Genomic DNA, 51,092 nt, shown 5'->3' with positions numbered 1-51,092 from the left:
ACCCACGCCATGACCACACCGCTCCCCAGGACACCCTCCTTCCGATTGGACGGCAAGACCGCACTCGTCACCGGTGCTTCCTCGGGCATCGGATTGGGCGCCGCGGTCGCGCTGGCCGAGGCGGGTGCGGCCGTCACGCTTGCGGCGCGCAATGAAGCGAAGTTGAGCGAGGTAGTGGATAGCATTCGGTCCGAGGGCCATCTCGCCGACGCGCTTGTCCTCGATATCCAGGATGTCGAAACCGTCGATCGCATCGTCGCGGCCGCCGGCCCCTTCGATGTGCTGGTCAACAGCGCTGGACTTGCGCGCCACGGTCCTGCGGTCGAGACCCGGCATGAGGACTTCGATGAAGTCTTCGGCATCAACGTCCGCGGCGCGTACTTCCTCACGCGCGCCGTCGCCAAAGGGCTGATCGCGGCCGGACGTCCCGGCTCGCTGATCAATATCTCCTCGCAGATGGCCAAGGTCGGCGGCATCGACCGGGCGGTCTACAGTGCCACGAAACATGCGGTGGAAGGCTTCACCAAGTCGATGGCGATCGAATGGGGGCCGCTCGGCATCCGCGTCAACACCATATGCCCGACCTTCATCCGCACGCCGCTCACCGAGCAGACCTTCGCACAGCCGGAGCGGGCAAGGTGGATAGAGGAGAAGATCAAGCTTGGGCGAATCGGCAGCGTCGAGGATATCATGGCCGCCGTCACCTACCTCGCATCCGATGCGTCGGCGATGGTGACGGGAACGGCACTGATGGTGGATGGGGGTTGGACGGCGGACTGATGGCAAACGAAAAGGTTACCTCGAACGATGTGGCCCGCCTGGCGGGTGTCAGCCAATCCGCCGTTTCGCGCTATTTCACGCCGGGATCGTCGGTTTCCAAGAAAACCTCGGAAAAGATAAGAGTGGCCGCCGAGCAGCTCGGATATCGCCCCAATATCCTGGCGCGATCGCTGATCACCGGGCGCAGCCGCATCATTGGCCTGGTCGTCGCTTATCTCGAGAACTACTTCTATCCGGAGGTCGTGGAGCGCTTGTCCAAGGTTCTTCAGGAGCAGGGCTACCATGTGCTCGTCTTCATCTCTTCGCCGGCCTCAGCGTCCGAGAATGTCGACCAGATCACGCAGGAGATCCTCGACTACCAGGTCGATGGCATCGTGCTGGCATCCGCCAGCATGTCTTCCGAACTGGCGGCGCGCTGCCATGCTCACGGCGTTCCCATTGTGCTCTTCAACAGATCGCAGGATGACGAACGGCTATCGGCGGTCACATCGGACAACCGCGCCGGCGGCCGCAAGCTCGCCGAGCTGCTGCTGTCGCTCGGGCATGAGAAGTTCGGCTATATCGCCGGCTTCGAAGGTGCTTCCACGCAGCGCGACCGCGAGGCCGGATTTCTCGAGGGCCTCGCAGCGGCAGGCAAGTCGCTCTACCGCCGCAGTGTCGGCAACTTTCGCTACGAGGAAGCGCAGGCCGCCGCCCGCCGGATGTTCGGCTCCGACGATCGTCCCGACGCGGTCTTCGTCTGCAATGATCACATGGCATTTGCGGTCATGGATGTTCTGCGCTTCGAACTTGGGCTGCAAATCCCGCAGGACGTCTCCGTCGTCGGCTTCGACGACGTGCCGCCGGCACGCTGGCCGGCCTATAATCTCACGACCATCCGGCAAGACGTCGACGCGATGGTGGCCGAGACAATCAGGACACTCATGCGGGCGATCGACAACGGGGACGACCAGGCCCGGCGCGTCACCCTCGACGGCACTCTGGTCGTTCGCGGCTCGACCCGAAAGTGTCCCGCAACCTCAAACTGACGACTTGACGACCTGACGCGCCATATCGGCGCGCCGGGGCACCCTGAACCAAGATTGCATACGTATGAAAGGTACGAAAATGCCGATATCCCAGCAGGAAATGGAAAGACGGATCGTCCGCTATGGTGAGCTCAAGCCATGCCGGACGGCATTCATCGATGCGCATACGCCAGGCTCGAACAGCAAGGAAAACTTTACGATCATCGGCGGCGGCGTGTCGGAAAGCCCGGACCAGCACGTCCACATCAAGGAGACGCCCGGCTTCAACATCGGCGCGGCCGGGCAGCCGCCCAAATGCCGCAACTCACTGCATTCGCACCGGACGGCGGAGGTTTTCTTCGTCCTCAAGGGGCGTTGGCGCTTCTTCTGGGGCCGCTGGGGCAATGCCGGCGAAGTTGTGCTCGAGGAAGGCGATATCTTCAATATTCCGACCGGCATCTTTCGCGGCTTTGAGAATATCGGCACGGACTACGGGATGATCATGGCCATCCTGGGGGGTGACGACGCCGGCGGCGGCGTCATCTGGGCGCCGCAGGTCATCGAGGATGCCAAGGACCATGGCCTGGTGCTCGGTGAGAACGGCAAGCTCTACGACACGAAGAAGGGTCAGGCACTGCCGGAGGGGATCAAGCCGATGCCGTTGCTGACGGACGAGCAGCTCAAGGCTTTTCCCGAAACGCCGGTCACGGCCGTGGTGCGCGATTATGTTGCTCGATATTGGGACCTTATGGCTCTCAGCCGGAACGCGCCGGCCAAGGTCATTGGCGAGAATGCGCTGCTGCGCGACAAGCCCGGCTTCGAGGTTGAGTTCCTTACGCGAGGATCGATCCCGCAGGATGCCTATTCGGTCGATCGGCACGAAGTCCTCATGGTCATGCGCGGCCATTGGCGCCTGGCCTGGGAGGGCGGCGAGACGGTGCTGGCGCCAGGCGATACGTGTGCGGTCCCTCCGGGATTGCGTCATAGCCTTGCGCCGTCGATGACGGGCGAAGCCAGCCTCTATCGGGTCTCAAACACCGCCGATAGCGCGGGAGCGACCTGGCGCGGTTAATAATCGGAAGCCGCCGGCAAAGGTGCCGGCGGCTTCTTTGAAAACGATAGCCAGCGGCCCCTGTGATCCAGGCCGGCATGCATGAGGAGGAAGGTTCTTGGATAATGATTTGCTGACCCTGTTGCGTTCGGTTGATACGCCGACGGTTTGCAACGCGATCGAGGTGGCGCAGGGCAAGCGGGGGTTCGATGCTTTCACCCGCGGAACGGTGCTGTGTTCCGCGCCCGAAGCGCCGCCGGCCGTCGGCTATGCCCGCACGGCGAAGATCGCTGCAAGAACGCCGTCGCGTGACGACCCGGCCGTTATTCGCGAGAGGCGGATGGCTTACTACGAGCACATGGCCAGCGGTTCACAGCCACGCATCGCCGTCATCGAGGACCTGGATTTCCCGGATGCGGTCGGCGCCTACTGGGGCGAGATCAACGCCACCGTGCACCAGGGGCTCGGCCTTGCCGGCGCACTCACAAATGGCGTGATGCGCGATCTCGGTGACGTGCCGAAAGATTTTCCCATCATTGCCGGCTCGATCGGCCCAAGCCACGCCTTCGCCCGCGTCGAGGCCGTCGCCACCACCGTTTCCGTCTTCGGCCTCACCGTTTCTCCCGGCGATCTCATTCATGCAGACCGTCACGGCGCCGTCGTCATCCCGCCCGAGATCATACCTGAGTTGGCAGATTCCATCCGGAAACTTCAGGCGACGGAGCAGATCATCCTTACTCCCGCGCGCAAGCCTGGATTCGACATTCACGAATTCAAGATTGCATGGCAAGCCTTCGAGAAAAGCCGCACATGACGGCGCACGGCATCATGCGGCGGGAAGAGCAACCGCCCCTTGTCCTGGTGCCCGGGACTGCGTGCGACGAGCGGGTATTTAAGCCGATGCTCGATCGGCTCAAATACCCGCACACAATCATCCTTGAGATTGATGGTGTAAGCTCGATGCATGATGCCGCGCTCCGTATCCTGTCGAAGGCTCCCGAACGTTTCATCCTCTGCGGCTTTTCTCTGGGCGGCATCGCTGCATTTGAGATGGTCGCGCAGGCCCCCGAACGTGTCGAAAAGCTTGTTCTGATCGACACCACGGCAAAGCCCGATCCGATCGAAAATACCGCTGTACGCCGTAAGGCGGTTGCCGAGGCTGAGGCGCGTGGGATGGAATCCTTTATTCTCGACGCATGGCCAAAACTGGTCGCGCCGTGTAACATCTACGACCACGAGATTAGGTCGACTATCGTCGCCATGGCCAACGATTGCGGCGTGGCAAAGCTCGCCGCTCAGGCCGAAGTAGCGATAAGTCGTGCCGACAGCCGCCCGCGGCTCGGCGCGATTACACAGCCGACGCTGGTCCTTGCAGGAGAGAGCGAAGCCGTCTGCCCGATCGACGCTCATCGGGAAATTGCGGACGGAATTTCCGGCGCCGAACTTGTAGTCATTCCCAAAGCCGGACATTTCAGTCCGCTTGAAAATCCAGCTGAAATCTCGGCTCAACTAAAACGGTTTTTAGCGAGATAATTGACGCATTCAAAAAGACACGCCAGCGAATCGCGGGTGATGACGACCCGGCCACGGCGGCGTCTGTTCTATATCCGTGCCCGGTAGCGAGGGTGGGACTTGTTTTCTATGGCTTCTGAATTCACCCGGTAACGTGGAGCAGCGCTTTCGAAAGATGCTTCTGCACGCTGCCGTCAGAAATTCCAAGGCGAGTTGCGACCTGTGAACAGGTGGGGTCTTCTATTCGGTTGAGAATGAAAATCGAGCGCGTCAATTCCGGAAGCTCGTTGATAATCCCATGGAGACACGCGAGCCGCTGACGGCCATCCGCCTCGTCTTCCAGTGTCGGCCGGTCGTCCGCGATATCGGCCAGATTATGGGCTGTGCGATAAAGATAAGAGCGCTCATTGATGAGCGCCGCTCCCGCTGGCGAACGAAGTTCAGCATAACGCAGACATGTTTCCTGAGAGCGAATTCCAGCGGCTCGACGGCGATGTCGGAGGACCTGCTGGCCACTTCACGCGCCTATAGTCCAATATGGACTATTTGCTTATGGGCTGTCGGAATTTCTAGTTTAGCTTCTCTTTCATCGCTCGGAGGCGCGATGTTTAGGAGGAAATCATGGACAAAAGAGCCGTCTTAACGGTCAGCAACCTGCGCAAATCTTTCGGCGGAATCCAGGCGCTCAAAGGCGTCGACTTCGATCTTCAGGCCGGTGAGATCCATGCCCTGTGCGGAGAGAACGGCGCGGGGAAAAGCACCCTTGTGCGTATGATCGCCGGGCTTATGGCGCCGGATGCGGGCGAGATCCGCATCGGCGACGAACTCCTCAAGGCAGGCGAGCTCACCAGTCCAAAGCAGGTTTCCGTCGTCTATCAGGAATTGTCGATCATCCCGCATCTTTCCGTGCTCGACAATGTGCTCCTCGGAGATCCGGACATTTCGCAGCTCTATCTTCGCAGACGCTACACGGCGCGGGTACGCGAAACGCTCAACCAGCTCGGCCTGGCAAATGTCCCGCTTGACATCGAGGCCGGCCGGCTCGCAATCGCGGAGCAGCAGCTTCTCGAAATCTGTCGCGCCGTCATGCGCGGCGCCCGGGTCCTGATCCTGGACGAACCGACGGCGAGCCTTTCCGACGCCGAGATCCAGCGCGTTTTCGAGACGGTGCGGTGGCTGCGCGGCCAGGGAACCGCGGTGATCTATATCAGCCACCGACTGCCGGAAATCTTCGCGCTCACCGATCGCGTCACCGTTTTCCGAAACGGTCAGCGCGTCATGACCAAGCCTACCGGCGAATGGACGAACGACGAGCTCGTCACCGAGATGATCGGCCGTGAGGTATCGTCCGCGCATTCGATCCGCAACAGCGCCGACCTTGCCGCCGCCGACACGGTGGTACGGCTCGCGGGTCTCGGCGTGCCCGGAAAATTCCGGCCGGTCGATCTCTCTTTCCGCAAAGGCGAGATCGTCGGGCTCATCGGCCAGCTCGGCGCGGGCGCCAATGCGATGGTCGAAACGCTCGCCGGCCTCGAAAGACATTATGCGGGTTCGATCAGCATCGACGGACAGGCCGTGAACGTTACCTCGATTGCTGCGGGGACGCGTGCTGGCATTGCCTATGTCTCCGAGGATCGCGGCGGCAAGAGCCTCTTTCTCGGCGCTCCCATAGAGGTCAACCTGACCGCGGCGATCCTCGATCGTCTCAACCGTTTCGGTGTCCTGGCGCTTGCCGATGCCCGTCAGCGCGCCAACGATCTGGCGCGGCGGTTCCAGATCGATAGCCGGCGTCTGCCGCTTGCCGCATCGACGCTTTCGGGCGGCAACCAGCAGAAGGTGGCGATTGCAAAATCCGTCGCACTGGAGCCGAAAGTCCTTGTGCTCAACGAGCCGACCCGGGGTGTGGATGTGGGCGCCCGAACCGAAATCTATCGTGAAATCCAGGCGCTCGCCCGCCAGGGACTGGTCGTCCTGTTCTTCTCGACGGACCTGGAAGAGATCCGGGAGCTTTCGCAACGGGTGATCACGGTCTTCCGCGGCGAGATCGTCAATGACCTGCCGGTCGAAGAAACGACGATGGACTCCATCCTCGGCGATGTCGTGCGCGGTCCTGTCATGGGGAGGGCAGCATGAGCAGCAAAAGCAATACGACGCCTGGAGGCACGGCCGTGACCGAATTCGACCTGAAGGCGCTCGGCGCCAGTCTTGTCCGGCCGGAGCGTATCCAGTCGACCGCCGTGTGGATCGCCACCCTGCTTCTCGCCCTCTGGGCAACGCTGACTATTCCCGGCTTTTCGTCCAATGCCAACGTCTCCGCCATCATGTACTCGACGTCGGCGGTTGGCATCGCGGCGGTGGGCATGGCGCTGATCACGCTCTCGGGAAATCTCTTCATGCTGTCGATGGGCGCAACGGCGGCCGTCTCGACCATTCTCTTCGCGTCCTTCCTTTATCTAGGCCTGCTCCCAAGCCTGGTCGCGGTGGTGGTGATCGGCGCCCTGTTTGGATTTGCCCAGGGTATCGCGGTCGGGCTCTTCCGAACCAATCCGATCATCACCACGATCGCCATGGCCTCGATCATCACCGGCGCCGGCTCCTTCTATTCCGGGGGGCTGACTGTCATGGGCCAGGGCGATGCGAGCTGGCTCGGCGTCGGCCGCACCCTCGGCCTGCCCAACCAGATCATTCTCTTCCTGCTTGCGGCGATCGTGCTCGGCTTCATCGTCGAACGGACCCGCTTCGGCCGGGAGTTGCGCCTGATCGGGCTCAATCCGAAGGCCGCTTCCTTCACCGGCCTTCGTGTGGAGCGGACCCTCGTTCTTGCCTATGTCTTCGCCGCCATGGCAGCGGCATTTGCCGGAGCTCTCTACGGCTCTCAGGCTGCGCAGGGCAATCTGAAGCTCGGCGCGGGGCTGGATTTCGACGCCATCGCCGCCGTGCTCGTCGGCGGCGTGGCGATCAAGGGCGGCCAGGGGCGCGTGCTGGATGCCGCCATCGGCGCGGTCTTCCTGGCCATGATTTCCAATATCCTGCTGCTCAAGGGTCTCTCGCTGGAGATTCAGCTCATCGTCAAGGGGCTGGTGGTCATCGGCTCGGTCATCCTCGGCGCTCTTTCACTCGGTTTCCGGAGGTAGGCCCATGACGACGCGCTACAAATCAAAGGCGGTCTCGGGCGCAACCCTGCTTCGTCTTGCTCTTCTGATCGCGCTGGTCGTGATCTTCGCCCTCTGGAACCCGGCTTTCATCAGCGGCCGAAATCTCTATGCGCTGATGCAATCCTTCGCGTTGCTGGGCATGGTCGCGCTCGGCCTGTCGCTGACGATGATCGCGGGGGAGTTCGATCTGAGCGTCGGCTCGATGGTCGCGGTCGGCGGTCTCCTGACCCTGGTCGCCGGCGGCGACAGCCTTGTCGGTGGCATGGGGGTGGCGCTCGCCTTCGCGGTTCTGGTCGGCGGCGTGAATGCAATCGTCATCAGCCGCTTCAACGTCTCGTCGCTGGTCGTTACCGTCGGTTCGATGATGGCGCTCTCGGGATTTGCCTTCTGGCTCGCTGGCGGGAAGGTAATCAGCACGGACAATTTCGATCTCGGTTTTGCGCTCGACGATCCGATTTTCGCCGTCTTCTCGGCGCGCAGCCTGATCACGCTCGCTACCTTCGCGCTTGTCGGCATCTTCATGCACTACACTCTCATGGGCCGCGATATCCGTGTGGTCGGCAGCAAGCGACAGGTGGCCGCGGCCAGCGGCGCAAAGGTCGGGCGGTCGTTGCTGATCGTCTTCGTGCTTTCGGCCGTCACAGCCGCCCTTGCCGGCAGCTTGCTCTCGATGAGCCTTGCCAGCGCGGCGGCGACAACAGGCGGCAATCTGATGCTGCAGGCGGTCTCCGCGGCGATCGTCGGCGGCGTGGCGTTGTCCGGCGGTTCGGGGACGCCGGCGCATGTGCTGCTCGGATCGCTGATCCTGACGGTGATGAACAATGGGATGAGCCTGATCGGCATGGGCGCGACAGGCATCCTCTTTGCCAACGGCCTTGTATTGATGGGAATCGTGCTGCTCGACGGTCAGTTGGGCGCATGGATAAGCGAGCGGCTCACAATGTTGCGGGCCGGTCATTCCGCTTAGCGGAACCAACCGTACGACCTTCGTAAAATCACCGCCGGCGCAATCGGCGGGCAAGAAGGCGTGCGATCTTCAAACGGGAGGAATGAGCAATGAAGCTTTCAGGACTGACAAAACTGGTGATGGCAACGACGATGCTCGGTGCGCTGATGGTGCCGGAAATGGCGAGCGCCGCCGCCAAGGGATCGAAGGTGATCCTTCTGACGGTGACGGAGGAGTGCGAATATTGTGCTCTGCATCAGCGGGCTTTCAAGGAAGTCGCCGCTGCCGCCGGCATCGATCTGGAGGTGAAGATCACCAACTACGACGCCGCCGAACAGGCATCCCAGGTCGATCAGGCCATCGCGCAGAACCCGGCTGCCATCGTGCTGTGGCCGGCGGATTCGAGCGCCATCGTGCCCTCGCTGCGCAAGATCAAGCAGGCGGGGATTCCGCTGGTCATCACGAATTCCGAGCCTGACAAGAAATACGCCGACTATTGGAACGTCTTCACCGGTCCTTCGGATCTCGGCAACGGTCAGTCCGCGGCCGAAGCCATGATCAAGGGCTTTGCCGAGAAGAAGCTCGGCAGCGAAGGCAAGATCTTCATCGTCGAAGGCGTTCCGGGCACGCCGCCCCAGATCCTGCGCTCCAAGGGCTTCGAGGAGGTTCTCGGCCAAAAGGCCGGCGGCATCACCGTGGCCGGCAAGCAGAATGGCAACTGGGATCAGACGAAGGCGACGGATGCCGCCGCTGCTCTCTTCACGCAGATCGGCCCCGACGTAAAAGGCGTATACGCCCAGGCGGACAATATGATGTCGGGCGTCATCGTGGCGGCAAAGCGCGCCGGAATCGATCCGGCAAAACTCGTACTTGTCGGCTCCAACTGCTCGATCGAGGGCGTGAACCAGATCAAGGACGGCACGCAATACGCTACCGTCCTGCAATCGCCGATCGACGACGGCAAATATGCGGCGAAAGCCGTGGTCGATCTTCTCGACGGAAAGCCGGTCGAAAAAGAGATCTTCCTGCCGCACGAGATCATCACCAAGGACAACATTTCCGAATGCGACGCCGCCATCGGCCGCTGAATTGAACCGAGGCACGGCGTCGAGCGCCGTGCCTCACCTCTCCCGATTTCAGAAAAGGAATATCCCATGGCTTCGGAGCCAGTCTTCAACAATGCCCTTCCGGAACTCGTCGTCGTGTCCGGTACGGCCTCTGGTCTTGGAACCAACATCGCCCGCCTCCTGACGGAAAGCGGCGTACGGACGATCGGCGTGGATCTGGCCCCGGCTCCGGAAATCCTTTCAAGCGCTCTCTATTCTCATGTTCAGGGCGACGTAACCGATGAGGCGACGTGGGAAGGCATCGTCGCGACCGTAAACAGCGAGGATCCCGGAACTGTCGGGCTGGTCACGTCCGCAGCCATGCTGAATGTCGGAACAGTGCTCGAATTCGACAAAGCGGCCATGGAAAAGACCATGTCGGTAAACTTCATCGGAACGGCGCTTGCCTTCCGGGCGCTGCTGCCGCTGCTGATCGCGCGGGGCGGCGGTCCGATCGTTGCCGTTGCCAGCATCGACGCGACATTCGCCGAGCAGCAGCTTGCCATCTACGCCGCCTCGAAGGGGGCCGTCCGCCAACTGACGCGCACCGTTGCCATGGATCATGCCCGCCAGGGCGTGCGGGCAAACGTTCTGAGCCCAGGCCCGATGCTTGCCGGCCTGTTCGAGCGCCACATGAAGTCGGCTACCGATCCCGACCGTTTTCTCTCGACCCGCGCCAACCGTCAGCCCTCGGGCCGCATCCTCGATCCGGCGGAAGTCGCTCGTGCCGCACTGTTCCTGCTGTCAGACGCCTCGACCGCGCTCAATGGCGCGGAGATCGTCGCCGATGGCGGGCTGACCACCAGCTTCGATTTCCGCACCGGCTCCGAAGGCGCGTCGGTGTGAGGAGAAGATCATGAGCAAGCCAATTGAACTCGTCGCCGCCTACTGGACCATTTCGGGCGACGTCTATCCCTTCGCCGAAAACGAAATCAGCCCCTTTTCCTTTGCCGAGCGCGTGGAGGCGGCGGCGAAGGCCGGCTACAAGGGCGTCGGTCTCATCCATGCCGATCTTCAGGCCACGAAGGAGAAGATCGGCTTGAAGGAGATGCGCCGCATCCTCGACGCCAACGCCATGCCGCATGTCGAGCTGGAATTCATCACGCACTGGTTTGCCTCGGGCGAGTTACGCATTGCTTCGGACAAGGTCCGTCGGGAACTTTTCGACGCGGCGGAAGTGCTCGGTGCGCGCGACGTGAAGATCGCGCCGGAATTCGAAGCCGACACAATCGACCTGCCGCATGTGACCGACAGTTTTGCCGCGATCTGCAGGGAAGCCGCAGGCCACGGGACGAAGATCGCGCTCGAGGTCATGCCTTTTTCCAACGTGCGGACGCTGGAGACGGCGCGTGCCATCGTCGAAGGGGCGGCCCAGCCGAATGGCGGGCTGCTGCTCGATATCTGGCATATCGCCCGGGCGGGCATTCCCTACGAAGCCGTTGCCGGCATTCCGAAGCAGTATGTCGTCTCGGTGGAGCTCGACGATGCCGATGCAACGGTCGTCGGCACGCTATGGGAAGACACGATCTATCAACGCCGGCTCTGCGGCGAGGGCGTGCTCAATCCGCCTGCCTTCATCGATGCCATCCGCAGGACCGGTTTCGACAGCTTCTACTCGGTGGAAGTGATCTCGAAAAAACATCGCGTTCTGCCGCTCGAAGAGGCGGCACGTCGCTCGTTCGAAACCACGATGGCGCAATTTGCCGCAAAATAGGGAGGATCTCATGGAAACCAATCTCAAAGGGAAGGCGGTCTTGATTACCGGCGCGGCCAAGGGCATCGGCCGCGAGACGGCCGTCGCCTTCGGTCGCGAAGGAAGCCGGGTCGCGCTCTTCGATATCGATGAGACCGGACTTGCCGAGGCGGCGGCAGCCGTCGATGCGGCCGGCGGCAAAGCAACGACCATCAAGGCGGATCTCTCCTCCGCCAGCGATATCGAGGAGAAGATGGCAGCGGCGATCGCCCATTTCGGCGGCGTGGTCGATGTGCTCGTCAACAATGTCGGCGCCGGAGCGGTGCGGACCTTCGACCAGCTGACCGATGCGGACTGGGACAAGACCTTCTCGCTCAATTTCATGAGCTACGTGCGCACGACCCGCGCCGTCCTGCCGGTCATGCGCAAGCAGGGTCATGGCGCGATCATCAACAATGGCTCGGATCTGGCGCGGCAGCCGGAAGGCGTGCCGATCGACTACTCGGCATCGAAGGCGGCCGTGCTGGCGCTGACCAAGGGGCTTGCCCGCACGGAAGGCGCCAACAACATCCGCATCAACGCCGTTGCGCCGGGGCCGATCTGGACACCGTTCTGGACGCAGCCCGGCGGCTTTGCCGAAACCATGGGCAAGTTCCACAACATGGAACCGCAGAAGGCCGTCGAGCACGAAATGTCCTTGCGCCAGCTGCCGCTCGGACGTCTCGGAAAGCCCGAGGAAGTGGCCAATGTCATCGTGTTCCTCGCCTCCGACCTCGCCTCCTTCGTCACGTCTTCCGTCTGGGGCGTCGATGGCGGCTCGATCCGGGCGATTGCCTGACGGGTCAAGCGTCGAAGCTTTTGCGATCGATGATCCGGTCGAGGCGGTCCTGAGCATGCTTCAGGGCCGCCCGGTCGGATTTCCTGCCTGAAAGCGCGTCGTGGATTTCCTCGCCGATGATGCGTTCCATGTCCGTATAGAAGGGGACCGGCGGGCGTTGCCAGTTGCGCAGGAGGTTGCGATTGCCGAGGCTGCCGACGAAGCGCACGAGCTGCGACCTTCCAATCGCCTCCGGATCCGAACTGACCGAGAAGCGCGGCGCGACCGGAAAGCCGTTCTTCACATGCTCCTTCATCGCCTCGCGAGAGGCCATCCAGGCAAGGGCTTCGGTTGCCAACGGCAGCCGCTTCGGGTCGATGTTCGACGGGATGCACAGCAGAAAGCCGCCAATGGGCGATGTGTTGGTGCCGCCCGGCCCGGATGGCTGCGGCACATAGGCGACGCGCCGCTTCACGGCGGAACGCACTTCCGCCTCGAACTGCGCCGCGCGCATCGTCCAGACGTAAGCCATGGCACTCTGCCCTCTGAGGAAGATGGCGCAGGCATCGTCCCAATCCGCCTCGAGGACGCCAGGCTGCGCGATTTCGACCAGGCGGTGCATGTAATCCAGGACCAGCAGGCCCGCCTCGCTGTCGATTTGCGGCCGCATGTGCTGCGCGTCCAGGTTTTCGGTCGAGTAGCCGGTCGGCGTGCGCCGGATCGAGAGCACCGACTGGCCGCAGCAGCCGAGAAAGAACATGAAGCTGGAGGCAAGCGGCATATGCGCCGCGTTCCACGCGATGCCATATCGATCCGCGCCCGGATTGTGAAACGAGCGGCCCGCCTGGATGACGTCGTCGAAGGTGCGCGGCAGCGCGAAACCGGTTCTTTCGAAAAGATCGGAGCGACACGCCAGCACTTCGATCGTACAGTAGATCGGCACGCCGTATTCCACGCGTTGCCAGGTTGTCGTCGACCAGATCGACGGATGAAAATCCATGGCGTTGATACCGGATTCGCGGATCATCTCGCCGATGGGAAGAATGAGCCCCTTGCTCGCAAACTCCCCCAGCCACGGCATGTCGATCGCGATGATGTCATAAGCCGAAACCGCGCGGGCGCCATTGGCGAGACCTTCCCGGTAGAGATCGTTCTGGTGGACCAGCTTGAAGCTCTTGGCCGTTGCCAGATTGTTGCGGAAGTCCGACCACATGTTGCGCATGGCGGCGAAATAATTGTCGTCGTTCAGCAGGAACTGGAGCTCGACGCCTTTGGTGATCCTGTTGGTGAGCAGATTGATCGGCGGGATGACGGGATTGCCGCGCCGAGGCGCGCCGAAATAATAGTCCGCCTCGTGCTCCTCGACGTGGCGGCCGCCTAGAATTTCCGCGATCAAAGCCTTTGTCTGCGCCGCATAGTTTACCGCCAGACCGGAAAGGCGGGCCGTCGGATGCAATGTTGCCCGCTTTGCCGTTTCAGAGGGCGATCGCCGCTCGATCAGCCCATCTTCGATCATGCTCTGGATCCGCCGGATGGCTGTGCCCCGCGGCAGATTGGAGACAAGCGCGAGCTTGCTGATCGTCACGGGATAGCCTTCGAGCTCGGACGTCATCAGATAGTGAACGATCCGCCAGGACGCCTCGTCCTCGATGCCGGCGACGTCGAGGAACGGCTTGCGCAGTCGATCCACGAACTCAAAAACACGCAGAAATTCGTGGTCGTTCATCCGGCTGTCCTCCTGAACTCATCCGGAAGGTACAACAGGTTGGACGGTTGACTCCAGCCATAGTCCAAATTGGACCGATCCAGGATCTATTCGCGGCAAGAACGGCTTCCGCCGCTCAGCCGCGATTATCGACCCGCATCAGGAAGGGATTGATGCTGACGCTTTGCCAGACATTGGCCGCGTTGAACGGGTCGCCGGCATTGAAGGCTTTCACGTCCTCAATGGTGTCCGCGGAGAATACAAAGAGCGAGCCGATCATCGTTTCGCCATCGGCGGCCACCAGCGGCCCGGAGATGATTGTCTTGACGGCGCCCGTTGCCAGATAGGCTTTGTGTGCATCGTAGTTGGCAAGGCGGCGTGGCAGCCCATCGGCGTGGTCGAGGCAGTGAACGGCAAAAAGCATGATGATCCTCCCGGTATATTTTTGTTCGGCGAACACGCCGGCATAATTTGCGTATGGGCGGCCGAGAGAATAATCGCGGAAGCATGGAGGGGAAAGCCGGAATGGTCCAATCTGGACCTCCGGCGGTGAGTGCGGGAACGATGACCGGTTTCGCTGGCCGGGAAGTCGGGCGCAGACGATGTCAATGTGGAGTCTCCGCCAGCTACAGTTTTTGGGTTACTATCCACGGTGCGCCATACGCTCGATGCTTTTGGCGAACAGAGGTGTCTCCTCGGCGTTGTGGATTTCCAGGTCCTTCGCCATGGCGGCTTTTGCCTGCTCGATATCAATCTTGTGTTCCGCGAGAAATGCGTGGAATTCCGGCGTCGCATGCACGGCAACACGGTTGAGGAACTCGCAGCGCCCGTTTTCGACGCCGGTCGCCTTCAATTCCCATGTGATGCGCAACGTCGTGCGACCGCCTTGCGCGGTCAGGACGTCACTGGTTGAGACGACACGGCAATGATCCTTTTCGGATAGGTCCTCATGATAGTGGGAGATGATCAGGTTGCCGACCTGTTCGACGTTGATCGAGACACGTTTGCCCTCCGGATCCATGCTCGCACCCGCCGCGATATGCGCCTTGGCGCATCGTTGATATTCATCGTCGGCGAGCGTGAAAAGCCATGTGGTAAGGTCCAGAGCCTCGATCGGTGCATCGATCGTGGCCTTGTATTCGGATTCGGCGAGAAGTTCGGTCATTGCAGATGTTCCTGTGGGCTAAATGGGAATTTCAGGGGTGATTGTTATGTGGCCGCGCCGGAGCGCGCCGGCATTGGCAATTCATCAGCGAATTCGCCGATGATCCCGGCAAGTTCTGAGGGTGACTCCAGCATCGACAGATGCCCGGTCGCCGGCAGCACCCGCAAAATGGCGTGCGGAATACGCGAAAGCAGCTCCGCCTTCAGCAAATCGACGCTATCGACACGATCCGCCTCGCCGGCGATGACGAGCGTGGGGACGGTGATGGCGGCGACTTCGCTTGTGATATCTTCCAGACTTGTCGAGGTCGGCCAGGCGGCTTTTGCCTGCGGTGCGCCTCGCAGGCTGTCTGCGACGACCTGTTCTCGGTCGGCGGCACTGAGCGGTCTTGCCGTCAGCACGTTATCGATCGTCATCTCGATCGCTTCGCGGCTGGAATAGGCGTTCGCCATCATCTCCCGCGCCTCTGCCGGCATGCGCATGGGCTGAGGTGGCGAAGGCGCGACCAGAACGAGGCCGGCGAGTCCTGGCGGCTGGCGCGAGGCCATCAGCTGGGCGACCTTGCCGCCCATCGAGTGGCCGACGAGCACATAGTGCCGCCGGTGCAGCGCATCGATGACGCCCTGCGCATCGGCTGCGAGATCAGCCAGGCCATAACCGCTTGGAGGCGCCTCGGACCGGCCCCAACCGCGATGGTCGATGGCCACGGTTGGATGGGTCTTGGACAGGATCGCCGTGACGTGATGCCAGGTGCGCGAGGAACCGCCCCAATAATGCAGAAAGACAAGCGGAAGATCGCCGCTGCCCTGCTCTTCGACATGGATTCGAATTCCGTTTGATGCGATTTTCATGAGTGTCCACATGCTCCCCAAGGATGATGTTGCGTTCAATCAGGTTCGAAGGGGAAATTAGAGTATCGACTGTGGATTGATAATCACCGCTCCCGTATCATCAGTTGATACTCAGGTTATCAAGCGGGATGCGATGATGGATCGATTGACAAGCATGGCGGTGTTCGTTGCGGCCGCGGAAGAAGGCAGCCTCAGTGGCGCCGCACGGCGTTTCGGCTTGTCGGTTTCGATGGCCGGAAAGCATGTCTCCGCGATCGAGGCGGACCTGAACATCCGCCTGATGCAACGCACGACGCGCAAGCTGAAACTGACCGATGTGGGGCAGGCGTATTATGCGCGCTGCAAGCGCATCCTTGAGGAATATGAAGATGCCAACAGAGAAGCAGGCGACGCGCAACAGTCGATCCGCGGTGTCCTGCGTGTCGCTGCGCCATTGACCTTCGGCGCCATGCACCTTGGCGGTGTGGTGGCCAGCTATCTCGCGCTGCACCCCGGCGTTGCCCTGGAGGTCGTGCTCAACGATCGATACGTCGATCTTCTGGCCGAGGGTGTCGACGTGGCGATCCGGATCGGACGCTTGCTCGACTCCGACCTCGTGGCCCAGCGCCTTGCTCCTTGCCGCATGGTGATCTGCGCTTCCCCCCGATTTCTGGAGCGGCATGGGGCTCTGAACAGCGTGGAGAAGCTGCGCCAAGCTCCCCGATTGGCTTTCAGCGAAGCGGTTTCATCGGGAGATTGGACGCTGACGGACCCGGACGGACAAGCGCATGTGATAGACGGGCCGGTCGTGATGGCCGCGAACAACACGCAGATGCTGCTTGCCGCTGCGCTTGCCGGCGCGGGCGTGGCGTACGGCCCCAGTTTTGTCTTCGGCCAGTCGATTGCCGCCGGCGAACTGATTGCGCTCTTGCCTCACCACAAGACGTCCGATCTCACCATACAGGCCGTCTATCCGACGAAGCGGCATGTCTCGCGGAAACTGCGCAGCTTCGTCGATCATCTGGTTTTGAGTTTTGGTGGCACGCCGCCTTGGGATCCATCGCCGACCGGGTGATTTTCGATCCCTCTCACCATTGTTGAAACCGCATGGGACAGCTTATTGGGGCCGGGCGCTGTCCCGCGAGATCCTGGGCAGGCTGAACCGGGTGACTTCATCCAGGATCGGAGCGATATAGGTGAAGACGGTAAAGAGGCCGGCAAATCCCTAAGCCGTCACGGCGCTGGCCAACCCGGACCGGCTTATGGTCAATCCATGTGCCGCCGGATCAAAGCCAGGATCGGTTCCGGCGCATCTTCTGCAATCAGCCGGTCCTGCGCTTCCAGCGTTTCTTGGATCGCCATCTCCATGCGCTTGAGCATCGAGGTTTCATAATCGGCAATCGCGGTATCGACGTCTGCCAATCCGGGAGCGGTCAGCCGCTCGGCGAGCTCGACGGCATCGAGCATCGCAAGATTGGCGCCTCGTCCTGTGAACGGTGGCATGATGTGCGCCGCATCTCCGAGAAGGGTGACGCCGGCCACGTTTCGCCATGTCTGGCGCGGAGCGATATGGTAGAGCGGCCAGGGCTGGAAGATCGGATCGGAATGGCGGAGCAGCGCCAGGATGGTTTCCGCCCATCCATCGAAAGGCCGAAGCAGATCGGCGCGAACCGCTTCGCTGTCGGTCCAGCCATAGGGGCGGTTCCGCGCCCAGTGCTCCGGCAACCGAAGCGCGACATAGACGCGGATGTCGCCGTTGCCGTTGCGCTGCGCCATCAAGCCTCTGTTCTCTCCAAGAGCCATGATGTTGCCGTGTCCGACCAGCGCGGCTAGTTCGGGATGGCGCATCTGCGCTTCCTCGATCCAGGTCTGAACGAATGTAACGCCGCTATAGATGGGTTGCAGATCGGAGCGCAGCGAACGAATTTTCGACCAGCCGCCGTCGCAACCGAAGAGCAGGTCTGCCTCCGCGCTGTCGCCCTTGGCGAGAAGCAGCCGCCACCGTCCGTTCTCGCTGCGCTCGACGGCGTGGAGCTCCCGATCCCAGAGGACCGTTCCCGGCACCAGTGAATCGAGCAGGAGATCCCGCAGGTCACGTCGGTCGATCTCGGGGCGGCTCTGCTCCTCGTCCCGGTCCGTGAACTCGGCACGCAGCGCGCCGTGCCTGTCGTAGATGGCCGTGCGCTGTCCTTCCGGCCGGGCGATGGCTTTGAAACGATCCCATAAGCCCGCACGGGCCAGAGCGAACTGGCCGGAATCCTCGTGCATGTCCAGGGATCCGCCCTGGCCGCGCACGTCGCGCGATGCGTCGCGTTCATAGACCGATACGCGTGCGCCTTGCATCTGGAGCAGACGAGCCAGTGTGAGTCCGGCCGGGCCGCCTCCGACAATGGCAATAGACTTGTCTTGCAGGACCGGTGCTGTCGTCTCAGACATGGGCCATCCCTCCGTCAACGGTGATTTCGGCGCCTGTGGTGAAGCTCGACGATGGTGAAAGAAGAAAGGCGATCGCGTCGGCAACTTCCTCGGGCTCGCCCCAGCGCCTCATCGGGATCATCGCTTCGACATGGCTGCGAATCTCCGGATTGCCGGTTGCAGCCCCGGTCAGCGGAGTATCGATCGGGCCAGGAGAAACCACGTTGACCCGTATCCGTCTCGCCATGATATCCGGGGAGGTGCCGAGCGTGCGGGCAAAAGCGCGAATGAAACCCTTGCTGCCGGCATTGAGCGCGTCACCCGGCTGACCCTTGCGCCCCGCAACGGAGCCGACGAAAACCACCGATGCGCCGTCGGACAGAAGCGGCAAGGCGTGAACGAAGGCAAAAACAGCGCCCCGGACATTGACGTTCATCAGCCTGTCGTAGGCGATGGCATCAAGATGATCGATATCGGGCGCGTTTGAAACGCCGGCATTGACGACGAGCCCGTCGATACGACCGTGACGGGCGGCGATCCTCCCCATGACGGAAACAATGTTAGCCGGTTCGCCGACTTCCATACACACAGATTCGCCGCGGCTCCCGAGGTCATGGCTTACTTCGGCGAGGCGCCCTGGGTCGCGGCCGCTGGCGATGACATATGCACCGGACTTGGCGAGGCGGAGCGCCGTTGCACGGCCTATGCCGCTGGTCGCTCCGATCACGACGATCGTTCGGTTGGAAAGGCTTGGAAAAGTATCTGGCATGGCGGCTCGGCCTTTGATATCAACACTCGTTGATTATCGAAATAGCCTAGGGAATATTGAATGTCAACGACTGTTGATAATGGTGGCCGCAGAGTTCGCCTTTCAGCCACGGAAAGCCGCGCGCGCATTCTCGCGGCGGCTCGGCTCGCCTTCACGCGTGCGGGTTATGACACGGTCGGCGTGCGCGAGATCGCGGCGGCGGCGGGTGTCGATCCGGCGATGGTTCCGAGGCTGTTCGGATCGAAGGAGGCTTTGTTCACGATCATCGCGAATGAAGCGTTTGAGTTGGAGCCGGCCTTCGACGGCCCCCTGGATGGTTTGGGCGAACGGGTAGCCGGCTATCTCGTTCAACCGCTCGCCGTGACGGAGCCGAACGAATTCGACGAGTTCGTATTTCTTTTGCGGTCGGTCGGCAGTCCGGCTGCGGCACCCATCCTGTCGGCGGCGCTGCATGCGGGGTTCATCGAACCCCTTGCAGGGCGCTTCACCGGCCAGCAAGCGCAGGCGAGGGCGGCTCTTGTAACGTCCTATATCCTGGGTTTCGCGGTTCTGAGGGTTGGACTCGGTTCAGCCGCAGTCGAGAATGCTGACCGGAAGATGCTTGCCCGACTGCTTGGCGAGGCTATCCAGGTGTGTCTGGTGGGGCCGGAAAGCTGACCAATACGGCAACGTAGAAACAGTTCAACTTCGCGTTTTTAGATAAACCCGCGAACCTAAATCCTGTGAATTCGCCGGAGTTTTACGGCTCCAATCCCGATGGAAGCTCGCCTCGACGGCCCGGTGTCCGTTTCGCGCGGCGAATGGCGTCGAGCGCTATCATGGTCAGGAGGCTTGCGGCGAGAATGAGGAGGTAGCCGCCGACGGCGCGATAGATGACCACGCCGAGAATCCCACCCGCCAGGAACGAGGTGATCGTGTAGAGATGCAGCCGGAGCTTGGTTTGATTGTGCCTGGCGTCTATCGCAGGCTCGCGTCCCAGCAGGATGTCGAAGGCGGTCCCAAGTTCGATGCCGAGGTCGGTGGCCATGCCGGAGACGTGGGTGGTGCGCACGCGCGCGTCGGAAATTCGGGTGACGACGGCATTCTGCACCCCCATCAGGAAGGCAAGCCCCAGGATGAGGACCGGCACGCGCCAGGCGGAGAGTAGCCAAAGATCCGCGCAGCCGAGTATGGCCAGCAGCGCCGCTTCGGTGAGGATGCTGTAGGCATAGATGGCATACACATTGCGGCGGCGGCCTTCATTGACGATCAGCGTCGATACCGCTGCGCCCAAAACGAAGGCGACGACGATGCCGCCGTAGAACAGAGCAGAAAGCCATTGGCCGACGGCAAGGTGATCGGAGAGCGTCGATACGTTGCCGGTCATATTGGCGGAGAAGAAGCCGACGGCATAGAATGCCGAGGCGTTGAGCGCTCCGGCGATCGCAGCGAGCGAAGCCGCCAGGTTGCGATCGATCTTTTCGTTACGATGAGAGCCTTGTCTTACGAGCATTTGTCCGAACTATTGATGCGACAGTATCAGGATCGCCTGGAGGAGGGGCGGCCCTCACACTTCTTTTCAAGCGGTTCAACGACCGGGGAGCTGATCTGCCCCACGCTTTGAGGCAGGCCAATGGTCCCGAATTGCGGCCGACGACGGCGTAGGCGCTCTCGGGCATCGATCTCTCCCTGGTCGATGATGCGGTTCATCCTTACTCCCTGGTGCGGCGTCCTCACAAGCCAAAGATCTCAACCTTGATCCTGCGAACCAGGCAATATTCGTGCGAAGGGAAGATCCCGGCTGGCTTCACTCGCCGGGATGCGCATCGTTTTCGCGCGCCGTGAGCGCGACGGCAGCTTCCGTCGTCAGCAGCCGGAAGGTGAAGCTCTCTTGCAGGTACAGCTCGACGACCTTGTCCGTATGATGGAGGTAGCCGATGGACAGGTCCTGCCCGAGGTTCAGTTCGAAGTCTCCACCTCGCGCGGTAAGCACAAGCCCGCCGTCGATGCCGGGAGCCCAGACGATCTCGCCCTCCACGAGGTGCCGGATGTGTTGCAGTACGGGGTAGCCCTCTTCGCTGCCGCCGCTGATCGCCGTGAACGGGTCGTCACCCAGAACGAGCCGGTAAGGCCCTTCCACGCCGGCGAGCCGCAATCGGTCGACAGCCTGGGCCACGACGGCAGGATAGTCCGTGGGCGCCGACGGCAGAGCCACCGGGTCGTTGCTGGCGCCTGAACGGATGCCGCCGATCCCGGCGGCGGCGTAGCCGTCGAAGACAGCGCGATTTTCGGCATAGGCGATCTTGCGCGCAGCTTCCTTCAGCGGCGACCAGTCGGAATCTTCGGAGCCGCGCTCGACGTCGTCGATCGCCTGGCGGGTCAGCGTGAACGGAACGCGGAGTTCAACGATGGCATTGGCGACGCGCCGCACTGCTTGGACGCCCTCGGACGGCGACTCGATCGGCTGCGTATGGCCTGTGCCGACGGCGGCCAGAGTGAGGCCTTTCGCTTCCGGCACGTCCACCACCCGGCGCGCGGCCAGATAGCGCTTGAGCGTGCGGGAGGCCTCTTGCTCGATTTGCTCCCAGGCCGCGTCGGAAATGGGGGCGAGTTCGCGATGGAGATTATTCATGTCCTACCTCGTCTTTCAGAGATCCAATGCGCAGGGAGCCGTTCGATGATGGCTTTGGCGCGGGTGGCGATTGGTTGGCGGCCGGCGGCTGATCGTCATCGGCGGCGATTCCGGCGGAAGGCTCCGGCGTTACCGCGTCCAGAAAGTCGGCCGACGGAACGAAATATAGCGAACCGGTCACGGCCTTGCTGACGTCGAGCAGCCGGTCGTAGTTGCCGGGCGGCTGGCCAACGAACATGTTGTCGAGCATGCGCTCGATCCGCGCGGGCGAGCGTGCATAGCCGATGAAATAGGTCCCGAACTCGCCCTTGCCGACATCGCCGAACGGCATGTTGTCGCGCAGGATCTGCAGCTGCTCGCCGTTCTCCTCGATGTTGGTGAGCACGTTGTGTGCGAAACTCGGCTTGGCCGCTTCGTCCAACTCGATGTCCGAGAGTTTCTCTCGCCCGACGATCTTCTCCTGCTGCTCGACCGGAATCGCATTCCACTTGCCGATGTCGTGCAAATATTTCTGAACGATCACATAGCTGCCGCCGGCGAAGGCAGGGTCTTCCGGTCCGATCAGCGTGGCGTCGATCGCAGCCTGTTCGACCGGGTTCTCTGTCCCATCAACAAAACCCAGCAAGTCGCGATCGTCGAAATATCTAAAGCCATGCACCTCGTCCGTCACCGAGGCCACGCCAGCGAGACGCTTCATGATCTGGGCCGCCAGTTCAAAACACAGGTCCATGCGCGCGGCGCGGATGTGGAACAGCAGGTCGCCTGGGGTAGACGGGGCATGGTGCACGCCGCGGATCTCGCGGAAGGGATGCAGCTCCTTGGGCCTCGGGGCTCCGAACAATCGGTCCCAGGCGTCGCGGCCGATCCCCATGATGCAGGAGAGGCCGCCATCCGCCGCCCGGAACCCGACGCCGCGGATCAATGAGGACAGATTGGCGCAGAGGCCCCGCACCGCAGGCCCCGGCTCCGCTCTGGCGTCGATAGTGACGACAAGAAAGATGGCAGCGCGGGTGAGCCGCGCATCGACGGCCTGGGAACGCGCCGGGACGTCTTGGGAGACTGTGGTGGGCAAGCTGAACTCCTTGGCGGCATGATCATCGACCATCAGTACAATATGGACAAGACATCAGCACTTAGCCCGAGTTCACGCAAGGCCATGGTCTCGATTCATGTCCACAAAAGCTCTACGTCAGCTTGTAGGATTTGGCGCCCGTGCCGGCAAGGACACCCGATCCGGAGCCTTGTGGCTTTGATCGGCAGGCCATCGCCTTAATGACCGCCTGAAGCGGCCTGATCGGTCGCTTCCGGTATTTTGGCAGGCGCCTGCTTGCGGCCTTCGCCGATCTTTCCGAACAGGACGTAGAGGCCGGGGATGATCAGGATGCCGACCAAGGTTGCGGCAAGCATTCCGCCGACGACAGTCACACCGATCGACACGCGGCTGGCTGCGCCCGCACCGCTCGCGACGACCAGCGGCAACGAACCGAGGATGAAGGCGATCGCCGTCATCAGCACGGCCCGGAACCGCATGTGCCCGCCTTCGATCGCCGCATCCACCACGCTCCGGCCGCCTTCGTGGGCCTCCTTCGAAAATTCGACGATCAGGATAGCGTTCTTCGCTGCAAGGCCGATCAGCAGAACGAGGCCGATCTGGGCATAGATGTTGAGGCCAAGCCCGATTGCCTCGATGCCGAGGATGGCGCCCAGCAGGGCTACCGTCACAGAAGTGATGACGGCGAACGGAATGGTCCAGCTCTCGTACTGGCCAACGAGGAAGAGGTAGCTGAACAGGATCGCCAAAGCAAAGACGATGATGGTCTCGTTGCCCGTCAGGGCCTCCTGGTAGGACAATCCGGACCATTCGAATGCGTATCCGGCCGGCAGCGTCTTTGCTGCAACTTCCGTCAGCGCCTGCATGGCCTGGCCCGACGAGACGCCTGCGGCCGGCTGGCCGTTGATCGTTGCGTTCGTGAACTGGTTGTAGCGGGAAAGCAGGGTCGGCTGCAGCGTGGTCGTGACGGATGCGAGCGCGCGGATCGGCACCATGGCGCCGGTGCTGCTGCGCACATAGAGGTTCAGAATGTCGTCGACCGTTCGGCGATACTGCTGGTCGGCCTCTATGTTGACCTGGTAGACCTGGCCCATAATATTGAAATTGTTGATGTAGCTCGAACCGAGTTGGGCCTGCAGCGCCGTGAAGATGGTCGAGACCGGCACCTTCAGCCGCTCGGCCTGTACGCGATCGATATTGAGGTAGAAGCCGGGCACCTCGGCGGAGAAGGTCGAATATGCCGAGCCTATGCCAGGATGTCCGTTGGCCGCGACGATGAACGAGCGCATGACCTGCGCAAGCTCTTCAGGCGATTGTCCGCCCAGCGCTTCGAGCCGGAAGTCGAAACCGTCGGCATTGCCGACGCCGGGAATGGCCGGCGGCGGGAAGGCGATGATATTGGCCGCATTGAAGCTCGCAAAAGACTGACTGAATTTGCCGAATATGCCGCGTAACGATGTCTGCGGCGTCGTCCGCTCGTCCCAAGGCTTCAACACCACCAGGACAAGGCCGCTATTGGGCTGCGATGCGCCGGTCAGCAGACTGAAACCGGACACTGTGACGACGTTTGCCACGCCTTCGGTCTGGCGCACCATCGCGCCGACCTTGTCGAGAACCGCCTGCGTCCGCGGAAGGGCGGCAGCGTCGGGCAGCTGGACGTTTAGGAACAGCACGCCCTGGTCCTCGTTGGGGATGAAGGCGGTGGGTGTGTGGGCGAACGTCCAGTAGGCCGCGCCGCCGATGACGACCACAAAAAGACCGGCAATGATCGAGCGGCGTGCAAAGAAGCCGATGATGCCGCTATAGCCGTTCCGGGCGCCGTCGAGCACCCGGTTGAACCAGCGAAAGGGACCACGCGCCGGACGTGGCTGCCGCAGAAAGGCGGCGCAGAGGGCGGGGCTCAATGTCAGGGCGTTGAGCGCCGAGATCGCCACCGCCGCGGTGATTGTCACGGCGAACTGCCGGTAGAGCTGGCCGGCTATACCCGGCAGGAAGGCAACCGGCAGGAAGACGGCGATCAGTACGAGGGTCGTCGAGACGATCGGCCCGGTCACCTGCCGCATGGCGGCAATCGTCGCTTCGGCTGGCGTGATGCCCGGTTTCTCCTCCATGATCCGCTGGACGTTTTCCACCACGACGATCGCATCGTCGACCACCAGCCCGATCGCGAGGATCAGCGCGAACATGGTGACCGTGTTGGCCGAATAACCGAGCGCCAGGAGGATCGCGAAGACGCCGATGAGCGAGACCGGGATGGTCAGGGCAGGGATCAGCGTTGCGCGCCAGTCCTGCAGGAAGACGAATACGACGACGAGCACGATGATGCCGGTCAGCAGAAGCGTGTAGATGATTTCATTCACGGTGGCGCGGACGAAATCGGTCGAATCGTAGATGACCTGCGACGAGACATCGCCCGGGAAGCGGTTTTGCAACGATTGGAGCTCGGCGCGCACGGCCTTGGCGACGGCCAGCGCATTCGAGCCCGGCGACTGGTAGATGGCGATTGTTGCCGCCGGGCTTCCGTTGAGCTGGCTGATCGACGTGTAGGACTGAGCGCCAAGCTCGATCCGCGCGATATCGCGGACGCGGACGATGGCGCCGTTTGTATTGGTTCGCACGATGATGTCGCCGAACTGGTCCGGGCTGTCGAGCAGGCCGAGGGCCGTGATCGAATATTGCAGGACCTGGTCGTTCGGGATCGGGGGTGCGCCGATCAGGCCGGCTGCCGCCTGGACATTCTGTTCCTGGATGGCGGCACTGACGTCGTCGGCGGTAATGCCGAGGGCGGCCATTCGCTGCGGGTCGAGCCAGATGCGCATGGAATAATCGAGCGGCCCCATCAGAGAGGCCGAGCCGACGCCCGAGACGCGCGATATCGGATTGACCACGTTGATCTTCGCGTAGTTCGACAGAAACAGCCCGTCGTGGCTTCCCTTCGGCGAGAACAGGTTGACGATCATCAGGAAGTTGGGCTGCGAGGCGCGGACATTGACGCCGAGCTTGGTCACGGCGGTCGGCAGCTGCGGCGTTGCCAGCGCGACCCGGTTCTGGACGTTGACCTGTGCGATATCCGGATTGGTTCCGATGTCGAAAGTGACGGTAAGCGTGTACTGCCCCGACGAACTGGTCGTGGACGACATGTAGATCATGCCCTCGACGCCGTTCACCTGTTGCTCGATCGGCGTCGCCACCGTATCGGCGACGGTCTTGGCATCGGCGCCTGGATAGCTCGCGGTCACCTGGATGGTGGGCGGCGTTATATTCGGATACTGCGCGACCGCGATGTTGAGCAGCGCAATGGCACCGGCAAGCGTGATCAGAACGGCGATGGCCATCGCCAGGCGCGGCCTGCGGACGAAGATCTCGGCGAACATCGGTTCAGTTTCCTACGGTTGCTGACGCGGGGCTGACGGTCATACCCGCCCTTATCTTCTGGATGCCGGAGACGATGATGGTCTCGCCGGCGGCAAGGCCGGATGGCGTTGCCCAGTCGGTGCCGACGCGCTGGCCGAGCGTCACGCGTCGGATGACGGCCCGATTTCCCTCGTCGAGCACGAAGACGAAGGCACCGTCCTGATCCTGCTGTACGGCGGCGGCCGGCACCACCGGAAATTGCCGTGGTTCGCCGGCCGCGACGGTCACCTGCACGTATTGGCCGGAAACAAGCTGCAGATGCGGATTGGGGAAATCGGCGAAGACGGCGATCGTCCCGGTGCTGGGATCAATCGTGTTGTCGATGAAGGCGATCTTGCCGGGCGATTGGTAGTCCGTACCGTCCGAAAGTTTCAGCTTCGGCTGGAATTCCGCCGCGCTGCCGCCAAAGCCCTGGTCGTTCGGTTTCACCATGTCGATGACCTTGAGGTAGTCCCGGTCGGCGATGGAGAAGGCGACGCGGATCGGGTCGCTCTGGACCACGGTCGCAAGCGTACCGCTCGACGAGGAGACGAGATTGCCGGCGGTTATCTGCAGCTTGCCGACCCGTCCGGAGATCGGGCTGACCACTTGCGTATAGCCGAGGTTAAGTTGCGCCGTCTTTACCTGGGCGTCTGCCTGCGCGATCGCGGCCTTGGCCTGCTCGACCTGAGCGGCGGCGCTGTCGCGCGTCGCGGTCGCATCGTCGACCGCGGATTGCGCTACGGCATGCTGCGTCAGCAGCTCCGTCTGCCTTTTCAGGTTTATGTCGGCATGGTTCAGATTGACTTGCGAGTTCGTCTCGTTGGCCTTTGCGCTTTGGAGCTGGGCCTGTGCGCTGGCGAGCGCCGCCTCATAGGGCGCCTTCTCGATCTCCAGGACCGTGCTGCCCGCCTTGATGAAGCTGCCCTCGGCGAAGTTGACGGATTCGAGCACGCCTTCGACACGAGCGACGAGGTTGACCTGCTGGATCGGTACGACCGTGCCCACATACTGGCCTTGCTGCTCGACGGGCGCAAGCTTGACGGGAGCAGTCCCGACCGTTGGCGGAGCGCCGCCGGGAGGGGTCTGTGCTCTCGCGCTATCGTGGGCGGCACCTGCGAGAAGCAGCGCCAGGGTCAGCGACAACATCGCAAAGTCCCTGCTAAGCCTACCCAACATCATCGAAGGAGATGCACCCGGTATAGGCCCAAGCCTCGCCTTCGGACCGTGCCGCCGCGCCGCCGGTATCTCGGAATCTGAACGCAATCTCTGGGTTGGTTGCAGCCCCAGCGTGACTTTCAAGGATCGTGCAAGTCTGATACCGTAGCGCATCCGAAATCTTCCGTGTCTTGGAGACCGATATGCTGGCTGTCTAGGGCTAAGCCGGGTGTCGTGCATCCCCAGAACTGGTGAGAAATGCCGCATCGCGACACAGCCAATTTGATCGGCGAGCTGTACGAGGCAGCCACTGGCATGCACGACTGGCTTACAGTGAGCAGAAGTCTGTGTGACCTCCTCGAGGCGGAAGGCGCATCGCTCAGCGTCGCGCTGGGAAACGCTACGCCGCACAATCTGCTCCGGCCCGACGATGCCAGCGAAACGGCCTATGTCAACTTTTATCGCAAGATCGATCCCATCCGTGCAGCCGCCGCCCGGCTTCTGCTCCCCCAGGCGCAGCAGGGGATTCGCACGGAGAGGGAACTGGTGCCGGAAGCAGACTATCTTCGCAGCGAATTCTATCAGGATTTCGCGCGTCACGCCAATCAGCGCTATATGATGGTGGCAGCGGTCGGCGATTTCGACAACACCATGCTCGCCTTTTTCCGCGGCGATCGACGATCTCCCTTTTCGGGGCCTGATCGGGATCTCGTCACCGGGTTCATCCCCCATCTGCGCCGCGCGCTGCAATTGCGGCGTCGGCTGATGGTTGACGGTGTGGGCGCCGACGCCGGTCTGGCGGCACTGGAGCGCTCACGATCCGGCCATGTCATCGTCGATCCGGGAATGCGTATTCTCTTTGCCAACGAAGTGAGTGTCCGGATCGCCGAAAGCCCGTCCTCTGGCCTGTTGATCAGGCGCTGGGGGCCGCGACCGGACCCTGGATCGACAATTCTGGCTGCCCGTCATCGCAAGGACAATCTTGCTCTCAAGGAGTTCGTGGCCAACGTTGCGAAGGGCGGCGCTGGGGGCGCACTTCGTCTGCACAGCGGCGAGGAGGCGAACGACAATTCCGCATCCTCCATTGCCGCCATTGTCTCGCCGGTGCCTGCGCGCCTTGCATCCCAGCGTACGGCGTCCGCGATGTCGGGCATCGCAGCCCGTCAGGCGATGATCATGTTGCATGACCTTGCCAAGCCCATCGCACCGCCGGCTGCTCTGTTCCGCGATCTCTTCGGCCTCAGCGCGGCCGAAGCCGCCGTCGCGGTTGCCTTGCTCGGCGGTAAGACGGCCGAGGACGTTGCCCATATGCGTCAGGTATCGCTTGATACGGTCCGCAGCCAGATTCGCACCGTACTGAACAAGTCCGAAGCAACCAACCTGCGCGACCTGGAACGCATCGGCGCGATGCTGGGCTCGATGGCGGGTTCTTAGAAGACAGGCCGGGCTGGCGGTGTGGTGCGGTAAACCGTTGGGCAAACGTTCGGGCGACCGCATGGGTGCACAGGACACCCGGGGCGCGAATGCGGGCATAGGCGTGGGCAAGCCGCCGGATCGGTCAATCACCTGCCGTCTTGCTCATTGTTTCGTCTCGCACGTCGTTGCCTTGCCATCGTGCCTGAAGCTCGCCTGCCTGCCCTTGATCCAGAATTCGATCTTGCCGCCGGCATATCTGCCGCCATCGGCCGAGAGTACCTGAGGCAGATCGATCCGCTTGCCGGATGCGGCAAGCGACAGCTCGACTGATCCCGGCTCCGTTGCGGGCGTATGGAATATCACGGTCATCCGCGTCCCGTCCGCGCAGGTATAGTCGGCGGTCATATCGGCTGCACAGGCCATGGAAACCAGTGCCGGCAGCATGGCGGCAGACAGCAAAATCCGTGTCAGCATCTTTCGTCCCGTCCGCTCCATCCGTGGCATCACATCGAATCCATGCCAAGAGCCTGGTGTCGGCGCATCATCAGTTGTGGGGATGTCTGCGCCTCTCTTTGTTGCTTTCTTGATATCGGCCTGCAACGCAACCATAACGCCCGGAAGGTGAAGCATCATGTTAGCTGATGTGATCAAAGCCGCCATCATATTTGTGATGTCGAACTACTCGCTGAGTTTCTTCTTACTCGGATTGATCGTCTCAGTTGCGGCGATTGTGCGATCTGGAACCTCAATTGACCGGCCTCTCGTCGTGGAAAAGCTCCTCGCCTGGTACGTGTTCTTCAGCATCGGTATCGACAATTTCTACAACTTTGCCATGCATGTGTTCTTCGGCGAGATGTCCGCGGGTTTCATCGGCTGGGCCGACAGTCCGTTCCAGTTCGAGGTCGGAACTGCGAGCCTTGGTTACGCCGCTGTCGGGCTGCTCGCAGCTTTCAGGAGCTATGATCTGCGCCTCGCGGCCGTGCTTGGTCCGAGCATCTTCACGCTGGGGGCGGCAGCCGGTCACATTAATCAGATGATTACCGCGCATGACTTCGCGCCGGGCAATGCCGGCATCATCTTCTGGACGGATATTTTCATCCCCGTCTTCGGATTTGCGCTGTTGTGGTTGCAGCGTCGTCATTTCGGTTCGAGCACGATATCGGCGCCAATCTCGATCAGGTCGGTGTAGACGCCGGTCCGACTTGCGCTCTTCGCATATGATCCGGTCAACACGGCGAGCGACTTCGTTCGACTTGACGCAGCGCATATCGACGCCGAGCCGGTATCCTCCAACGAGCGTTGCTGTTGCCCGATCCGCGCTGCCGAGGGCAGAAGGAGAAAATAATGGGAACTCTGCTGGCCTTCGCGCCGTTCATAGCGTTCGCGCTCGTCGACCGACTGATTGGTGCGACTGAAGGATTGATCGTGGGCGCCATCGTGTCGGCGGCTCTATTGCTGCGCGATTGGGTGGCGCCTGGCCGAAGCCCGAAAATTCTCGAGATCGGCACCACGATCCTATTTGGCGCGCTTGCCCTCTACGCGGTTTTCGGAGGGCCGAACTGGTCTATCGTGGGCGTTCGGCTCTGCGTCGATCTTGGCTTGCTCCTTATCGTTCTGATTTCCATGGCGCTACGGCGGCCGTTCACCCTGCAATATGCGCGCGAACAGGTGTCGGCGGAGCTATGGAGCAGTCCGCAATTCATGCGGACGAACTATGTGATTACAGCCGCCTGGGCGCTGGCCTTCTTCGTTCTGGTGACCGCCGATATCGTTCTGCTCTATGTGCCGGCCCTGCCGCCGCGGATCGGCATCATTTCGACGATCGTTGCGTTGATTGCCGCCGTCAAGTTCACCGCATGGTATCCGGAGCGACGAAGCCTGGCTGAACCGACGAGTGAATCGCGGCCGGCTACGCCGGAAAGGTGAAGTCGCATGACTGGACGAAGAATCAGCCTAAGGACATGCCCGAGCACAAGGATTAGCGGCTGCAAGCAGCGACTATCGAAGTCCTGTCGTTCTGCTGATTGAGGTGCGGCTTGGCCGAGAACGCGCGCGACCACCACAAAGCTCGTTCGAGCGCATCCCGTGATCGATCGTGTGGCTGCCGGAAGCGGGAAGCCCATGATATTGCGGACGCCGGATGGTCAGACATATGGCTTGCGGGTCAGCGTTTCATTGCAAAATCTATGGGAACGATGACGAAGGGAACGATCCCGGGAGGCGGCTTCGGAACGGGAGAGGCTCGATGCAGGAGATCGAGCACTTCCTCGTCGAGGGCCGGCACGTTCGAGGACTGCGCAAGCTCCGCATTCGTCACGGTGCCGTCAGGCTCCACGTAGAAGCGCACGAGAACCTTTCCTTCCTGGCGACGCGACAGTGCCGAGAAGGGATAGCGTTTCCTGCGTTCGAGATGGGCGGTAAGTTGCATCTGCCAACGCTCCTGAGCCTTCAAATCGCTGACGACCCCACGCGTGACTTCTTCGCCTATCGTTGCCTCCATCCGGCCGGGCGCTTTCAGTGTGTCACCCATGTCGACATCGGGAAGCGGATCATCGGCCAGCCCTTTGGCAACCGCGATCTTCGTCTTGTCGGGTGCCTTCTTCTCCGACTTGCGCAGCTCGGGCTTCGGCTTGCGGACCGGGACCGGGATTTTCTTCAGCTGCGGGGTGTCGTCAGGCGGAATTAAGGTCTCGGCCCTGGCCTCCTCGATCGGCTTCTGCTCGTTTGGCTCAGGTGCGGCATCATGGTCGGCTTGCGACTGAGGGTCGCCCTTCTGGACCTCCTGACGCTTTTCCTTTTTGATTATCGGATCGGGGACGAATTCCACCATGATCGCCATCGGTTGCGGCTGTGGAGGCGGAGGATCGGGCGGCAGCTCTGTCATGATCGCGGCGATGCAGGTGGCGGCATGGGCGAGCAGCGAGAGGCACATGCCGGCTACGATCCCGGAAATCGAGCGACGGGAATGCGCCGCCGCCCCGGAAATTCGTGAGGTCTCGTCGACGGTCGCAAGGCAGATCGGGTCGAATTGAATCTCGTGCCGCATTCGATCTTTCGGTCAGAACGCAGACGAACGGCGGTCTCGCCGCTCTCGCGACCGGTTATTCCGGAATTGATCGAGTTCGAAACACACCCCGTTTTTCCTTCGGCAAGCCATCGTCCTTCTAAATCTTGACATTATTTCTCAAGATAAGAAAGGGATATGTTGACGATCGTCGGCAAAGGCGCTGAAAAGCGGTGGGGCGGAAACTTGTTTCAGTGGATCTTCAATCATTCGACCGAGAAGGAAGGTGCGATGCCACAGGCCAGATGGATAGCCGCAGTCGCCACGGCGCGCATGTTCGCGGCGACGCGGGCATGAGCGCGGAGGTCTCTGACAGCGCAGCCGACGCGACAGGCAGGGAGCCTTCCTCCGATAGGGTGCTCGAAACCGGCTGCGCTATCGTTGGCGCCGGCCCGGCTGGATTGATGCTCGGCCTGTTGCTGGCGCGCGCCGGCGTCGAGGTCACGGTGCTGGAGAAGCATGCGGACTTCCTGCGGGATTTTCGCGGCGATACGATCCATCCCTCGACGCTGGAAGTGCTGCATGAGATCGGCTTGCTCGATGAATTCCTGAAGCTGCCGCACACCCGGGCGCCGCGCCTGCACGCCGAGATCGGCGGCAGAGACGTCACGATCGCCGATTTCTCGCGGCTTCCGACCAGATGCCGCTTCATCGCCTTCATGCCGCAATGGGACTTTCTCGATTTTCTGGCGCGGGAAGCGGGAAAGCTGGCGAATTTTCACCTGATGATGGGGACCGAAGTCACGGATCTTCTCCCCGCTGACCAAAGCGGGGCGGCTCTGCGGGCAAGAGGGCCCGATGGTTCGCTTGTTATTCGTGCGCGGCTTATCGTCGGCGCCGACGGCCGCAACTCGATCGTGCGGGACAAGGCCGGGCTGCAGGTCGAAAGCTTCGGCAGCCCGAGCGATGTCCTCTGGATGAAGCTCTCTCATCTTCCCGACGATCCGCCCTACACGATGGGCCATGGCGGCCCCAGGCAGGGCTTCGTGATGGTCGACCGCGGCGATTACTGGCAATGCGGCTACGTCGTGCGCAAGGGCACGTTCGCGGACGTCAAGGAGAGAGGGCTTGACGACTTCAGGAAGGTGGTCGCGGCCGCATCGCCATTGACGCCGGAGCGGATGGACGAGGTCCGTTCATGGGACGACGTGCATCTCCTCAGCATCCGCATCGATCGTCTGAAGCGCTGGTGGAAACCGGGCGTCCTTTGCATCGGCGACGCAGCCCACGCCATGTCGCCAATTGGCGGCGTCGGTGTCAATCTGGCAATTCAGGACGCCGTCGCCGCAGCAAACATCCTCGCCGGGCCGTTGCGGAATGACGCGGTTCTCGATCGGCATCTGCAGGCGGTCGAACGGCGTCGGATCTTCCCGACGAAAGCGACGCAGAAGATCCAGGTGATGATGCGTCGGAGACGCCGGAGCGCCGACACGAAAGATCCGGGGCGCTCCGGTCCGCCGGCTTTCATGCGCTTCATCGCCCGGTGGCCTGTATTGGCGCACCTTGCCGGGCGTCTCGTGGGCGTCGGCTTCAAATCAGAGCATGTTGCGCACGCCATGCGCTCCATCCATATCAGGAAGTAGCGCGGGAAGCCGCATTGGCAAACCACATGCGACGGCGCCGGGCCGACGATGACAATAGACGGCTGCCTCGACCGGATCTGCGGCCATATGTTTGAGTGGGGACGAAATCCAATCACCATGACTGAAGCGGGAGGTCTCTCACGCCTGGTCAGCAAACACCTTGGCGCGTCGTAGCTGTCCGAAGCCTGTCTGGCCTGCCTCAAGGGTTCTTTCCGGTTCGACATCGAACTCAAGGTGCTCGTTGCCGCTGGTCGTCGCCAGGACGCGCCGTCCGTCGGGGCGGTCGATGTCCACCGGCTCGAAACCGAATTCATCCGCCGCGTCGATTGTATTCAGAACCGATCATGAGAGGCTTCTTGTCCAAGCCTTTCTTCATCAACACACCCGTATCCGGTCCGAACATCGAGTAGATCGGCAGGAGGCTCGCTCCGAGCGCCGAACCGCGTGCTCCAAGGAGCCCCGCACTGATCACCGGTGGGATGAGTCCGGGCGGCAGCATCTCGGCAAAGCAGTGCCGGACGCGTTCCACCGTGTCCTCGAGCAGAGGGTGCGGCAGCAACCCGTCGATAACGACGGCTTCCAGATCGACCACGGCGATGCTGCCGATAATCGCCTGCGCCAGCGCGTCGGCGCAATCGTCCTGCCACTCCGACACCAGGCCTTGTGCAGCTTGTGGCATGGGGTCAAGGTCCCGAACCCGTGTAATTTGAAAGCCGTTCGTTCTCAAATGATGGACGAGCGTATAGATAGACGCGCGATGAAGCAGCACTTCAAATTTCCCCGCTGGTTTCGGAACCGAATTCAGCCTTGAGTGCGTCACCGGGAAGGGGCCATAGGCGGCGGTATTGCCGTTCGGCCCCGTCTGCAGCGTGCCGTCGAGGACCAGACCGCCGCCGACGAAGGTGCTGAGGGAAATGTGCAGGAAGTCGGAATACTGTTTACCCAAACCATAGACGAGTTCGGCAACCGCCGCCGCGGACGCATCGTTCTCGATCATAACGGGAAGATCGTGGCCTTCGGCAAAGTATGATTTCAGATCGAAGGTGCGCCATTCCATCTGCACGTCAGACGGAAACCCCAGCTCCGCGTCCCAGCCACCGATGAAGTAGGGTGCCGAGACCCCAATGCCGACAAGTCGCTTCTGCTGCTCTCTGCCAAGTTTGCTTCTGAAGCGCGCCACCGAAGCATCTCCGAACTCGCATATGCTGATCGGGCTGGGGTGATCATATTCCTGGGTTTCGAAGGCGACGGTCTCGCCGGCGAAGTCAATCAGAATGGCATCCATCGCCCGGCGGCCAATATGAAGACCGATCGAATATGCCCCGTCTTTCGCAAGGCCGTACATCGCGGAAGGTTGGCCCTTGCCGCCAAAGCGCTTGCCGTTTTCGATAAGGTAGCCGCCGGCAACAAGGGCGTCGACGATCGTTGCGACGGCCGGAGGGGTCAGGTGGGCGAACCTGGCGATTTCTGCCTTGGATGTCTCGCCGAAGCGGCGAACGGCGTCCAGAACCACCCGTTCGTTGTAGTAGCGCAACTGCATTGAATTGCTGCCTTTGCCCGCCATGCCGTCGGCCCCCAGTTCTGAATAATCAATGTTCCACGCTGTTTTACGCACTGCCCGCTGCTTGTCAAAAGAGCTTACGGCCGGCCTTGACGGATCGCAAGATAAATTATAGTAAACTGCTTTAATAAAGCTGCCCAAGGGAGTCGGCGGCTCGGAATGCGACAGGGTGAGGATCCCAAATGACATCTCATGAATGCCGGACCGCGGCTTCTAGCGCCGCCGCCAATGGTGTCGGACATGGTTGAACCGGTGGTCCTCACACGGACGTCTTCCGTGCCGGGTAGCGGCACTGTTGCCGCATCGCTTACAGGCGTTACGAAGATATTCGGTGGCACGGTCGCCGTATCCGATGTCACCATCGAGCTCAGGGCGGGAGAGGTCCTTGCTCTTCTCGGCGAAAACGGCGCTGGCAAGAGCACCTGCGTGAAGCTCCTTGCGGGCGTGTATAAGCCCGATGCAGGGTCGGTCGTAGTCGGTGGCCAGCAAAAGCGTTTTTCCTCGCCGCTCGAAGCCCAGCATGCCGGCGTCGCCGTCATGCACCAGCATCCGGGATTGTTTCCTGATCTGAGCATCGCCGAGAACCTGTTCATTGGTCAGACGGGAACCAGGTGGAAGCTCGATTACGGCGCGATGCAGTCCGAAGCTGCCCGCCTGCTGAACACGATCGGCCTCGACGCCGACGTTTCTCAACCACTTGGCAAGTTGCGAACCTCCGAACAGCAGTTGGTGGAAGTCGCTCGCGCCCTGTCGCTCGATGCTCGTGTCCTCATCATGGACGAACCCACCGCGGCGCTTTCCCAACGCGAGGTCGAGCGGCTGTTCACGGTTGTGGACTCGCTGAGACGGCGCGGCGTGGCCATGATGTTCGTCGGACATCGCATGGATGAGATCTACCGTGTTGCCGACCGGATCGCGGTTCTGCGCGATGGACGGCTCGTCGGAACGGAGCCGACTGCCGATCTGTCTCGGGATCGGGCCATCACGATGATGGTCGGGCGATCGCTCGACGGTCTCTATCCGCGCCACACGGCCGTCCCGGGAAAGGTTGTCCTTGAGGTCAAAGGCCTGGCGCGTGAAGGAACTTTCGCCGATATCTCGTTCCAGCTACGGGCCGGGGAAATCCTCGGTTTCGGGGGGCTGGTCGGGAGCGGGCGCACCGAGATCGCTCGCGTGCTGTTTGGCATCGATCAGCCGACGTCGGGGACCATTTCGATCGACGGAGCCGCGGTTCAATTTGGATCGGCGAGCGCCGCCATGGAGCAGGGCATTGCCTATGTCTCGGAGGACCGGATCGGCCAGAGTCTGGTCATGGACTTCTCGATCCTCAACAACGCCTCGCTGACGGTTCTCGACGAGGCGACGACCGGCGGGATGATGTCTCGCTCGAAAGAGCTGAGGCTGGCCGAGCCCTTTCTGGACCGGCTTCGTCTCCGTTTCAGTTCCTATGGGCAGCCGGTCAGTTCGCTGTCGGGCGGGAACCAGCAGAAAGTCGTCTTATCGAAGTGGCTGGCGACCAACCCAAGGATCCTCATCCTCGATGAGCCGACCCAGGGTATCGACGTCCAGGCCAAGGCAGATGTGCATGCGATGATGGCCGACCTTGCCAACGAAGGCATGGCGATCATCCTCATTTCGTCCGAGCTCCCCGAGTTGCTCGGCATGTCCGACAGGATGATAGTCCTGCGCGAAGGACACATCTCGGGACGCTTCGAGCGCGACGAGGCAACGCAGGAAAAGGTCATTGGGGCTGCGACGGATGCGATCGTTCAGAAGGTCGATGGCGAGATTGTCGCAAAACCGCTCCATTCAGGCGTCGAGCATGTCGAGCTTCAATCACAGCGAAGTCCTCTGAGGCGGATTTTTGCGCGTCGCGAGTTCGGGCTGGTTGCAGCCATGCTCGCAGTGATCGTACCGATCTCGATCCTGAACATCCGAATGCTGAGCGGCTCCAACCTGTCCGCCTTGGCCATGGATGCCGGCCTTCTGATGATCGTCGCCGTCGCGCAGATGCTGGTGCTGATTACACGAAGCATCGATCTCTCGGTCGCAGCCATCATTGGACTTGCCGCCTATGGGGCGGCATCGACATTGCATGCTCACCCGGACATCGGTGTGCTTGGCGGCGTGCTTCTTGCCTGTGGAATCGGCCTGGTCGCAGGGATCGTGAACGGATTGGTCATCACCTACGGCAGGGTGCCCGCCATCGTCGTGACCCTCGGTACGATGTCCGTGTTTCGCGGTATCAACAGCATTTGGGCTGGCGGAACGCAGGTGAGCGCCGATCAGGTGCCGCAATCATGGCTGGACATGACGAGCGCCAACATTCTTGGGGTTCCAGCCATCATTCTGATCGCAATCGTCACCTTGCTGATTGCGGGCTACGTGCTTCGCTATACCTCGCTTGGGCGCGAACTCTACGCAATCGGCTCCAACCCGGACGGTGCTCGGCTGATCGGTATTCCGGCGCGTCCTCGAATTCTGCTTGCCTTCGCCGCCGCCGGTTTGTTGGCAGGCTTCGACGGCGCGCTGTGGGCGTCGCGCTACGCCACCGTCGATGCCCGTGTCGCCTACGGTTTCGAACTTACGGTCATTGCGGCCGTCGTGGTTGGCGGCGTCGCGGTGCGCGGCGGCTCCGGGACGGTGCTCGGCGTTGCGGCCGGAGCCTTGCTTCTGCTGGTCATCAACAACGGCCTCACCCTGGTGCGGGTCGATCCGCTGTGGCTCCAGGGCGTCTACGGTCTCGTCATTCTCGTCGCCATCGGCATTGACGCCTATGTCGCCCGCCGAGCGTCCCGGGGAGGAGCGCACCCATGACCGACAGATCGAAGCAGGACAAGGATTTCGTCGCCCGCATCGGCAACTGGGATAACTTCCTGGCCGCGATTACCATCGCCGTTATCGTATACGCCGTCTTCGAAGTGCCGAACTTCGCATCGACGTTCAACATCTCCCAAGCCGTTGCCGGGATTTCCGAGCGAGCGCTGATCGTCCTGCCGATGGTGCTCCTGATCATCGCCCGTGAGATCGACCTTTCGGTCGGCAGCACGCTTGCCCTCACGAGCGTTGTTTTCGGGCTGCTTACCCAGGCGGAGTTTTCGCTCTATGTGGCAATCCCGTTGACGTTGCTCGCCGGTGCGGCGTGCGGGGCATTCAACGGGGTCCTCGTCACGAAGCTGGGGCTGCCGTCGCTTGTGGTCACTCTGGGCACGATGGCCTTGTTCAGGGGCATCGGCTACATCCTCCTCGGTTCGGACTCGATCAACGATTTTCCGGACAGTTTTCTCGATTTTGGCATCAACACGGTTGGAGATACGCCCGTTCCATGGACGATCGTGCCTTTCATCGTGCTCGCGCCGCTGTTTGCCATCGCCCTTCAGAAAATGCCGCTCGGACGGCGGATATATGCCATCGGCGGAAGCCCGGAGGCAGCGCGATATTCAGGCATCCGTCTGGCCCGTACCGTCCTTGGATTGTTCATCACCTCCGGTGTCGTGTGTGCCGCCGCCGGCATGGTCTATGCAGCGCGGCTGGCCAACGCCCGTGCCAACAACGCGCTCGGCATCGAACTCGACGTGATCACGATTGCGCTCCTCGGCGGCATCAGCGTCTTCGGAGGGAAGGGCAGGCTGACGGGCGTTCTCTGGGCCCTGCTGCTGTTTGCAACCATCCGCAACGTTCTCGGCCTTCTGCAGATCGGCGGCGACGCGCAGGGAACCGTCATCGGTCTTCTCCTGATCGTCTCGCTGCTCGCCAGCAACGCGGCCGAGCGGATCTTTGCAGGCGTCAGGACCCGTTACTTCAAACCAAAGGCAAGCGAGTAGCATCCGGCGGCTCGACTGTTCACCCAAGCCGGACTCACGGAGGAGGAAACCCAATGAAATCGAAAGTTCTCACATCGCTGCTTCTCGCCAGTACCCTGATTGGCAGCGTGACAACGGCTCTCGCCGCCGATTGCGCCAAGGGACCTGTCACCGTCGGCTTCCTGCCCAAGCTCGACACCGACCCCTACTTCCAGGTTGCGCAGACCGGCGCAGAAGAAGCTGCCGGCGAGATCGGCGGAAAGGCGATCAAGCAGGCACCATCGCAGGCAACAGCCGAGGCGCAGATCGACTTCATCAACAATCTCGTTTCCCAGAAGGTCGGCGTCATCGCCATTTCGGCAAATGACGCCAACGCTGTCGCTCCGGCCCTTCGCCGCGCGGAAAAGCAGGGAGTCAAGATTGTTTCCTACGATTCCGACGTGGCAACGAATGCGCGTGCGCTCTTTCTCAATCAGGCGGCTGGCGACAGCCTGGCCGAGATGATGCTGGAGTCCATGGGGCAACTCATCAACTATGACGGCGACTTCGCCATCCTGTCTTCCACGCCGACGGCGACCAACCAGAATGCCTGGATCGACTTCATGAAGAAGAAGATGGCCGCCGACAAGAAATATTCGAAGATGAAACTGGTCCAGGTCGCCTACGGTCAGGAGAGCGAGCAGGTGAACCAGCAACAGGCTCTGGGTCTTGCTCAGGCATTCCCGAACCTGAAGGGCATCATCATCCCCGCCGGTATCGGTCTGCCCGCGGCAGCCCGCGCAATGGATCAGGCCGGCCTGCTTGGGAAGATCAAGCTTACCGGTCTGGCACCCGCGACGCTGATCAAGAAGTACATCCAGGATGGCTCGGTCCAGGACATCTGGTGGAACGTCAAGGATCTTGGCTATCTGACCTACTATGCTGCCCAAGCCGTGGCTCAATGCAAGGTCACCGGCAAGGACGGCGAGACATTCTCCGCAGGCCGCCTCGGATCCTACAAGGTCGGCACCAAGGGCGAAGTCCTGCTCGGACCAGCCAAGATCGTGACGCCGGCGAATATCGAAGAATTCAAGTTCTGACACTGTCGGGCAACGCCGATCCGGCGTTGCCCTTTTCCCCATCGAGGATCCATCATGAAGCCAGTGTTGCTCGCGGGCGAGACTTTTCACGTAACGTCGTTCGCTGCCAAGGGCCTGGAAGTCGGCGCATCCTCCCGCTATTCGAATGGTGCGACGCGTTACATCTCGGGGCTTGCCAAGCAGGGGATCGAGGTCGTCCAGATCGGCGGCGAGCGGTGTGAGGCCGAATTTCCGAGGTCGCTGGAAGCTCTCGCCGACTATTCGGCCGTCGTCCTTTCGGATGTCGGCGCCCTCTCGCTGCTCTGCACGCCGGAAACGCGGATCGGTCAGCGCTCCGTCAATCGGCTCGAACTTCTCCGCCGCTGGGTGGAGCAGGGTGGAGGGTTGATGATGGCCGGCGGCTATACCTGCTTCCAGGGCATGGACGGATCGGCGATGTTCCACGGTACGGCCGTCGAGGAATGCCTTCCTGTCGAGATCAATGCGGGTCCGGATGGGTTGGAGGCACCCGAAGGTCTCGACCCGGCCGTTATCGATGCCGAGCACCCGGTGCTCGCGGGTCTGACATCGCCCATTCCTTTCGTTCTCGGCATGAATCGCGTCAAGGCGCGGGCAGGCAATGAGGTGAAGACGTTAGTCCATTGCTCCAGCCGAGGACAAAATTTGCCGCTTTTGTCTGTTCGCGAATACGGCGCTGGACGATCGCTTGCGTGGACGACCGATATCGGACCACATTGGCTGTCCGAAGATTTCATGCGCTGGGACGGCTACGATACACTCATGGCCAACATGGCGCGTTGGCTGGCGCGGAAGATTTAGAGGTGGACGCGTCGAAGACGATATCCGCCTTGCCGTCTTGGTCTCACAGCAATGAAGCGACGCAGGGCGGCTAACGTGTCGACATATCCTCGGGATTTCGGGTGACAAGTCGCGCGCCGTCGTTCTCTGTTCCGACAGGCGGCCAAAACTGTCGAAAATGGCGGATGAGCAAGTCCGTTAGCACCCGTGTTCTCAGGTTCATGTCGCGTCGATGCGGCCATACGGCCTGAATAGGCAATCCTTTCGGGGATGAGGTCGGCATGACGGTCACGACAGATCCTTGTTCCAGGGCTTCGGCGACAAGCCATTCAGGCAGCTGCGCCACGCCGAACCCCCGCAAGACGCAGTCGTAGATTGCGTCATAGCTGCCGACGCTGAACGTGCCGGAAACGTCGACTTGCCCGACCGAGCCGGTCTCGTCGGCTAACAGCCAGGGGGCTCTGCCATCGCTTCGCGAATAGGTGATGCAGTCGTGGCCGGCAAGGTCCGACACCACTTTCGGCGTGCCGCGACGCGCGAGGTAGTCGGGCGACGCGCACATGACAATGTTTTGCGTGCCCAGGCGCCGGGCGACCAGATCGGCGCTGCTTCCGACGTTTCCAATACGGACGGCGAGATCGATGCCGTCTTCCACCAAGTCGGTGAGGCGATTTGAGAAGCTGACATCGAAGGTCAGCATGGAATAGGTCTGCGACAGCTCCAACAGAATCGGCATTATCACCTTGCGGCCCAGTAGTTCAGGCAGGCTGACCCTGAGCCTGCCGGCGGGTTCGCGCGTTCTGGATGTCAGCGTCGCCTCCACAGCCTCGAGCTCATTAAAGGCGCGCTGGCAGGCCTGCAGAAGCAGTGCGCCATCCTCCGTCAACGTCATTTGGCGCGTGGTGCGGTGAAACAGGCGCGCGCCGAGCCGCGTCTCGAGCCGCGCCACTGCCTTTCCTACGGCGGAGCTTGTCAATCCGAGCTTCAAGCCGGCATCCGAGAAGTTCTCGCTCTTGGCCGCCTGTACGAACGTACGGATCGCCGTCAATTGCTCGCTCGAAATCATATGCCCTCCCATAACGGAACTAAATTCCGATATTATAGGAATAATCGGATAAACTGAGAATTAGAAGAACGATTATGGTTCGTTTCGCGTGCCGGGCTCACGGCGCAAAAAAAGGGAACGGACTATGGAAACTCGACCGGACATAAATCGCGATCTTGATGACTTTACCCTCAGCCGGGTACCGATGGGCGCACGATATTCTTGGCTATCGGTTGCGATGCAGCGGTTTGGTCAGCTCTCATGCCTTTCTCAATTCATGGTCGGCGCACTGCTGGGCTACGGCATGACCTTCAAGGACGCCTTTCTGGCCCTGACCCTTGGGGCGGTCATCCTGGAAATCGTTTCGATCTTTGTCGGCATAGCAGGGCAAAGGGAGGGGATGAGCACGGCGATGCTGGCCCGCTGGACCGGCTTTGGTCGACACGGCTCCAGCTTGCTGTCGCTGGTCATCGCCATCAGTCTCGTGGGCTGGTTTGCGGTTCAGAATGCAATATTCGCTTCCGGAATGCAGTCCTTGGCCGGCGGATTGCCATTTTGGGGCTGGGCCCTGGCGTGTGGCCTCGCGGTCACCCTTGTCGTCACCTTCGGATTCTCCGCGATGGCTTGGCTCGCCTATGTCACGGTCCCGGCATTCATGGTGCTGGCAGGCTGGTCGATCGCGTCAGCGCTCATGACCCATTCACTGCAAAGTCTGGTGAACTCAGCCGCTCCCGGCCCGTCGCTAAGCTTGACCGCCGGGGCGACCATGGTGGCGGGCTCGTTCATTATCGGCGCGGTCGTCACGCCGGATATGAGCCGCTTCAACCGCTCGGCCTTTGATGTTGTCAGGCAAACCGTGGTCAGCATCACCTTCGGGGAGTATCTGGTCGGCCTTATCGGGGTTCTGCTTGCGCACGCCGTAGGCAGCGCAGACGTTGTCAAGATTATCGTCACCACAACCAGTTTTGTCGGCATCATTATCCTGGTCGCCTCGACGGCGAAGATCAATGACTGGAACCTGTATTCGGCCTCACTTGGCGTCGTGAACTTTTTCCAGAACGTCTTCGGCGTTGCGATTAGCCGCACGACGGCGACGCTCGTCATCGGCAGCTGCGGAACGCTGCTGTCGCTCTGGGGCGGTCTTCAGCAATTCACCGGCTTCCTTATTGTGTTAGGCGTCGCAATTCCTCCTGTCGGAGGGATCATGATCGTCGACTACTTCGTCTTGCGTCGGCAGAGGGCTTTGCTGGACCGTTCGGCGATCCGCGGGGCAGTGCCCGACACAAGCGAGGCTTGGAACCTTCCGGGTCTCGTCAGCTGGGCCATCGGCTTTCTCACCGGCTTTTATATCAGCGCCGGCATTCCTTCCATAAACGCGCTTTGCGCCGCCGGCTTCTCCTACTGGCTGATCCAGGGGTTCTTGGCGCCATGCTACGCAAAGCTCACATCGCGCAACGCGTAATGGCGACGGCGATATTCGGACATTGACCAGGCAATCATTCAACGAGGATCGAATATGTTTAATAGCAAGACAGTCGCCATCATCGGCGGCACCTCCGGCATCGGCCTGCGTGTAGCAGAGATCGCCATTTCGCAGGGAGCATCCGTCATCGTCGGCGGACGGAACATTGAACGCATCGGCAAAGCGGTTCAGCGTCTCGGCTCCTCGGCTCGGGGGGCTGAGGTTGATAACCTCGATCAGGCCTCGATCAAGGCGTTTTTCGAGGCGGCCGGAGCCATTGACCATCTTTTCACGCCCGGCGCGTCGTACGCGCGGGGCCGCATAGATGAAGCATCCGACGACGTGGCGGAAAGCTCGTTCAAGTCCAAGTTTTGGGGGCAGTATTACGCTGTCAAACATGCTCTGCCTTACCTGGCAAAGGATGGCTCGATCACCTTGATGGCAGGTGCCTATAGCGTTCGCCCGGCGTCGAACGGCGCGGCCTATGGCGCCTGCAATGCGGCAATCGAAGGCCTCGGCCGTTCGCTTGCGGTGGAATTGGCACCGGTGCGGGTGAATGTCGTATCGCCTGGAACGATCGACAGCGATCTATGGCAGCGCCAGCCGCCAGCGCTGCGGGATGCGTCTTTCTCGTCCTACGGCGACGTTGCATTGCTAAAGCGCGTTGGTACGACCGATGAAGTGGCGGATGCCGTGGTCTTCCTCATGAAAAACACCTTCATGACCGGATCCACGCTTTATCCGGACGGCGGGTTTGCACTGCGATGAAACGGAACCTGACACCGGACGACATCGAACCGGCCGTCTTGGGAGGAGCCATTCTCGGTGGCGGCGGCGGCGGCTTGATCAACGAGGGCCTGCGCAGCGCGAGGCTGGCATTGGAGGCTGGGACCCCGCAACTATGGAGTCCGGAGGAGCTCTCACCCGAGACGCTTTCCGTGACGGTCGCGCTTGTGGGTGCTCCTTCATCTCCGCAGGCCTATGTTCGCGCAACCCACATGCTGCAGGCGCTCACGCAAATTCGGCAGGCAGAGCCCCGAATTGCGGCCATCAACACCAACGAGAACGGAGCAGAGACAACGGTCAACGGTTGGCTACAATCTGCTTTGACCGGATTGCCTCTGCTGGACCTCGCCTGCAACGGCCGCGCTCACCCGACGGGCTTGATGGGGGCACTGGGGCTGCACAGAGTGGAAGGTTACCGTTCCCGACAGGCTTTTGCGGGAGGCGACAGCACGCATTTTGTCGAGGGCCTGTTGTCCGGAAGGCTGGAGGAGGTGGCCAACACCGTTCGTTGTGCTTCCGTTGAAGCCGGCGGGCTTCTGGCTGTCGCCCGTAACCCGGTGCCGCTGTCCCTTGCGGTCGCCAATGGTGCTCCGGGTGCGATCAGTCAGGCGATCGGCATCGGGCGCGCGTTGCTCGATGGAGGTATCCGGGCCGTCGTAGGGCACATGGACGGCAATATAGCCTTGCAAGGGGAGGTGACTGGATACCAATGTCAGCGGCGCGACGGCTTGGACATAGGTCATGTAACATTTTCCTCGAACGCGAAGCTGCGTTTTATCAATGAGTTCATGACCTTCGATGTCGACGGCCAGCGCAGAGCGTCTTTCCCCGACTTGATCATGACCTTCGATGAGGAAGGCCGGCCGATCGTCTCCGCAAAGATAACCAAAGGACAACGACTGACCGTGATCATCGTCCCGCGAGGAAAGTTGCTTCTATCGTCAACGATGGCAATGCCGGAATTGTTTGAGCCGCTCAATCGCATCCTGACAGCCACTCCTGGCGAGACGCCTCTGTGATGGCTCGGTGGAACGGTTCGTGTCACAGGGAAGGACCGTAACCGGCGTCGGAGGCGGGGCAAATCCTGAATGTCGCTGATGGGTTAAGCGGGTGGCCCACAACGGGGCGACGATTCGCTCCGCCGAACACACTTCACCGACGCAATTGATGGAATTCGGAGAAGAATCACCGCCTCAGGAACCGAGCGCTGCGAGAACTTCGGCGATCACCGCTGTCGCCTCGCGAAGTCTCGCCTCGCCGAAAGCCGCACCGTTGCTGTTGGCCCAGATCGCCTGACGGCCTTGAATATCGGCCAGAGCGGCTCTGCCTGCGGCCGTCAATTCCATCAGCTTGGCACGCTGATGGGCGGGATTGTCGCGATAGGCAATCAACCCTTCGCTTTCCAGAAGATCCGCGATGCGCTGGACGCCTTGTCGTGCAAGGCCGAGTGCCCGCGCTGCATCCGCGACCGACATCGGCGCATGGTCGGCAGCGGCAAGGACTTGCCAGCGGGCACTGGTCTGCCCGGCAGGCTTGGCGAGAATATCGCCCGCGACCTGCAGATGACCCGCAAGCCTCAGTACCGCGATTGAGAATTGCGCGAAGGCATCGCCTTCGGTTGTTCGTTTCGAGTCCATATTGACAACATGTTGTCCATTGCTGATAATGACAGCATGTTGTCATGACACACACGGAAACGCAAGGAAGAGAGCGAATGAAGAAGACCTACCACGGCAGTTGCCATTGCGGCCGGATCGCCTATCAGGCCGACATCGATTTGGAGGCCGGTACCGGAAAATGTAATTGTTCCATCTGCTGGAAACGCCGATACTGGGGGGTCAACATCAAGCCTGAAGACTTCCGCCTGACCTGTGATGAGACGGGGGTCGGTGACTACCAGTTCGGCACGATGTCGGGCCATCATCGCTTCTGCGGCACCTGTGGCGTGGCACCCTATGGCCACGGTTATATAGCGGAAATGGGAGGCGCCTACGTCTCCATCAATCTCGCCTGCCTGGACGATCTCGATCCGAGCGAACTTGCCGAGGCACCTGTGCGATACTTCGATGGCCGCAACAACAGCTGGTGGAACACGCCGGCGGAGACGCGACACCTTTAGAAACGAAAGGCGTTGCTGACACCCTGGCAACAGGCTCGCCGATCCATGAGCGGGCACGCAGTCCCGGCATTTTCATGCTTCGGGCACTCATCCTGGCCAGGTCCAGCTCATAGCGGAGCCGGATCTGGCGACAGAAGCATCGCGCCGTCTGCTCGCCGGCGACAGCGAAAAACCCTTCATCGCGACCGGCCTGCTCCGTTCGAAGGGGAGGCCCCATGACCGATCTCCCGAGAGATACGTTCTGATTCGGGAAATGCGCATGCGGTTGCCGCGGAGCGGCCACGGCGGTGGTGCCAATCGGGCGTTTGACGCGACGGCCCGAATTGTGGAGGTCTGGTTTCAAATTCCGTTGCTGCGATATGGCACGCGCCGGCGCTGCCCCTAACTTGATATCCGTTTGGCGTTGGGCAACATGACATTCCATATCCGCTGGATGTGGCGACACGATCGGCCGAGAGGAGAAACTGTGAGTGCAACACCGCCCTCCAGGGCAAAAAAAGAGGTTGTCAAACAGACGGCCGGCCGCATGACCCGCGAGGTCTGGATCGAGGCGGCTATCGCGGCACTCATTGCAGACGGCATCGCCAATGTAAAAATACAGGTCATGGCCAAGGCGCTCGCGGTGTCGCGGTCGAGCTTTTATTGGTTCTTTGCCGATTTGCAGGAATTGCACAGGGAACTGCTTGAATACTGGCTCCGGAAAAATACGAGCCCGATCCTCGAACGTGCCCTTCGCCCAGCACCCACGGTGACGAAGGCGGTGTGCCACGTCTTTGAATGCTGGGTGGATCCAAACCTCTTCAACCCCCGCCTCGACGCGGCGGTCCGGTCCTGGGGACAGGTGGACGCAGCCGTGCGTGCCGTGGTCGATCAAGCCGACGATCAGCGCGTCGATGCCTTGACGCGCATGTTCCTGCGCTACGCCTATCCGGAAGACGAGGCCTTCATCCGGGCCCGTGTTCTCTATTTTACGCAGATCGGTCACTATACGCTTGGCATGCGGGATGATCGGGAGATGCGGCTGCGTCTTTTGCGTCCCTATCTCTTGAGCTTTACAGGGCGTCGGGCATCGGATGAGGAGGTCGACGCTTTTGAAACGCTAATGCGGCGTGTTCAGCCAAACGGCTGAGATCTGTTCATCTCTGTACTTTCTTGCGATCCATCGATGTGAGCGGGGAACGGCTGCTCCTTTCCGTGCCTGGCGCATTTGTCTGGACATATATGTACAGAATGGGTATTTCTGTTGCCTGGCGGGTGCATGGGGGCTCTCGCACGGTTTTTCAGAATGGGGCAGCGCATGAAACCGCAGTCAGCCTTGCCGCTTTACCGCCGCGCAACGCACCATGCCGGCGGCGGGATTTCGCGATGACGCGGCACTATTCCGCGCTTTCGCTCCTGAAGGAGGGGCTTGCTGGTCAGACGGGCTGGCGGCAGGCCTGGCGTTCACCCCAGCCGAAGCCACGCTACGACATCCTCATCATCGGCGGCGGCGGGCACGGGCTGGCAACGGCCTATTATCTCGCCAAGGTTCATAACATCCGCAACGTGGCGGTCATCGAAAAAGGCTGGCTGGGCGGCGGCAATACCGGCCGGAACACGACGGTCATACGCTCCAACTACTTCTTTCCCGAGAGCGCGGCGCTCTACGAAATGGCCTTGAAGCTCTACGAGGGCCTCGGCCGCGAGCTCAATTACAACGTCATGCTTTCCCAGCGTGGGATTATCACGTTGGCCCATAGCGAGACGGAGATGGAGATGGCGGCACGCACCGTCAACGCCATGCAGATCAATGGCACGGACGCCGAGCTTTTTGGCGTGGAGGACGTGCGACGCGTATTGCCGCTGCTCAACATGTCGCCCGAGGCGCGCTATCCGGTTTTCGGTGGCGTCTGGCAGGGGAGGGCCGGCACGGCACGCCATGATGCGGTCGCCTGGGGCTATGCGCGCGCTGCCGACCGGTTGGACGTCGATATTATCCAGTCCTGCGAAGTCGAGGAATTCCTCGTCGAGGGCGGCCGGTGCCGTGGCGTGAAGACCAGCCGCGGCGAGATCCGCGCCGATCGGGTCGGCATGGTCGTTGCAGGCCATTCCTCGCATCTCGGCGCCAAGGCCGGCTTCCGCCTGCCGATCACGTCCTATGCCCTGCAGGCCTGTGTTTCCGAGCCGATCAAGCCGGCACTTGATACGGTCGTGCTCTCGCCGGCAACCGGCACCTATGCCAGCCAGTCGGACAAGGGTGAACTCGTCATCGGCGGCGGTCTCGACCGGGTTCCCTCCTATGGCCAGCGCGGCAACCTGCCGATGCTCGAGGACGTGATCGCGGGGCTGCTCGAAATGTTCCCGAGCTTCCGACAGCTGCGATTGATGCGCCAATGGGCGGGCATCGTCGACGTGACGCCGGATTCCTCGCCGATCCTTGGCGAGAGCCCGCTGCCGGGCCTCTTCCTCAACTGTGGTTGGGGAACGGGGGGCTTCAAGGCAATACCGGCCGGCGGCACGCTCCTTGCTCATCTGCTCGCCACAGGCAAGCATCACGACGTCAGCCGACCCTTCGATCTCGACCGCTTCGCACGCGGGCGGTTGATCGACGAGGCTGCCGGCTCCGGCATCGCACACTAAGGGGGACCGCAATGCAGCTTTTCCCATGCCCATTCTGCGGCCCCAGAAGCGAGACCGAATTTCATTTCGGCGGCGATGCCGGCAACTATCGCCCGGAGGGTTTTCGCGACGTGACCGACGGAAAATGGACGGCCTACCTGTACGAGCGGAACAACCTGCGCGGCCCGGTGAACGAGATCTGGATGCACATGACCTGCGGGGAGGTCTTCCGTATGGAGCGCGACACCGTGCACCATGGCGTGGCGCGGTCCTTCGCACTCACGAAAGGGAGCGGCGATGACGGCATGGCGCACTAAGGGCGGTACGGCCATCGACACGACACGGCCGCTGCGCTTTACCTTCGACGGCAAGGCGGTCGAGGGATTTGCGGGCGATACGGTTGCCTCGGCGCTGCTTGCCGGCGGGGTCTCCGTTCTCGGTCGCAGTTTCAAATATCATCGCCCGCGCGGGCTATGGGGGGCGGGCGTCGAGGAGCCGAATGCCCTGGTCGATGTTGCGGGCGCGATGCCGAACACGCGCGCCACGCAATTGCTGGCCGCAGATGGGCTCATCGTACGCAGCGTCAATGCCGAGCCAAGCGCGGAGAAGGATCGCCACGCCTTCCTCGACACTTTCTCACGCTTCATGCCGGCCGCCTTCTACTACAAGACCTTCATGTTTCCCGATTGGCACCTGTTCGAGCCGCGCATCCGGCAGATGGCGGGCCTCGGCAGGCTGGACGCGACATTGCGGGAGCCGTCCTTCGCCGAGCAGATCAATCATCATTGCGACGTGCTCGTGGTCGGCGCCGGGCCGGCGGGCCTTGCCGCGGCGCGCAAGGCCCTGCGCGCCGGGCAGCGTGTCGTGCTCTGCGACGACGGGCGGCAAGTCGGTGGCAGCCTGCTCCACCGTGCGGCGATCCTCGAAGGCAAGCCGGGCGCGGAATGGGCTGCGGACGTGGCAGCGGAACTGCGGCAGGCCGGCGCGCTGGTGCTGACCGACACGACGGCGTTTGGAATCTACGACCATCGCCTGGTCGCCCTAAGCCAGAAAGGCGCGGACGGCGTACCTGAGCGGCTGTGGCGCGTTCGCGCGAAATCCATCGTGCTTGCCACGGGCGCCATCGAACGGCCGCTGCCATTCGGTAACAACGACCTGCCGGGCATCATGTCCGCAGAGGCCGCGCTCGCCTATCTTCGCCGTTTCGGCGTTGCCGCCGGACGCAAGGTCGTCGTCGCCACGAACAACGGTCTGGCCTACGAGACGGCGCAGGCGCTGGCGGCAACGGGTGCTGAGGTCACGGTCGTCGACTATCGCGATGATATCCCTGTGCCGGCCGGGCTCCGGGTACTGAAAGGCCTGACCGTGATTTCCGCAAGCGGTCGGGGAATGGTGAGCGCCGTTCGGCTTTCCGACGGCAGCGTTCTGGAGGCCGATGCTGTGCTCGCCTCCGGAGGCTTCACGCCGACCGTGCATCTCTACTGCCAGGCCCAGGGCAAGCTCGACTGGCGCGATGACATCCTCGCCTTCGTGCCCGGCCGGCCGGTCGAGGGCGTCGCGGTTGTGGGAGCGGCGGCGGGTGACTTCGGCCTTCCAGCGGAATTTGCGGACGGCGCGACCCGTCATTTCGGCATCGTCGCCGCCTGGCCGAAGCCGCGGGTGAAGGATCGCGTCTGGATCGACCTTCAGAACGACGTCACGGCCAAGGATGTCGAGCTTGCCGTGCGGGAAAACTTCGTCTCCGTCGAACATCTGAAGCGTTATACCACGCTTGGCATGGCGACCGACCAGGGCAAGACCTCCAATATCAACGGTCTGGCGCTGATGGCCGAAATCACAGGCCGGCGCATTCCCGAGATTGGCACGACGACCTATCGCCCGCCCTTCACTCCGGTTCCGCTTGTCTCCTTCGTCGGCGTTCGTTCCGGCACGCGCATGAACCCCCTGCGCCGCCTGCCGCTCGAAAGGGAGCATCGGGCGCATGGTGCGGTGTTGCGCGACTATGGCGGCTGGCTGCGGCCGGCCTTCTATGGCGAGGGGTCGCCGGAGGCACGTATCCAGCTGGAGGCCAAGGCTTCGCGCACGGGCGTCGCACTCTTTGACGGGTCGCCCCTCGGCAAGATCGAGGTTATCGGGCCGGATGCCGCGGCTTTTCTTGACTTCATCTACTACAACACCGTATCGACACTTGCGCCCGGCCGCTGCCGTTACGGCTTCATCCTTACCGAAGGCGGAAACATCTATGACGACGGCGTGCTGGTGCGGCTCGAGGAAAACCGTTTCGTCGTCTCCTGCTCCTCCTCCCACGTCGCGGGGGTACACGCCTTGCTGGAAGAGTGGCGGCAGGACCGTTTCGACCGGCGGCGTGTCTTCATCCACAATGCCACGGCCGAGATGGCGACGCTGACGGTGACGGGGCCCCGCGCGTCGGCGCTTGTCGCCGCGATCGGCCTTGACGCTGCTCTCGATGATGCGAGCTTGCCGCATATGGCCGTCGTGCCGGGCACTTTCGAGGGCATTCCGGTGCGGATCGCCCGTGTCAGCTTTACCGGCGAACGATCCTACGAGATTTCCGTCCCCGCCGATCATGCCGCCGCGCTATGGTCGCGGTTGT

General features: G+C 61.8%; 48 protein-coding genes (1 of these 48 only partly in view). 31 read left to right on the top strand and 17 right to left on the bottom strand.

Going from position 1 to position 51,092, the window contains the following annotated elements:
* The first annotated feature begins 9 nt into the window (after positions 1–9).
* The 5 genes from ACQZ6J_RS24155 (at position 10) to ACQZ6J_RS24135 (ending at position 4,371) form a co-directional block, all read left to right on the top strand.
* Positions 10–780 (top strand): SDR family NAD(P)-dependent oxidoreductase, encoded by a 771-nt coding sequence (locus ACQZ6J_RS24155; RefSeq protein ID WP_449085927.1) that lies wholly within the window; start codon positions 10–12, stop codon positions 778–780.
* Positions 780–1,808: a LacI family DNA-binding transcriptional regulator gene (locus ACQZ6J_RS24150; RefSeq protein WP_449085922.1), complete on the top strand. Its 1,029-nt coding sequence runs from the start codon at positions 780–782 to the stop codon at positions 1,806–1,808. Before ACQZ6J_RS24155 ends, ACQZ6J_RS24150 begins: the two co-directional genes overlap by 1 nt.
* A gap of 79 nt (positions 1,809–1,887) precedes the next feature.
* Positions 1,888–2,859 (top strand): cupin domain-containing protein, encoded by a 972-nt coding sequence (locus ACQZ6J_RS24145; protein WP_449085926.1) that lies wholly within the window; start codon positions 1,888–1,890, stop codon positions 2,857–2,859.
* A gap of 97 nt (positions 2,860–2,956) precedes the next feature.
* Positions 2,957–3,652, top strand: coding sequence for an RraA family protein (locus ACQZ6J_RS24140; protein WP_449085921.1), 696 nt, complete (start codon positions 2,957–2,959; stop codon positions 3,650–3,652).
* Positions 3,649–4,371: an alpha/beta fold hydrolase gene (locus ACQZ6J_RS24135; RefSeq protein ID WP_449085920.1), complete on the top strand. Its 723-nt coding sequence runs from the start codon at positions 3,649–3,651 to the stop codon at positions 4,369–4,371. Before ACQZ6J_RS24140 ends, ACQZ6J_RS24135 begins: the two co-directional genes overlap by 4 nt.
* A 121-nt stretch (positions 4,372–4,492) precedes the next feature.
* Here ACQZ6J_RS24135 and ACQZ6J_RS24130 read toward each other — a convergent pair whose 3' ends face one another.
* Positions 4,493–4,693 carry an RNA polymerase sigma factor gene (locus ACQZ6J_RS24130; RefSeq protein ID WP_449085925.1) on the bottom strand — a complete coding sequence of 67 codons (201 nt, stop codon included), beginning with the start codon at positions 4,691–4,693 and terminating at the stop codon, positions 4,493–4,495.
* Positions 4,694–4,971: 278 nt separating this feature from the next.
* Between ACQZ6J_RS24130 and ACQZ6J_RS24125 the strand changes: the two genes are divergently transcribed.
* From ACQZ6J_RS24125 to ACQZ6J_RS24095, 7 genes are all read left to right on the top strand, one after another.
* Positions 4,972–6,483, top strand: coding sequence for a sugar ABC transporter ATP-binding protein (locus ACQZ6J_RS24125; RefSeq protein ID WP_449085919.1), 1,512 nt, complete (start codon positions 4,972–4,974; stop codon positions 6,481–6,483).
* On the top strand, positions 6,480–7,484 hold the full coding sequence (locus ACQZ6J_RS24120; protein ID WP_449085918.1) for an ABC transporter permease: 1,005 nt from the start codon (positions 6,480–6,482) through the stop codon (positions 7,482–7,484). The genes ACQZ6J_RS24125 and ACQZ6J_RS24120 overlap by 4 nt, the downstream gene beginning before the upstream one ends.
* Before the next feature lie 4 nt (positions 7,485–7,488).
* Positions 7,489–8,472 carry an ABC transporter permease gene (locus ACQZ6J_RS24115; RefSeq protein WP_449085917.1) on the top strand — a complete coding sequence of 328 codons (984 nt, stop codon included), beginning with the start codon at positions 7,489–7,491 and terminating at the stop codon, positions 8,470–8,472.
* An 89-nt stretch (positions 8,473–8,561) separates the two neighbouring features.
* Positions 8,562–9,539 (top strand): sugar ABC transporter substrate-binding protein, encoded by a 978-nt coding sequence (locus tag ACQZ6J_RS24110; RefSeq protein ID WP_449085916.1) that lies wholly within the window; start codon positions 8,562–8,564, stop codon positions 9,537–9,539.
* 66 nt (positions 9,540–9,605) lie between these two features.
* Positions 9,606–10,403 carry an SDR family NAD(P)-dependent oxidoreductase gene (locus ACQZ6J_RS24105; protein WP_449085915.1) on the top strand — a complete coding sequence of 266 codons (798 nt, stop codon included), beginning with the start codon at positions 9,606–9,608 and terminating at the stop codon, positions 10,401–10,403.
* Positions 10,404–10,413: 10 nt separating this feature from the next.
* Positions 10,414–11,271: a sugar phosphate isomerase/epimerase family protein gene (locus ACQZ6J_RS24100; RefSeq protein WP_449085914.1), complete on the top strand. Its 858-nt coding sequence runs from the start codon at positions 10,414–10,416 to the stop codon at positions 11,269–11,271.
* A 10-nt stretch (positions 11,272–11,281) separates the two neighbouring features.
* Entirely contained in the window at positions 11,282–12,088 is an 807-nt protein-coding gene (locus tag ACQZ6J_RS24095; protein ID WP_163988929.1) for an SDR family NAD(P)-dependent oxidoreductase, read from the top strand.
* 4 nt (positions 12,089–12,092) lie between these two features.
* Here ACQZ6J_RS24095 and ACQZ6J_RS24090 read toward each other — a convergent pair whose 3' ends face one another.
* The 4 genes from ACQZ6J_RS24090 to ACQZ6J_RS24075 all read right to left on the bottom strand — a co-directional run bounded on the left by ACQZ6J_RS24090 (position 12,093) and on the right by ACQZ6J_RS24075 (position 15,788).
* Positions 12,093–13,793, bottom strand: coding sequence for an extracellular solute-binding protein (locus ACQZ6J_RS24090; RefSeq protein WP_163988931.1), 1,701 nt, complete (start codon positions 13,791–13,793; stop codon positions 12,093–12,095).
* Positions 13,794–13,908: 115 nt separating this feature from the next.
* A complete protein-coding gene (locus tag ACQZ6J_RS24085; protein WP_163988934.1) occupies positions 13,909–14,196 on the bottom strand; it encodes a YciI family protein in 288 nt (95 codons plus the stop codon).
* A gap of 219 nt (positions 14,197–14,415) precedes the next feature.
* Positions 14,416–14,937, bottom strand: a complete 522-nt coding sequence (locus ACQZ6J_RS24080; protein ID WP_449085913.1) for a hypothetical protein — start codon at positions 14,935–14,937, stop codon at positions 14,416–14,418.
* Between the two features lie 44 nt (positions 14,938–14,981).
* The gene (locus ACQZ6J_RS24075; protein ID WP_449085912.1) at positions 14,982–15,788 is read right to left on the bottom strand and encodes an alpha/beta fold hydrolase; all 807 of its coding nucleotides are present in this window, start codon (positions 15,786–15,788) and stop codon (positions 14,982–14,984) included.
* A gap of 136 nt (positions 15,789–15,924) precedes the next feature.
* Between ACQZ6J_RS24075 and ACQZ6J_RS24070 the strand changes: the two genes are divergently transcribed.
* On the top strand, positions 15,925–16,842 hold the full coding sequence (locus tag ACQZ6J_RS24070) for a LysR family transcriptional regulator (protein ID WP_449085911.1): 918 nt from the start codon (positions 15,925–15,927) through the stop codon (positions 16,840–16,842).
* Positions 16,843–17,033: 191 nt separating this feature from the next.
* Here the strand turns inward: ACQZ6J_RS24070 and ACQZ6J_RS24065 are convergent, their stop codons facing one another.
* A complete protein-coding gene (locus ACQZ6J_RS24065) occupies positions 17,034–18,203 on the bottom strand; it encodes an FAD-dependent oxidoreductase (RefSeq protein ID WP_449085910.1) in 1,170 nt (389 codons plus the stop codon).
* Positions 18,196–18,951 carry an SDR family NAD(P)-dependent oxidoreductase gene (locus ACQZ6J_RS24060; RefSeq protein ID WP_449085909.1) on the bottom strand — a complete coding sequence of 252 codons (756 nt, stop codon included), beginning with the start codon at positions 18,949–18,951 and terminating at the stop codon, positions 18,196–18,198. The genes ACQZ6J_RS24065 and ACQZ6J_RS24060 overlap by 8 nt, the downstream gene beginning before the upstream one ends.
* 60 nt (positions 18,952–19,011) lie before the next feature.
* Here ACQZ6J_RS24060 and ACQZ6J_RS24055 point away from each other — a divergent pair, with 60 nt between their 5' ends.
* The gene (locus tag ACQZ6J_RS24055; protein ID WP_449085908.1) at positions 19,012–19,608 is read left to right on the top strand and encodes a TetR/AcrR family transcriptional regulator; all 597 of its coding nucleotides are present in this window, start codon (positions 19,012–19,014) and stop codon (positions 19,606–19,608) included.
* An 82-nt stretch (positions 19,609–19,690) separates the two neighbouring features.
* Here ACQZ6J_RS24055 and ACQZ6J_RS24050 read toward each other — a convergent pair whose 3' ends face one another.
* The 5 genes from ACQZ6J_RS24050 to ACQZ6J_RS24030 all read right to left on the bottom strand — a co-directional run bounded on the left by ACQZ6J_RS24050 (position 19,691) and on the right by ACQZ6J_RS24030 (position 27,155).
* Positions 19,691–20,443, bottom strand: coding sequence for a YoaK family protein (locus ACQZ6J_RS24050; protein WP_449085907.1), 753 nt, complete (start codon positions 20,441–20,443; stop codon positions 19,691–19,693).
* 294 nt (positions 20,444–20,737) lie between these two features.
* On the bottom strand, positions 20,738–21,562 hold the full coding sequence (locus tag ACQZ6J_RS24045; protein WP_449085906.1) for a family 1 encapsulin nanocompartment shell protein: 825 nt from the start codon (positions 21,560–21,562) through the stop codon (positions 20,738–20,740).
* Positions 21,555–22,667, bottom strand: coding sequence for a Dyp-type peroxidase (locus tag ACQZ6J_RS24040; protein WP_449085905.1), 1,113 nt, complete (start codon positions 22,665–22,667; stop codon positions 21,555–21,557). Before ACQZ6J_RS24040 ends, ACQZ6J_RS24045 begins: the two co-directional genes overlap by 8 nt.
* 164 nt (positions 22,668–22,831) lie before the next feature.
* A complete protein-coding gene (locus ACQZ6J_RS24035; RefSeq protein ID WP_449085904.1) occupies positions 22,832–25,987 on the bottom strand; it encodes an efflux RND transporter permease subunit in 3,156 nt (1,051 codons plus the stop codon).
* A gap of 4 nt (positions 25,988–25,991) precedes the next feature.
* The gene (locus tag ACQZ6J_RS24030) at positions 25,992–27,155 is read right to left on the bottom strand and encodes an efflux RND transporter periplasmic adaptor subunit (protein ID WP_449085903.1); all 1,164 of its coding nucleotides are present in this window, start codon (positions 27,153–27,155) and stop codon (positions 25,992–25,994) included.
* A gap of 342 nt (positions 27,156–27,497) precedes the next feature.
* On the opposite strand from ACQZ6J_RS24030, the gene ACQZ6J_RS24025 reads away from it, so the two are divergent.
* Positions 27,498–28,598, top strand: a complete 1,101-nt coding sequence (locus ACQZ6J_RS24025; protein WP_449085902.1) for a helix-turn-helix transcriptional regulator — start codon at positions 27,498–27,500, stop codon at positions 28,596–28,598.
* Positions 28,599–28,742: 144 nt separating this feature from the next.
* On the opposite strand, the gene ACQZ6J_RS24020 is transcribed toward ACQZ6J_RS24025, so the two are convergent.
* Entirely contained in the window at positions 28,743–29,054 is a 312-nt protein-coding gene (locus ACQZ6J_RS24020; protein WP_449085901.1) for an MliC family protein, read from the bottom strand.
* 157 nt (positions 29,055–29,211) lie between these two features.
* On the opposite strand from ACQZ6J_RS24020, the gene ACQZ6J_RS24015 reads away from it, so the two are divergent.
* Together ACQZ6J_RS24015 and ACQZ6J_RS24010 are read left to right on the top strand one after the other, a co-directional pair.
* Entirely contained in the window at positions 29,212–29,769 is a 558-nt protein-coding gene (locus ACQZ6J_RS24015) for a DUF6790 family protein (RefSeq protein ID WP_449085900.1), read from the top strand.
* A 155-nt stretch (positions 29,770–29,924) separates the two neighbouring features.
* The gene (locus ACQZ6J_RS24010; protein ID WP_449085899.1) at positions 29,925–30,506 is read left to right on the top strand and encodes a hypothetical protein; all 582 of its coding nucleotides are present in this window, start codon (positions 29,925–29,927) and stop codon (positions 30,504–30,506) included.
* Positions 30,507–30,744: 238 nt separating this feature from the next.
* On the opposite strand, the gene ACQZ6J_RS24005 is transcribed toward ACQZ6J_RS24010, so the two are convergent.
* Entirely contained in the window at positions 30,745–31,626 is an 882-nt protein-coding gene (locus ACQZ6J_RS24005) for a TonB family protein (protein ID WP_449085898.1), read from the bottom strand.
* 156 nt (positions 31,627–31,782) lie between these two features.
* Here ACQZ6J_RS24005 and ACQZ6J_RS24000 point away from each other — a divergent pair, with 156 nt between their 5' ends.
* Positions 31,783–31,941, top strand: coding sequence for a hypothetical protein (locus ACQZ6J_RS24000; RefSeq protein ID WP_163988974.1), 159 nt, complete (start codon positions 31,783–31,785; stop codon positions 31,939–31,941).
* Positions 31,938–33,227 (top strand): FAD-dependent oxidoreductase, encoded by a 1,290-nt coding sequence (locus ACQZ6J_RS23995; protein ID WP_449085897.1) that lies wholly within the window; start codon positions 31,938–31,940, stop codon positions 33,225–33,227. Before ACQZ6J_RS24000 ends, ACQZ6J_RS23995 begins: the two co-directional genes overlap by 4 nt.
* Positions 33,228–33,537: 310 nt before the next feature.
* On the opposite strand, the gene ACQZ6J_RS23990 is transcribed toward ACQZ6J_RS23995, so the two are convergent.
* The gene (locus ACQZ6J_RS23990) at positions 33,538–34,977 is read right to left on the bottom strand and encodes an ROK family protein (RefSeq protein ID WP_449085896.1); all 1,440 of its coding nucleotides are present in this window, start codon (positions 34,975–34,977) and stop codon (positions 33,538–33,540) included.
* Between the two features lie 51 nt (positions 34,978–35,028).
* Here ACQZ6J_RS23990 and ACQZ6J_RS23985 point away from each other — a divergent pair, with 51 nt between their 5' ends.
* Genes ACQZ6J_RS23985 through ACQZ6J_RS23970 form a run of 4 tightly spaced genes read left to right on the top strand, consistent with a single transcriptional unit; the run spans position 35,029 to position 40,489 of the window.
* Positions 35,029–37,605, top strand: a complete 2,577-nt coding sequence (locus ACQZ6J_RS23985; RefSeq protein ID WP_449085895.1) for an ATP-binding cassette domain-containing protein — start codon at positions 35,029–35,031, stop codon at positions 37,603–37,605.
* On the top strand, positions 37,602–38,612 hold the full coding sequence (locus ACQZ6J_RS23980; RefSeq protein ID WP_449085894.1) for an ABC transporter permease: 1,011 nt from the start codon (positions 37,602–37,604) through the stop codon (positions 38,610–38,612). The genes ACQZ6J_RS23985 and ACQZ6J_RS23980 overlap by 4 nt, the downstream gene beginning before the upstream one ends.
* 53 nt (positions 38,613–38,665) lie before the next feature.
* Complete coding sequence (locus ACQZ6J_RS23975) at positions 38,666–39,670, top strand: rhamnose ABC transporter substrate-binding protein (protein WP_449085893.1); 1,005 nt, start codon at positions 38,666–38,668, stop codon at positions 39,668–39,670.
* Between the two features lie 54 nt (positions 39,671–39,724).
* Complete coding sequence (locus tag ACQZ6J_RS23970; RefSeq protein ID WP_449085892.1) at positions 39,725–40,489, top strand: glutamine amidotransferase; 765 nt, start codon at positions 39,725–39,727, stop codon at positions 40,487–40,489.
* A 70-nt stretch (positions 40,490–40,559) separates the two neighbouring features.
* Here ACQZ6J_RS23970 and ACQZ6J_RS23965 read toward each other — a convergent pair whose 3' ends face one another.
* Complete coding sequence (locus ACQZ6J_RS23965) at positions 40,560–41,516, bottom strand: LysR family transcriptional regulator (protein ID WP_449085891.1); 957 nt, start codon at positions 41,514–41,516, stop codon at positions 40,560–40,562.
* A gap of 142 nt (positions 41,517–41,658) precedes the next feature.
* Here ACQZ6J_RS23965 and ACQZ6J_RS23960 point away from each other — a divergent pair, with 142 nt between their 5' ends.
* Genes ACQZ6J_RS23960 through ACQZ6J_RS23950 form a run of 3 tightly spaced genes read left to right on the top strand, consistent with a single transcriptional unit; the run spans position 41,659 to position 44,780 of the window.
* Positions 41,659–42,975 carry a purine-cytosine permease family protein gene (locus tag ACQZ6J_RS23960; RefSeq protein WP_449085890.1) on the top strand — a complete coding sequence of 439 codons (1,317 nt, stop codon included), beginning with the start codon at positions 41,659–41,661 and terminating at the stop codon, positions 42,973–42,975.
* A gap of 54 nt (positions 42,976–43,029) precedes the next feature.
* Entirely contained in the window at positions 43,030–43,743 is a 714-nt protein-coding gene (locus ACQZ6J_RS23955; protein ID WP_449085889.1) for an SDR family oxidoreductase, read from the top strand.
* Positions 43,740–44,780: an S-methyl thiohydantoin desulfurase domain-containing protein gene (locus ACQZ6J_RS23950; protein WP_449085888.1), complete on the top strand. Its 1,041-nt coding sequence runs from the start codon at positions 43,740–43,742 to the stop codon at positions 44,778–44,780. The genes ACQZ6J_RS23955 and ACQZ6J_RS23950 overlap by 4 nt, the downstream gene beginning before the upstream one ends.
* A 174-nt stretch (positions 44,781–44,954) precedes the next feature.
* Here the strand turns inward: ACQZ6J_RS23950 and ACQZ6J_RS23945 are convergent, their stop codons facing one another.
* The gene (locus tag ACQZ6J_RS23945) at positions 44,955–45,398 is read right to left on the bottom strand and encodes a MarR family winged helix-turn-helix transcriptional regulator (protein WP_449085887.1); all 444 of its coding nucleotides are present in this window, start codon (positions 45,396–45,398) and stop codon (positions 44,955–44,957) included.
* A 77-nt stretch (positions 45,399–45,475) separates the two neighbouring features.
* Between ACQZ6J_RS23945 and ACQZ6J_RS23940 the strand changes: the two genes are divergently transcribed.
* The 5 genes from ACQZ6J_RS23940 to ACQZ6J_RS23920 all read left to right on the top strand — a co-directional run.
* The gene (locus ACQZ6J_RS23940; RefSeq protein ID WP_449085886.1) at positions 45,476–45,880 is read left to right on the top strand and encodes a GFA family protein; all 405 of its coding nucleotides are present in this window, start codon (positions 45,476–45,478) and stop codon (positions 45,878–45,880) included.
* A 412-nt stretch (positions 45,881–46,292) separates the two neighbouring features.
* Entirely contained in the window at positions 46,293–47,009 is a 717-nt protein-coding gene (locus ACQZ6J_RS23935) for a TetR/AcrR family transcriptional regulator (RefSeq protein WP_449085885.1), read from the top strand.
* A gap of 236 nt (positions 47,010–47,245) precedes the next feature.
* Positions 47,246–48,499 (top strand): sarcosine oxidase subunit beta family protein, encoded by a 1,254-nt coding sequence (locus tag ACQZ6J_RS23930; RefSeq protein ID WP_449085884.1) that lies wholly within the window; start codon positions 47,246–47,248, stop codon positions 48,497–48,499.
* A gap of 11 nt (positions 48,500–48,510) precedes the next feature.
* Positions 48,511–48,795 carry a sarcosine oxidase subunit delta gene (locus ACQZ6J_RS23925; RefSeq protein WP_449085883.1) on the top strand — a complete coding sequence of 95 codons (285 nt, stop codon included), beginning with the start codon at positions 48,511–48,513 and terminating at the stop codon, positions 48,793–48,795.
* Positions 48,776–51,092 carry the 5' portion of a 2Fe-2S iron-sulfur cluster-binding protein gene (locus ACQZ6J_RS23920; RefSeq protein WP_449085882.1) on the top strand. It continues 491 nt past the right edge of the window, so only the first 2,317 of its 2,808 coding nucleotides appear in the window; the start codon lies at positions 48,776–48,778; its stop codon lies off the right edge, out of view. The genes ACQZ6J_RS23925 and ACQZ6J_RS23920 overlap by 20 nt, the downstream gene beginning before the upstream one ends.

The organism is Rhizobium sp. A37_96, from assembly GCF_053521765.1.
The sequence above is the reverse complement of the archived record's forward strand: the minus strand, read 5'-3'. Positions and strand labels throughout refer to the sequence as shown.

Excerpts from the sequence above, each read along its gene's own strand:
- ACQZ6J_RS24045 (WP_449085906.1), bottom strand. The coding sequence starts at position 21,562 with ATGAATAATCTCCATCGCGAACTCGCCCCCATTTCCGACGCGGCCTGG.
- ACQZ6J_RS24040 (WP_449085905.1), bottom strand. The coding sequence starts at position 22,667 with ATGGTCGATGATCATGCCGCCAAGGAGTTCAGCTTGCCCACCACAGTC.
- ACQZ6J_RS23935 (WP_449085885.1), top strand. The coding sequence starts at position 46,293 with ATGACATTCCATATCCGCTGGATGTGGCGACACGATCGGCCGAGAGGA.
- ACQZ6J_RS23925 (WP_449085883.1), top strand. The coding sequence starts at position 48,511 with ATGCAGCTTTTCCCATGCCCATTCTGCGGCCCCAGAAGCGAGACCGAA.
- ACQZ6J_RS24085 (WP_163988934.1), bottom strand. The coding sequence starts at position 14,196 with ATGCTTTTTGCCGTTCACTGCCTCGACCACGCCGATGGGCTGCCACGC.
- ACQZ6J_RS24115 (WP_449085917.1), top strand. The coding sequence starts at position 7,489 with ATGACGACGCGCTACAAATCAAAGGCGGTCTCGGGCGCAACCCTGCTT.
- ACQZ6J_RS24015 (WP_449085900.1), top strand. The coding sequence starts at position 29,212 with ATGTTAGCTGATGTGATCAAAGCCGCCATCATATTTGTGATGTCGAAC.
- ACQZ6J_RS23990 (WP_449085896.1), bottom strand. The coding sequence starts at position 34,977 with ATGTCATTTGGGATCCTCACCCTGTCGCATTCCGAGCCGCCGACTCCC.
- ACQZ6J_RS24090 (WP_163988931.1), bottom strand. The coding sequence starts at position 13,793 with ATGAACGACCACGAATTTCTGCGTGTTTTTGAGTTCGTGGATCGACTG.
- ACQZ6J_RS23930 (WP_449085884.1), top strand. The coding sequence starts at position 47,246 with ATGACGCGGCACTATTCCGCGCTTTCGCTCCTGAAGGAGGGGCTTGCT.
- ACQZ6J_RS24065 (WP_449085910.1), bottom strand. The coding sequence starts at position 18,203 with ATGTCTGAGACGACAGCACCGGTCCTGCAAGACAAGTCTATTGCCATT.
- ACQZ6J_RS23950 (WP_449085888.1), top strand. The coding sequence starts at position 43,740 with ATGAAACGGAACCTGACACCGGACGACATCGAACCGGCCGTCTTGGGA.
- ACQZ6J_RS24030 (WP_449085903.1), bottom strand. The coding sequence starts at position 27,155 with ATGTTGTCGCTGACCCTGGCGCTGCTTCTCGCAGGTGCCGCCCACGAT.
- ACQZ6J_RS23980 (WP_449085894.1), top strand. The coding sequence starts at position 37,602 with ATGACCGACAGATCGAAGCAGGACAAGGATTTCGTCGCCCGCATCGGC.
- ACQZ6J_RS23975 (WP_449085893.1), top strand. The coding sequence starts at position 38,666 with ATGAAATCGAAAGTTCTCACATCGCTGCTTCTCGCCAGTACCCTGATT.
- ACQZ6J_RS24155 (WP_449085927.1), top strand. The coding sequence starts at position 10 with ATGACCACACCGCTCCCCAGGACACCCTCCTTCCGATTGGACGGCAAG.
- ACQZ6J_RS24125 (WP_449085919.1), top strand. The coding sequence starts at position 4,972 with ATGGACAAAAGAGCCGTCTTAACGGTCAGCAACCTGCGCAAATCTTTC.
- ACQZ6J_RS24120 (WP_449085918.1), top strand. The coding sequence starts at position 6,480 with ATGAGCAGCAAAAGCAATACGACGCCTGGAGGCACGGCCGTGACCGAA.
- ACQZ6J_RS24100 (WP_449085914.1), top strand. The coding sequence starts at position 10,414 with ATGAGCAAGCCAATTGAACTCGTCGCCGCCTACTGGACCATTTCGGGC.
- ACQZ6J_RS24145 (WP_449085926.1), top strand. The coding sequence starts at position 1,888 with ATGCCGATATCCCAGCAGGAAATGGAAAGACGGATCGTCCGCTATGGT.
- ACQZ6J_RS24010 (WP_449085899.1), top strand. The coding sequence starts at position 29,925 with ATGGGAACTCTGCTGGCCTTCGCGCCGTTCATAGCGTTCGCGCTCGTC.
- ACQZ6J_RS24070 (WP_449085911.1), top strand. The coding sequence starts at position 15,925 with ATGGATCGATTGACAAGCATGGCGGTGTTCGTTGCGGCCGCGGAAGAA.
- ACQZ6J_RS24075 (WP_449085912.1), bottom strand. The coding sequence starts at position 15,788 with ATGAAAATCGCATCAAACGGAATTCGAATCCATGTCGAAGAGCAGGGC.
- ACQZ6J_RS23970 (WP_449085892.1), top strand. The coding sequence starts at position 39,725 with ATGAAGCCAGTGTTGCTCGCGGGCGAGACTTTTCACGTAACGTCGTTC.
- ACQZ6J_RS24110 (WP_449085916.1), top strand. The coding sequence starts at position 8,562 with ATGAAGCTTTCAGGACTGACAAAACTGGTGATGGCAACGACGATGCTC.
- ACQZ6J_RS24005 (WP_449085898.1), bottom strand. The coding sequence starts at position 31,626 with ATGCGGCACGAGATTCAATTCGACCCGATCTGCCTTGCGACCGTCGAC.
- ACQZ6J_RS24150 (WP_449085922.1), top strand. The coding sequence starts at position 780 with ATGGCAAACGAAAAGGTTACCTCGAACGATGTGGCCCGCCTGGCGGGT.
- ACQZ6J_RS23945 (WP_449085887.1), bottom strand. The coding sequence starts at position 45,398 with ATGGACTCGAAACGAACAACCGAAGGCGATGCCTTCGCGCAATTCTCA.
- ACQZ6J_RS24055 (WP_449085908.1), top strand. The coding sequence starts at position 19,012 with ATGTCAACGACTGTTGATAATGGTGGCCGCAGAGTTCGCCTTTCAGCC.
- ACQZ6J_RS24035 (WP_449085904.1), bottom strand. The coding sequence starts at position 25,987 with ATGTTCGCCGAGATCTTCGTCCGCAGGCCGCGCCTGGCGATGGCCATC.
- ACQZ6J_RS23955 (WP_449085889.1), top strand. The coding sequence starts at position 43,030 with ATGTTTAATAGCAAGACAGTCGCCATCATCGGCGGCACCTCCGGCATC.
- ACQZ6J_RS23940 (WP_449085886.1), top strand. The coding sequence starts at position 45,476 with ATGAAGAAGACCTACCACGGCAGTTGCCATTGCGGCCGGATCGCCTAT.
- ACQZ6J_RS24000 (WP_163988974.1), top strand. The coding sequence starts at position 31,783 with ATGTTGACGATCGTCGGCAAAGGCGCTGAAAAGCGGTGGGGCGGAAAC.
- ACQZ6J_RS24095 (WP_163988929.1), top strand. The coding sequence starts at position 11,282 with ATGGAAACCAATCTCAAAGGGAAGGCGGTCTTGATTACCGGCGCGGCC.
- ACQZ6J_RS24080 (WP_449085913.1), bottom strand. The coding sequence starts at position 14,937 with ATGACCGAACTTCTCGCCGAATCCGAATACAAGGCCACGATCGATGCA.
- ACQZ6J_RS23995 (WP_449085897.1), top strand. The coding sequence starts at position 31,938 with ATGAGCGCGGAGGTCTCTGACAGCGCAGCCGACGCGACAGGCAGGGAG.
- ACQZ6J_RS23960 (WP_449085890.1), top strand. The coding sequence starts at position 41,659 with ATGGAAACTCGACCGGACATAAATCGCGATCTTGATGACTTTACCCTC.
- ACQZ6J_RS24060 (WP_449085909.1), bottom strand. The coding sequence starts at position 18,951 with ATGCCAGATACTTTTCCAAGCCTTTCCAACCGAACGATCGTCGTGATC.
- ACQZ6J_RS24020 (WP_449085901.1), bottom strand. The coding sequence starts at position 29,054 with ATGCTGACACGGATTTTGCTGTCTGCCGCCATGCTGCCGGCACTGGTT.
- ACQZ6J_RS24135 (WP_449085920.1), top strand. The coding sequence starts at position 3,649 with ATGACGGCGCACGGCATCATGCGGCGGGAAGAGCAACCGCCCCTTGTC.
- ACQZ6J_RS24105 (WP_449085915.1), top strand. The coding sequence starts at position 9,606 with ATGGCTTCGGAGCCAGTCTTCAACAATGCCCTTCCGGAACTCGTCGTC.
- ACQZ6J_RS24050 (WP_449085907.1), bottom strand. The coding sequence starts at position 20,443 with ATGCTCGTAAGACAAGGCTCTCATCGTAACGAAAAGATCGATCGCAAC.
- ACQZ6J_RS23985 (WP_449085895.1), top strand. The coding sequence starts at position 35,029 with ATGGTTGAACCGGTGGTCCTCACACGGACGTCTTCCGTGCCGGGTAGC.